52 protein-coding genes (1 of these 52 running past the window's edge) are annotated in these 57,671 nt (G+C 42.8%); 22 read left to right on the top strand and 30 right to left on the bottom strand.

Features of this window, described 5'->3' with window-relative positions:
* The 9 genes from rpsI to ftsA all read left to right on the top strand — a co-directional run.
* Positions 1 to 356, top strand: the 3' portion of a protein-coding gene (gene rpsI, locus ACILP5_RS02220; protein ID WP_130895016.1) for a 30S ribosomal protein S9. 34 nt of this gene lie to the left of the window's left edge; 356 of the gene's 390 nt are visible here — the last part of the coding sequence; the start codon falls outside the window, past its left edge; the stop codon is at positions 354 to 356.
* A gap of 78 nt (positions 357 to 434) precedes the next feature.
* A complete protein-coding gene (gene rpsB / locus ACILP5_RS02215; RefSeq protein WP_395617020.1) occupies positions 435 to 1,244 on the top strand; it encodes a 30S ribosomal protein S2 in 810 nt (269 codons plus the stop codon).
* An 11-nt stretch (positions 1,245 to 1,255) separates the two neighbouring features.
* A complete protein-coding gene (tsf, locus tag ACILP5_RS02210) occupies positions 1,256 to 2,089 on the top strand; it encodes a translation elongation factor Ts (RefSeq protein ID WP_395617019.1) in 834 nt (277 codons plus the stop codon).
* 152 nt (positions 2,090 to 2,241) lie between these two features.
* A complete protein-coding gene (gene murD, locus ACILP5_RS02205) occupies positions 2,242 to 3,567 on the top strand; it encodes a UDP-N-acetylmuramoyl-L-alanine--D-glutamate ligase (protein ID WP_395617018.1) in 1,326 nt (441 codons plus the stop codon).
* Positions 3,560 to 4,732, top strand: a complete 1,173-nt coding sequence (locus ACILP5_RS02200; protein ID WP_395617017.1) for an FtsW/RodA/SpoVE family cell cycle protein — start codon at positions 3,560 to 3,562, stop codon at positions 4,730 to 4,732. The genes murD and ACILP5_RS02200 overlap by 8 nt, the downstream gene beginning before the upstream one ends.
* Positions 4,732 to 5,814, top strand: a complete 1,083-nt coding sequence (gene murG, locus ACILP5_RS02195) for an undecaprenyldiphospho-muramoylpentapeptide beta-N-acetylglucosaminyltransferase (RefSeq protein WP_395617016.1) — start codon at positions 4,732 to 4,734, stop codon at positions 5,812 to 5,814. The genes ACILP5_RS02200 and murG overlap by 1 nt, the downstream gene beginning before the upstream one ends.
* Positions 5,811 to 7,187: a UDP-N-acetylmuramate--L-alanine ligase gene (gene murC / locus ACILP5_RS02190; protein ID WP_395617015.1), complete on the top strand. Its 1,377-nt coding sequence runs from the start codon at positions 5,811 to 5,813 to the stop codon at positions 7,185 to 7,187. The genes murG and murC overlap by 4 nt, the downstream gene beginning before the upstream one ends.
* A gap of 14 nt (positions 7,188 to 7,201) precedes the next feature.
* The gene (locus ACILP5_RS02185; protein WP_395617014.1) at positions 7,202 to 7,975 is read left to right on the top strand and encodes a cell division protein FtsQ/DivIB; all 774 of its coding nucleotides are present in this window, start codon (positions 7,202 to 7,204) and stop codon (positions 7,973 to 7,975) included.
* Positions 7,976 to 8,020: 45 nt separating this feature from the next.
* A complete protein-coding gene (gene ftsA, locus ACILP5_RS02180; RefSeq protein WP_395617013.1) occupies positions 8,021 to 9,367 on the top strand; it encodes a cell division protein FtsA in 1,347 nt (448 codons plus the stop codon).
* On the opposite strand, the gene lpcA is transcribed toward ftsA, so the two are convergent.
* From lpcA to prmC, 5 genes are read right to left on the bottom strand one after another with little or no spacing between them, the layout of a single operon-like run.
* Complete coding sequence (gene lpcA / locus ACILP5_RS02175) at positions 9,364 to 9,936, bottom strand: D-sedoheptulose 7-phosphate isomerase (RefSeq protein WP_395617012.1); 573 nt, start codon at positions 9,934 to 9,936, stop codon at positions 9,364 to 9,366. The two genes, ftsA and lpcA, sit on opposite strands and share 4 nt — an antisense overlap.
* Positions 9,937 to 9,949: 13 nt before the next feature.
* Positions 9,950 to 10,696: a TPM domain-containing protein gene (locus ACILP5_RS02170; protein WP_395617011.1), complete on the bottom strand. Its 747-nt coding sequence runs from the start codon at positions 10,694 to 10,696 to the stop codon at positions 9,950 to 9,952.
* 8 nt (positions 10,697 to 10,704) lie between these two features.
* Positions 10,705 to 11,130, bottom strand: a complete 426-nt coding sequence (locus ACILP5_RS02165; RefSeq protein WP_395617010.1) for a TPM domain-containing protein — start codon at positions 11,128 to 11,130, stop codon at positions 10,705 to 10,707.
* Positions 11,130 to 11,723 carry a LemA family protein gene (locus ACILP5_RS02160; protein WP_395617009.1) on the bottom strand — a complete coding sequence of 198 codons (594 nt, stop codon included), beginning with the start codon at positions 11,721 to 11,723 and terminating at the stop codon, positions 11,130 to 11,132. Before ACILP5_RS02160 ends, ACILP5_RS02165 begins: the two co-directional genes overlap by 1 nt.
* A 51-nt stretch (positions 11,724 to 11,774) precedes the next feature.
* On the bottom strand, positions 11,775 to 12,620 hold the full coding sequence (gene prmC, locus ACILP5_RS02155; RefSeq protein ID WP_395617008.1) for a peptide chain release factor N(5)-glutamine methyltransferase: 846 nt from the start codon (positions 12,618 to 12,620) through the stop codon (positions 11,775 to 11,777).
* Positions 12,621 to 12,669: 49 nt separating this feature from the next.
* Here prmC and ACILP5_RS02150 point away from each other — a divergent pair, with 49 nt between their 5' ends.
* Entirely contained in the window at positions 12,670 to 13,677 is a 1,008-nt protein-coding gene (locus ACILP5_RS02150) for an SMP-30/gluconolactonase/LRE family protein (protein WP_395617007.1), read from the top strand.
* Between the two features lie 63 nt (positions 13,678 to 13,740).
* Here ACILP5_RS02150 and ACILP5_RS02145 read toward each other — a convergent pair whose 3' ends face one another.
* The gene (locus ACILP5_RS02145) at positions 13,741 to 14,448 is read right to left on the bottom strand and encodes a DUF1080 domain-containing protein (protein WP_395617006.1); all 708 of its coding nucleotides are present in this window, start codon (positions 14,446 to 14,448) and stop codon (positions 13,741 to 13,743) included.
* Between the two features lie 112 nt (positions 14,449 to 14,560).
* On the opposite strand from ACILP5_RS02145, the gene rimO reads away from it, so the two are divergent.
* Entirely contained in the window at positions 14,561 to 15,883 is a 1,323-nt protein-coding gene (gene rimO / locus ACILP5_RS02140; RefSeq protein WP_395617005.1) for a 30S ribosomal protein S12 methylthiotransferase RimO, read from the top strand.
* Here the strand turns inward: rimO and ACILP5_RS02135 are convergent.
* Together ACILP5_RS02135 and rpmB are read right to left on the bottom strand one after the other, a co-directional pair.
* Complete coding sequence (locus ACILP5_RS02135; RefSeq protein WP_395617004.1) at positions 15,873 to 16,583, bottom strand: HesA/MoeB/ThiF family protein; 711 nt, start codon at positions 16,581 to 16,583, stop codon at positions 15,873 to 15,875. The two genes, rimO and ACILP5_RS02135, sit on opposite strands and share 11 nt — an antisense overlap.
* A gap of 64 nt (positions 16,584 to 16,647) precedes the next feature.
* Entirely contained in the window at positions 16,648 to 16,887 is a 240-nt protein-coding gene (gene rpmB / locus ACILP5_RS02130) for a 50S ribosomal protein L28 (RefSeq protein ID WP_130894998.1), read from the bottom strand.
* Positions 16,888 to 17,006: 119 nt separating this feature from the next.
* On the opposite strand from rpmB, the gene ACILP5_RS02125 reads away from it, so the two are divergent.
* Positions 17,007 to 18,125 carry an endonuclease/exonuclease/phosphatase family protein gene (locus ACILP5_RS02125; protein ID WP_395617003.1) on the top strand — a complete coding sequence of 373 codons (1,119 nt, stop codon included), beginning with the start codon at positions 17,007 to 17,009 and terminating at the stop codon, positions 18,123 to 18,125.
* Positions 18,115 to 19,428, top strand: coding sequence for an APC family permease (locus ACILP5_RS02120; RefSeq protein WP_395617002.1), 1,314 nt, complete (start codon positions 18,115 to 18,117; stop codon positions 19,426 to 19,428). The genes ACILP5_RS02125 and ACILP5_RS02120 overlap by 11 nt, the downstream gene beginning before the upstream one ends.
* Positions 19,429 to 19,526: 98 nt before the next feature.
* Here the strand turns inward: ACILP5_RS02120 and ACILP5_RS02115 are convergent, their stop codons facing one another.
* Positions 19,527 to 20,774, bottom strand: coding sequence for a D-alanyl-D-alanine carboxypeptidase (locus ACILP5_RS02115; RefSeq protein ID WP_395617001.1), 1,248 nt, complete (start codon positions 20,772 to 20,774; stop codon positions 19,527 to 19,529).
* A gap of 51 nt (positions 20,775 to 20,825) precedes the next feature.
* Here ACILP5_RS02115 and ACILP5_RS02110 point away from each other — a divergent pair, with 51 nt between their 5' ends.
* Entirely contained in the window at positions 20,826 to 22,202 is a 1,377-nt protein-coding gene (locus ACILP5_RS02110; RefSeq protein WP_395617000.1) for a sodium:solute symporter family protein, read from the top strand.
* On the opposite strand, the gene ACILP5_RS02105 is transcribed toward ACILP5_RS02110, so the two are convergent.
* Complete coding sequence (locus ACILP5_RS02105; RefSeq protein WP_395616999.1) at positions 22,183 to 22,620, bottom strand: NUDIX domain-containing protein; 438 nt, start codon at positions 22,618 to 22,620, stop codon at positions 22,183 to 22,185. The two genes, ACILP5_RS02110 and ACILP5_RS02105, sit on opposite strands and share 20 nt — an antisense overlap.
* 72 nt (positions 22,621 to 22,692) lie before the next feature.
* Here ACILP5_RS02105 and ACILP5_RS02100 point away from each other — a divergent pair, with 72 nt between their 5' ends.
* From ACILP5_RS02100 to ACILP5_RS02090, 3 genes are all read left to right on the top strand, one after another.
* On the top strand, positions 22,693 to 23,784 hold the full coding sequence (locus ACILP5_RS02100; protein ID WP_395616998.1) for a Nif3-like dinuclear metal center hexameric protein: 1,092 nt from the start codon (positions 22,693 to 22,695) through the stop codon (positions 23,782 to 23,784).
* A gap of 37 nt (positions 23,785 to 23,821) precedes the next feature.
* Entirely contained in the window at positions 23,822 to 24,634 is an 813-nt protein-coding gene (locus ACILP5_RS02095) for a zinc ribbon domain-containing protein (protein ID WP_395616997.1), read from the top strand.
* A gap of 121 nt (positions 24,635 to 24,755) precedes the next feature.
* Positions 24,756 to 25,367: a hypothetical protein gene (locus ACILP5_RS02090; protein ID WP_395616996.1), complete on the top strand. Its 612-nt coding sequence runs from the start codon at positions 24,756 to 24,758 to the stop codon at positions 25,365 to 25,367.
* Between the two features lie 53 nt (positions 25,368 to 25,420).
* Here ACILP5_RS02090 and accD read toward each other — a convergent pair whose 3' ends face one another.
* The 7 genes from accD to ACILP5_RS02055 form a co-directional block, all read right to left on the bottom strand.
* The gene (accD, locus tag ACILP5_RS02085) at positions 25,421 to 26,263 is read right to left on the bottom strand and encodes an acetyl-CoA carboxylase, carboxyltransferase subunit beta (RefSeq protein WP_395616995.1); all 843 of its coding nucleotides are present in this window, start codon (positions 26,261 to 26,263) and stop codon (positions 25,421 to 25,423) included.
* Positions 26,264 to 26,318: 55 nt separating this feature from the next.
* Positions 26,319 to 28,937, bottom strand: coding sequence for a T9SS type A sorting domain-containing protein (locus ACILP5_RS02080; protein WP_395616994.1), 2,619 nt, complete (start codon positions 28,935 to 28,937; stop codon positions 26,319 to 26,321).
* Positions 28,934 to 29,581, bottom strand: a complete 648-nt coding sequence (locus ACILP5_RS02075) for an HAD family hydrolase (RefSeq protein ID WP_395616993.1) — start codon at positions 29,579 to 29,581, stop codon at positions 28,934 to 28,936. The genes ACILP5_RS02080 and ACILP5_RS02075 overlap by 4 nt, the downstream gene beginning before the upstream one ends.
* 1 nt (position 29,582) lies before the next feature.
* A complete protein-coding gene (locus ACILP5_RS02070) occupies positions 29,583 to 30,353 on the bottom strand; it encodes an MBL fold metallo-hydrolase (RefSeq protein ID WP_395616992.1) in 771 nt (256 codons plus the stop codon).
* A 4-nt stretch (positions 30,354 to 30,357) separates the two neighbouring features.
* Positions 30,358 to 30,726: a response regulator gene (locus ACILP5_RS02065; protein WP_395616991.1), complete on the bottom strand. Its 369-nt coding sequence runs from the start codon at positions 30,724 to 30,726 to the stop codon at positions 30,358 to 30,360.
* Positions 30,727 to 30,847: 121 nt separating this feature from the next.
* Positions 30,848 to 31,357, bottom strand: a complete 510-nt coding sequence (locus ACILP5_RS02060; protein WP_395616990.1) for a DUF2911 domain-containing protein — start codon at positions 31,355 to 31,357, stop codon at positions 30,848 to 30,850.
* 20 nt (positions 31,358 to 31,377) lie between these two features.
* Positions 31,378 to 33,615 carry a DUF5916 domain-containing protein gene (locus ACILP5_RS02055; protein WP_395616989.1) on the bottom strand — a complete coding sequence of 746 codons (2,238 nt, stop codon included), beginning with the start codon at positions 33,613 to 33,615 and terminating at the stop codon, positions 31,378 to 31,380.
* 119 nt (positions 33,616 to 33,734) lie between these two features.
* Here ACILP5_RS02055 and ACILP5_RS02050 point away from each other — a divergent pair, with 119 nt between their 5' ends.
* On the top strand, positions 33,735 to 34,451 hold the full coding sequence (locus ACILP5_RS02050) for a YebC/PmpR family DNA-binding transcriptional regulator (protein WP_395616988.1): 717 nt from the start codon (positions 33,735 to 33,737) through the stop codon (positions 34,449 to 34,451).
* 3 nt (positions 34,452 to 34,454) lie between these two features.
* Here the strand turns inward: ACILP5_RS02050 and ACILP5_RS02045 are convergent, their stop codons facing one another.
* From ACILP5_RS02045 to ACILP5_RS02015, 7 genes are read right to left on the bottom strand one after another with little or no spacing between them, the layout of a single operon-like run.
* Positions 34,455 to 35,201, bottom strand: a complete 747-nt coding sequence (locus ACILP5_RS02045; RefSeq protein WP_395616987.1) for an NrtR DNA-binding winged helix domain-containing protein — start codon at positions 35,199 to 35,201, stop codon at positions 34,455 to 34,457.
* Positions 35,191 to 35,847, bottom strand: a complete 657-nt coding sequence (locus tag ACILP5_RS02040; RefSeq protein WP_395616986.1) for a GDSL-type esterase/lipase family protein — start codon at positions 35,845 to 35,847, stop codon at positions 35,191 to 35,193. Before ACILP5_RS02040 ends, ACILP5_RS02045 begins: the two co-directional genes overlap by 11 nt.
* Complete coding sequence (locus tag ACILP5_RS02035) at positions 35,840 to 36,835, bottom strand: Gfo/Idh/MocA family protein (RefSeq protein ID WP_395616985.1); 996 nt, start codon at positions 36,833 to 36,835, stop codon at positions 35,840 to 35,842. Before ACILP5_RS02035 ends, ACILP5_RS02040 begins: the two co-directional genes overlap by 8 nt.
* Before the next feature lie 13 nt (positions 36,836 to 36,848).
* Complete coding sequence (locus ACILP5_RS02030) at positions 36,849 to 37,925, bottom strand: aminotransferase class V-fold PLP-dependent enzyme (protein WP_395616984.1); 1,077 nt, start codon at positions 37,923 to 37,925, stop codon at positions 36,849 to 36,851.
* A gap of 1 nt (position 37,926) precedes the next feature.
* Positions 37,927 to 39,837, bottom strand: a complete 1,911-nt coding sequence (gene serA, locus ACILP5_RS02025) for a phosphoglycerate dehydrogenase (RefSeq protein ID WP_395616983.1) — start codon at positions 39,835 to 39,837, stop codon at positions 37,927 to 37,929.
* A gap of 11 nt (positions 39,838 to 39,848) precedes the next feature.
* Positions 39,849 to 40,808 (bottom strand): YheT family hydrolase, encoded by a 960-nt coding sequence (locus ACILP5_RS02020; protein ID WP_395616982.1) that lies wholly within the window; start codon positions 40,806 to 40,808, stop codon positions 39,849 to 39,851.
* On the bottom strand, positions 40,808 to 41,632 hold the full coding sequence (locus tag ACILP5_RS02015; protein WP_395616981.1) for an SDR family oxidoreductase: 825 nt from the start codon (positions 41,630 to 41,632) through the stop codon (positions 40,808 to 40,810). Before ACILP5_RS02015 ends, ACILP5_RS02020 begins: the two co-directional genes overlap by 1 nt.
* A 109-nt stretch (positions 41,633 to 41,741) precedes the next feature.
* Here ACILP5_RS02015 and hemA point away from each other — a divergent pair, with 109 nt between their 5' ends.
* From hemA to ACILP5_RS01995, 4 genes are all read left to right on the top strand, one after another.
* Positions 41,742 to 43,016 (top strand): glutamyl-tRNA reductase, encoded by a 1,275-nt coding sequence (hemA, locus tag ACILP5_RS02010; protein WP_395616980.1) that lies wholly within the window; start codon positions 41,742 to 41,744, stop codon positions 43,014 to 43,016.
* A 10-nt stretch (positions 43,017 to 43,026) separates the two neighbouring features.
* On the top strand, positions 43,027 to 43,479 hold the full coding sequence (locus tag ACILP5_RS02005) for a regulatory protein RecX (RefSeq protein ID WP_395616979.1): 453 nt from the start codon (positions 43,027 to 43,029) through the stop codon (positions 43,477 to 43,479).
* A 150-nt stretch (positions 43,480 to 43,629) separates the two neighbouring features.
* Entirely contained in the window at positions 43,630 to 44,808 is a 1,179-nt protein-coding gene (locus tag ACILP5_RS02000; RefSeq protein WP_395616978.1) for a pyridoxal phosphate-dependent aminotransferase, read from the top strand.
* A complete protein-coding gene (locus tag ACILP5_RS01995) occupies positions 44,795 to 45,652 on the top strand; it encodes a prephenate dehydrogenase (RefSeq protein WP_395616977.1) in 858 nt (285 codons plus the stop codon). The genes ACILP5_RS02000 and ACILP5_RS01995 overlap by 14 nt, the downstream gene beginning before the upstream one ends.
* Positions 45,653 to 45,686: 34 nt before the next feature.
* Here the strand turns inward: ACILP5_RS01995 and ACILP5_RS01990 are convergent, their stop codons facing one another.
* The 6 genes from ACILP5_RS01990 to ACILP5_RS01965 all read right to left on the bottom strand — a co-directional run.
* Positions 45,687 to 47,630, bottom strand: a complete 1,944-nt coding sequence (locus tag ACILP5_RS01990) for a M1 family metallopeptidase (protein WP_395616976.1) — start codon at positions 47,628 to 47,630, stop codon at positions 45,687 to 45,689.
* A gap of 6 nt (positions 47,631 to 47,636) precedes the next feature.
* Positions 47,637 to 49,424 carry an acyl-CoA dehydrogenase gene (locus ACILP5_RS01985; protein WP_395616975.1) on the bottom strand — a complete coding sequence of 596 codons (1,788 nt, stop codon included), beginning with the start codon at positions 49,422 to 49,424 and terminating at the stop codon, positions 47,637 to 47,639.
* Positions 49,425 to 49,488: 64 nt separating this feature from the next.
* Positions 49,489 to 50,550, bottom strand: a complete 1,062-nt coding sequence (locus tag ACILP5_RS01980; protein WP_395616974.1) for a DUF4249 domain-containing protein — start codon at positions 50,548 to 50,550, stop codon at positions 49,489 to 49,491.
* Positions 50,550 to 53,063: a carboxypeptidase-like regulatory domain-containing protein gene (locus tag ACILP5_RS01975; protein WP_395616973.1), complete on the bottom strand. Its 2,514-nt coding sequence runs from the start codon at positions 53,061 to 53,063 to the stop codon at positions 50,550 to 50,552. Before ACILP5_RS01975 ends, ACILP5_RS01980 begins: the two co-directional genes overlap by 1 nt.
* Positions 53,060 to 54,535, bottom strand: coding sequence for an FG-GAP repeat domain-containing protein (locus tag ACILP5_RS01970; protein ID WP_395616972.1), 1,476 nt, complete (start codon positions 54,533 to 54,535; stop codon positions 53,060 to 53,062). The genes ACILP5_RS01975 and ACILP5_RS01970 overlap by 4 nt, the downstream gene beginning before the upstream one ends.
* A 1-nt stretch (position 54,536) precedes the next feature.
* Positions 54,537 to 57,671, bottom strand: a 3,135-nt coding sequence (locus ACILP5_RS01965) for a VCBS repeat-containing protein (RefSeq protein ID WP_395616971.1), incomplete at its 5' end; no start/stop codon positions are given.

Here is a 57,671-nt window from a genome sequence, read left to right as displayed (position 1 = left end):
AGACAGCGGTAGCTCGTATTTCTATGACACCAGGTAAAGGCCAGATTAAGATCAACGGCCGTGTATTAGCTGATTACTTCCCATCTGAAATTCTTCAGATTGTTGTTAATCAACCTTTCGCTTTAACGAACACAGTAGGTTCATTTGATGTAACAGCTAACGTAGATGGCGGTGGTATCAAAGGGCAAGCTGAAGCGCTTCGTATGGCGATTTCACGTGCACTTCAAACGCAAGATGCAGAATTACGTTCTCCTTTGAAAAAAGAAGGCTTCTTAACTCGTGACCCACGTATGGTGGAGCGTAAGAAACCAGGACGTGCGAAAGCTCGTAAGAGATTCCAGTTCTCTAAGCGTTAAGATTTGTTCGTGGAAAAGGCTTGTCTGTTGCCGATGCCTTTTCCACCTTTTTATTATTCACACATTTAAACAACCAAAATGGCACAATTAAGCTACAACGACTTGCTTGACGCAGGCGTTCACTTCGGTCACTTGACTCGTAAGTGGGATCCTAAAATGGCTCCATATATCTTTATGGAGAAAAATGGTATCCACATCATTGATCTAAATAAAACTATCTCTTCTTTAGAAGAAGCTTCAGCAGCTCTTCGCGCGATTGTACGTTCAGGCCGTAAGGTGATGTTCGTTGCAACGAAAAAGCAAGCACAAGAAATTGTGACGACAGAAGCAGATAAATTAAAAATGCCATACGTAACTGACCGTTGGTTAGGTGGTATGTTGACTAACTTCGCGACTGTACGTAAGTCTATCAAGAAGATGTCTAGCATTGATAAAATGTTAAAAGACGAAGTTATCGTGAAGACAATCGCTAAGCGTGAGCGTTTAATGTTAACTCGTGAAGAAGAAAAATTAAAGCGTGTGTTAGGTGGTATCACTGACTTAACTCGTCTTCCAGCGGCTTTGTTCATTGTAGACGTTAAGCGTGAGCACATCGCGGTTTCTGAGGCTAAGAAATTAGGTATCCCAGTTTTCGCTATGTGTGACACTAACTCTAACCCAGACTTAGTTGATTACCCTATCCCAGCGAACGACGATGCTTACAAGTCTATCTCTATCATCATCACAGCTATTTCTAAAGCGATCGAAGAAGGTTTAGCTGAAAGAAAGCAGGATAAAGATGATGCTCGTGAGGCGGAAGAAGTGGAAGCTAAAAAAGCAGCGGATGACGATTCACAAGAGGCAGCTAAGGTAGCGGCTAAATACGAAAAAGAAGCAGAACAAGAATAAATATTCATAACATGTCAATTACAGCAGCAGACGTTAATAAGTTACGCCAAATGACTGGCGCGGGAATGATGGATTGCAAGAAAGCTTTGACAGAAGCCAACGGTGACTTCGAAGCAGCAGTAGATATCCTTCGCAAAGCAGGTCAAAAAGTAGCAGCAAAACGCGCAGACAATGAAACAAATGAAGGTGTTGTTTTAGTAGCACTTAATGCGGATCACTCAAACGGTAAATTAATCGCTTTAGCTTGTGAAACTGAGCCAGTTTCTAAAGTAGCTGACTTCAATAACTTAGCAAAAACAATCATTGACAAAGCAGCAGCGTCTCACGCTCCTTCAGCGCATGATTTATTAGCTGAGCCATTAGCAGATGGACGTTCAGTAGAAGGTCACATCATCGAGCTTACTGGTAAAATTGGAGAGAAAATCACCTTAGCAGCTTACGAAAACGTATCAGCTGAGAAAGTGGTTTCTTACATTCACTCAAACAACAAAATCGGTGTTTTAGTAGCATTTGAAAACGTTCAAGGAGCAGATGTATCAGAAGTAGGTAAAGATATCGCGATGCAAATCACAGCTATGAAGCCTGTCGCTTTAGACAAGGATGGCGTAGATGCTGAGACAATCGAAAGAGAAATCGAAATCGGAAAAGATCAAGCACGTCAAGAAGGTAAGCCTGAGGCGATGTTAGAGAAAATTGCGGTAGGTAAATTAGAGAAGTTCTACAAAGAATCTACTTTATTGAACCAACAATTCGTAAAAGACTCATCGATCACGATTCGTCAACTATTAGAGCAAACGCAAAAAGGTTTAACGATTTCATCGTTTAAGCGTATTTCGTTAGTTTAATTCGACTCGAATTTATACAAAAGACCCACCCGAAACGGTGGGTCTTTTTTTTGTCATTAAAATTCTAGCCAGATGCTCATTTTGAGTTGATAGAATGCGGGACATTTTCTAACTTGTAGTTGAATTCAAATTCCGAAAATTTCAACGCGCGAATGGCATTAATCAGCATCTTAGGTGGAGGAGAAAGTGGTGTAGGAGCCGCATTACTAGCTAAATCAAAAGGTTTTGAAGTATTCTTGTCTGACTCTGGTGTGCTGAAGTCGGCGTATCAAGAGACCCTTCGTGAAAATCAGATTGAATTCGAGACTGGAGCTCACTCGCTAGACCGTATTTTAACATCGAACGAGATCATTATCAGCCCCGGTATTCCGGAAAAAACGGATATTGTTAAGGCCATCAAGGCAAAAGGAATTTCCCTCGTTTCTGAAATTGAATTTGCCGCGCGTTATACAAAAGCGAAATTAGTGGCTATCACGGGATCGAATGGAAAAACAACCACTACCCTTTTAACTTATCATTTCTTGAAATCCACTGGTTTAAAAGTGGGTTTAGCCGGAAACATTGGGCAGAGTTTTGCGAAGCAGGTGATGGAAGACCAGCACGACATCTACGTTCTGGAGATTTCCAGCTTCCAACTAGATCGTTGCTTTGAATTCAAGCCTGATGTGGCTGTTTTATTGAATATCACGCCTGATCATTTAGATCGCTACGAATACAAATTTGAAAATTACATAGCCTCGAAGTTTAGAATCTTCCAAAATGCGGACGCTCGTACGAGCTGCATATTTTGGACAGATGATGAAGTCATTACAGCTAATCTCAGCCAGTTGCCTACTGCCGCTGGTTTGAAACGCGTTAGTTTCCACAAGCCAGCAGATGCTTTCATTACTTCAGATAAGATTCAATTCGATGGCGCGACCTTGCTTTTAGCTGATGCACCCTTAAAAGGACCGCACAATGCCATCAACATGTCAGTGGCTATGTTAGCTGCACATGAAGCTGGTGTGTCGTTTGCGCAAATTTTAGCGTCTCTTCCCTTCTTTGAAAATGCGCCGCACCGCCTTGAGTCATGCGGCAACTGGAATGGAGTGGAGTTTATCAATGATTCTAAGGCAACGAACGTGGATGCCGTATTTTATGCCTTAAATAGCTACAAGCAACCCTTGATTCTGATCATGGGCGGTGTGGATAAAGGCAATGAATACGAAGTCTTAGACCCGCTGGTGAAAGAAAAGGTGAAGGGATTGATCTGCCTTGGAACAGATAACGAGAAATTAGAGAAGCATTTCGGACCCATCGTTCCACAGCTTTTTGCCACTGATTCGTTAGAGGATGCGGTGACTAAGGCAAAAGAATGGGCCTCAGCAGGGGATGTGGTTTTACTTTCCCCGGCCTGCGCGAGCTTTGATTTATTTAAGAATTATGAGGATCGAGGAGATCAATTTAAAAATACTGTTAAACGCTTAATCCATGGATAGTAAAATCAGAGCCTTTTTTCAAGAGCACCTGAAAGGGGATTATAAGATTTGGTTGATCGTGTTTATATTGAACGCGTTCGGCTTATTGATTCAGTTCTCTGCGAAAGCAAAGTTAACGATGGATGGGCCGTTCGAGCCGCTTTCGAGTTTTGTTAAGACCTTAGTGATTTTAGGAATCTCCTTTTATTTAATGTCCTATTTCTCTAAATCGAATTATAGCCGAGTGGCTAAATTTAGTGATTTAGCGCTGTTTTTATCTTGGGGATTGGTGATGGTGGCCTATGTTTTTGGGGCGACTAAGGGGGGTGCAAATCGCTGGGTGAATCTAGGGCCCATTTCGTTTATGCCTTCGGATATGGTGAAATTATGCCTTATTACGAGTCTAGCGAAAGATTTCTCTTCCAAACAGGCGGATCCAGATTCCTACAATACGGTCATGTTCATTCGCATGTTGATCAAGATTGGTATATCGTGTTTTTTAATCATGCTTTCAAACTTCTCGACGAGTGTATTGATCTTTTTGACGAGTATTATTTTGATGTTTTTTGGCCGTGTTCCCTATAAACAAATCGCATCAATTATTATTCTAGTGGCCGCCATTGGTGTAAGTGTAGTAGGTTTAGGAATTGGCCAAAGAGCGCAGACGGTAAAAACCCGTATCGAAAACTACGTCCAGCGTATTGGCAAAAATGAAACAAAAGTAAACAAAGCAAAAAACGAAGATTACCAAATCACGCGAAGTCTCTATGCCATCGCTACGGGAGCGATTCACCCGAAAGGACCCGGAAAAAGTCAGCAACGCTATATTTTATCCCAAGCAGAATCCGATTTCGTCTATGCTATTATTATTGAAGAATATGGTATCGTAGGAGGATTAGCCATTCCGCTGCTGTTTTTGGTTTTTATGTACCGGGGGGCGAAGGCCATACAATACAGCAATAAGCCCTTTGGAGGATTATTATCTGCCGGCTTAACTTTCTCGATTGTCTTCCAGGCCTTCATTAACATGCTCGTAGCAGTAGATGCGGGTCCGGTAACGGGACAACCGATGCCGATGATTTCTGCCGGAGGTACCTCCTTGATTTTTACTGCCATTAGTATAGGACTTATTTTAGCAGTAAGTAAAGATAAAGATCCAGAACCCGCACAACCTTCCTTAGTCTAATGTCCATTAAACGCGTCATCATTTCAGGAGGAGGAACCGGGGGACATATTTACCCAGCCATTTCGATTGCGAATGCGATGAAGGAAATCGATCCTTCTTTGGAATTCTTATTTGTAGGGGCTGAGGGGAAAATGGAAATGGAGAAAGTGCCCAAAGCCGGATTTAAAATCATTGGCTTACCTATCGTGGGAATCCAAAGAACCCAAGTTTGGAAGAATATTTTCTTCCCTTTTAAGCTAGCTAAGAGTCTTTTTTTATCTGCCAAAATCCTAAAAGATTTTAAACCCGATGTAGCCGTGGGTGTGGGTGGATATGCCTCGGGACCGCTTCTGTTAGCTGCCCGTTTTTTAGGTATCCCTTATTTTATACAAGAACAAAATTCCTTTGCAGGAATCACCAATAAGGCCCTAGCTAGTAAAGCAGAGCATATTTTCGTGGCCTACCCAGGCATGGAAAGATTCTTTCCTGCACAGAAAATTACCTTAAGTGGCAATCCGGTGCGAAAAGATTTACTGGAGTCTGCCGGAAAAAGAGAACAGGCAGCGGCTCACTTTCACTTAGATCCAGCTAAAAAAACGCTATTAATTATTGGCGGATCCCAAGGAGCCAGAACCATCAATCAGGGGATATTGGCCGGATTAGATCGTTTACAGAAGTCGGATGTACAGGTGATATGGCAGACAGGAATTGCCTTTGAATCCACCGCAAAAACAGCAGCTGAAGGATTTTCAAGTGCCTATGTTTCTGCTTTCATCTACGAAATGGACTTAGCCTATGCGATGGCAGATCTGGTTATCTCTCGAGCTGGTGCCTCTTCCGTATCTGAAATATGCCTGTTAGGCAAAGCAAGTATTTTAGTGCCTTTACCTAGCGCAGCTGAGGATCACCAAACAGAAAATGCCAAGAGCCTCGTTTCCCAAAACGCTGCCATCCTCGTTCGCGATGCGGAAGTAAAAGAACAACTGATTACGGAGGCTTTGAAAGCTATCCAATCTGATGTAAGTACCCTAGAAAAAAACAGTCTTCGTTTAGCCAAGCCAAATGCCGCACACGAAATAGCCCAATCCATTCTACACGCATGAAAAAAGAGTTAAGCCTTAGTGATTTAAAACAAGTCTATTTCTTAGGAATTGGGGGAATCGGAATGTCTGCCATCGCTCGGTGGTTCATGCACAATGGATTTCCGGTGGCTGGATACGACAAGACAGAGAGCCCGCTGACTCAACAATTAGCGGAAGAAGGAATGGAGATTCACTATGAAGATTCCATCGATTTAATTCCCAAAGCCTGCCTAGAAGATGTAGAACACAGTTTATTTATCTACACACCCGCCATTCCGAAGGATCATGTAGAGATGAATCACTTGTTAGGCAAAGGCATTCGACTGTACAAACGTTCCGAAATCCTAGGTTGGATCACTCAACAAATTCCTACCCTCGCCGTGGCAGGAACGCATGGAAAAACGACAACTTCCTCTCTATTAACCCATTTACTGATTAGTGCAAATAAAAACGTGACGGCCTTCCTAGGCGGCATCACGGTGAATTACGGCACGAATTTTATCCCCAATCAGTCAAAAGAAAATATCGTCTGCGTAGTTGAAGCCGATGAATACGATCGTTCTTTCTTAACGCTTCACCCTCAAGCTGCCGTAGTCACTTCCACAGATGCCGATCACCTGGACATTTATGGGGATGGGGATTCGGTTTTAGAGAGTTTTCAATTATTTGTGACCCAAATCAAAGCTGATGGATTCTTCATCCAGAAAAAGGGGTTAACTCTACATTCTGAATTAGGCGATGTTACTTTTGGAATTGATAAAGGAGATTTCCAAGCGCATAACATCCGCATTGAAAACCACCGCATGATTTTTGATATGAAATACCCGGGTGGAGAGGTGAAGGACATCCCGATGCGGATTCCAGGTTTTCACAACATTGAAAATGCCTTAGCTGCAGCAGCCTTAGCGATGCAAGTGGGTGTGACAGGGGAAGAAATTAAGGTGGGTATTTCCTCTTTCCTAGGGGTAAAACGTCGCTTTGAATACCATGTAGAATCAGCGGATCACGTTATGATCGATGATTATGCACACCATCCGACGGAAATTGCCGCTTGCTTAAACTCGGTGAGAGCGCTCTATCCGGGCGAGAAAATTACTGCCGTTTTTCAACCGCATTTGTTCTCTCGAACAAGGGATTTTATCGATGACTTCGCTAAGAGCCTGGCCATCGCGGACGAATTGTATTTATTGGATATTTATCCGGCTCGCGAGCTTCCGATGGAGGGGGTTACCTCGGATTGGTTATTGAGAAAAATCGAGCTAGAGGATAAGCAGGTGATCTCAAAAGCAGATTTACTCAAGGTAATTGATGAGAAAAAACCATCCTTATTAGTCACGATGGGAGCTGGAGATATCGATCTTCTTTTGAATGATTTAAAATTGAGCTTATCTTAGTATAATTTTTCAAAATGAAGGCAAACGCGGCATTAATCAAGCAAGTAATCGGGATGGTGATTCTATTCACCCTCGTCCTTGCTGCAGTCATTTTTGCCGAAATTAGCTTTAATGAAGTCGTTTGTAAAGGAGTCGAAATTACACTTGATTCAGAAAACGAAAAGGCCCTTTTAAGCAAGAAAGACATCAAATTAATGGTATCTGAACAAGGGACAGAATACTTTTTAGACAAACCTATTACCCAAATCTCCCTGCGTAAAATAGAGGAACGAATTAAGCGCATACCCCTTGTAAAATCTTGTGAGGCACACCATGATTTCAGTGGAGTGATTTCTGTTTCTGTTAAAGAGTATAAACCCATAGCTAGAATCGTAAGATCGACCATAGGCACCTCCCCTTTTCCAGATCAATACATTTCAGAGGATGGGAAATTCATCGGCACAAGTCCTTTGTTTACCCCACGGATTATTGTTACGGGCGGACCTTATTTTGATGGCAAAAGAGATTTACAAGACAAAAGGGGCAAGACCTTGATTCCATTCTTTCAATACATTGAAAATAATGAATTTTGGAAAGCACAAATCTCCCAAATCATTGTCGCAAAAGACGGAGGAATTGTGTTAATTCCCACAATAGGTACGACCCGGATTGACTTTGGACTACCGATCAACATTGAAAACAAATTCAAGAAACTATTCATATTCTATCAAAAAGTAATACCCAATAAAGGCTGGAATAAATACAGCTGGGTACAGCTGAAATATAAGAATCAGCTTATTTGCGAATAATGACCAAATGTTTTAATTTAATATCCGTTCTACAAAAAAAATATAATGCGTAACGACTTAATTATCGGTTTAGATATTGGTAGCTCCTATGTGAGAGCGATTGCAGGCAAGCAAAACGACCGAGGCAGATTAGAAATTTTAGCTACAGGATCATCCGTAAATACAAACAATGTTTTAAACGGTGAGATTGTCAATATTAATAAAACGACGGCGGCGATTTCAGAGGCAATGAACCAAATTTCTCATGTCTTAGACGGGAAAAATTCAGAGCACTTTTTTGCCTCTAACCTTTCTGGTTCGCATATTAAAGTTCAGCCGTTTAGCCTTTCTAAAATTCGCAAAAACGAAAGAGAGCCCGTTTCAAACAACGAGGTGATGAGCCTTTTTGAAGAAGCAAAACGCACATTTGCAGATAAAAATCCTTGCGTACTACACACCTTACCCATCGGTTTTAAAGTGGGTAACTTACCTGATACCTTAGATCCCATCGGTCAAATAGGCCAAAAAATTCAAGCCGATTTCGTTTTCATCTCAGCGAATCCCAGCAAGAATGATTTGTTAACCCAATGCTTAAAATCAGCTGAAACGAAGCATTTAAAGAAAGGAAATGTCTATTTCAGTTCTTTAGCTACGGCTAGCTCGGTTCTAAACAAGGAAGAAAAGCAGGAAGGCGTTGTATTAGTCGATTTAGGAAGTGGGACGACAGAGATCAGTATCTTCCAGAACAACCGCTTAAAACACGCTACGGTATTAAATTGGGGTGGTGATTTACTCACAGAAGATATTCAATCCGGATTAGATATTTCGCGAGACCATGCAGAGAGCTTGAAGGTTCGTTTTGGTTCAGCTATTCAAAAAGACATTCCGATCAATGAGGTTGTGATGATTCCTGGAATTGCTGGCCGTAAACCTTCACCCGTTTCCGTTAAAAATTTAGCCATTATTATCGAAGAACGTTTGAAGGAATTAGCAGCTATCATTATTGCCGAAATATCGAAACAAACGGATATCAAGAACCTGAAAGCGGGTTTAGTGTTAACTGGAGGTGGAGCTCAATTGCCATATATCGATGAATTGTTCCAAAAATTCACTGGCCTTGATGCGCGCATTGGGGACCCTAATGCCACTTCATCGAATCCTGCTATCGCTATTGAGATCAAAGACCCTTCTTTTGCGACGGTAATTGGATTAGTTCAAGTATATTATGATCAGCAAGAATCAGCTGATGCGGAAGATACCCCTATGGCAAGTGCGCCGGTAAAAGAAATGGCGAATGAAACAGGTTATACTGAAGCGAAAGCCTCTAAACCTGCTCCACGTATAGGTGATCTATTCCGCAAAATGGTGGATGTTGTAATGGGTGATGATGAAGGCGGAGATGCCTCGTATTAGAATAACTTAGATTCAATCAACTGAATCAAAATGTGGATCACTTTGATGTGGATTTCTTGAATGCGATCTGCGTAACCAAAGTGGTCCACTCTTATTTCATGGCATCCATAGCCCGCTAATTTTCCCCCATCTTTGCCCGTAAATAAAATCACTTCCATTCCTTTCGCTTGAGCAGCTTTCACCGCCTCTATGATATTCGCTGAATTTCCAGAGGTAGAAATACCTACAAGCACGTCTCCTTTGTTTCCTAAGCCCTCGATGAAACGAGAAAAGATGTAATTATAGCCAAAGTCATTACTCACACAAGAGATGTGTGATGGATCTGAAATCGCCATCGCCGCTAATGCTGGACGATTCTCGCGAAAACGACCCGACAATTCCTCTGCAAAGTGCATGGCATCGCAATGACTGCCCCCATTACCACAAGACAAAATCTTATTTCCATTTTTCAAAGCTTCTACTAATACGTCAGCCGCCTTTTCGATAGCTTCTATCTTGGCAGGATTGCCTAAAAAGTCAGCTAATACTTGCTGTGATTCCTGAAGGGATTGGGTAATAAGCTTATTCATAGATTAAAGATAATTAAAAATCGCCTCCGGCACCGCCTCCGCCGAAGTCTCCCCCGCCGAAGCCACCAAAATCAAATCCTCCGCCTCCACCACCGGAGCCTCCTCTTCCATAATCTCCACCGCCTAAGAAGATAGGTGGAAAGAACATGCCGCCTCCGCGAGATCCAGGGCCATTTCCACCGCCGCGATTACGCGCAGCTTTGATGATGGCAATAATGATAAATAGTAGGAAAAAAATCAAAAAGGGAGGAATGCCTTGGGGCTCCTCTCCACTATCCTCATTCTTGAATTCGCCACTTGCACGACGCATCATTTCGGTGGTCGCTTCATCTAAGCCTTGGTAATAGGCACCTACTTTGAAGGTAGGCTTTAAGGTACGGTTGATAATTCGTTTGCAGACAGCATCCGGCAAGACATCTTCAATACCACGACCAGTCACAATACGCAGCTTGCGATCTTGCATAGCGACGAGGATGACAACTCCGTTATTTTTACCTTTTTGGCCAATACCCCAACCTTTACCAATATCGATTGCGTAATCGTAAGGATCGCGACCGTTCGTTGAATTAACTAATACGATGGCAAACTGAGTGGAAGTTGAGTCGGCATAGCCGCGCATTTTCTGCTCGAGTGCATTCTCCTCCTCTGGGTTTAAAAGTCCTGCCTCATCTAAAATGTACCCCTTCGGTTTCGCAGGAATGCCTTCTTGAGCGTAGGCAAAAGAACTAAAGAGCAATAAAAGTAGGACGAGTTTCCGCATAATTGAGATTAGATGCCAAAAGAGATTTCGTTTGACAATTCATTGACATCCCCCTTTTCGTAGGGAAAAAAGTTCTTCAAAACCTCACCCGTGCGCTTTACACCATGAGCCAGGCCAGCCCCGAATTCATCCTTTTTTAAATGGGCACGCATCTCGTCACGGATCGTTTCCCAAAATTCCGCCGGCACTTTCGCATCGATTCCTTTGTCACCAATAATACTAAACTTACGGTCTTTGATGGCCAGATACACCAAAACCCCATTCTGCAAATCGGTCTTCTGCATACCTAGTTGAAAGAATACTTCAGTCGCCCGATCAATCGGATGACCTGAGCAATGGCTTTCTACGTGTACACGAATCTCTCCAGACGTCATTAATTCAGCGTCTTGGATAGCTTGCAAAATCAGGTTTTGGTGTTCTTCTGACAAAAGCATTATTTCTTCTCGTCAAAATTTACTTCCGGTGCTTTATCTGAACCAGCTTCTGCTTGGAAGAATCCTTTTTCAGCGAATCCAGAAAAAGAAGCGATTAAGTTATTAGGGAAGGTAACGATCAAGGAATTATAGCCTTGAACAGCTGTGTTGAAATTATCACGCTCTTCTTTGATACGATTTTCTGTTCCCTCTAATTGTGCTTGCAACTCAGAGAAATTCTCCGTTGCCTTCAATTGTGGATAGTTTTCAGCCACCACCATCAAACGAGACAAGGCACCTCCTAAAGAAGACTGAGCCGCTTGGTATTTTTGCAAATTCTCAGGGCTTAAATCCTTCGAGTCTAATTTCATTTGTGTAGCAGAAGCACGCGCTTCGATCACTGCAGTCAATGTCGATTTCTCGAAATTAGCCACGGCTTGAACCGTCTTCACTAAGTTCGGGATTAAGTCTGCACGACGCTGGTAAGCACTTTGAACATTCGCCCACTTCGCTTTTACATCTTGATCTGAGGTAGCCATGCTATTACGTGAGCCAATTCCCCAAAAAATTACGAGAGCAATAACTCCCAAAACAATCCATACCGTCTTATTCATCTTTTTAATTTTTAATTGGTTAATAGTTGAAACAAAAATACGAGTTAAAATTTAAAGACCTGATTTCTGTGCCATAATCATCCGGTCGTTCCCCTTAAAATCTGTTAACAATTTGACCTCTTGGAAACCCTTGCTAAACAAGAGCTCTACCGTTTGAGTTCCAAAATATTGATTAATTTCTAAACAAAGGTATCCTCCATCCAATAAACGAGCCTGGGCAAAATCAGCTAAAGCCTCATAATATTTCAAGGCATCGTCATTAGGAACAAATAAAGCCAAATGAGGTTCAAAGTCCAACACATGATTCGCCATCTGTTCTTTCTCCTTCTCCGTCACATAGGGAGGATTGGATACAATGATATCCCAGCTACCCACCGAGGAAGGCCAGGCAAAAATGTCTTGCTGCAGGAAACTAACCTCTGCTTGCAAGGTCTCGGCATTCTGACGAGCCATCTCCAGCGCACCTTTAGAAATATCCCAGGCCTCTACCTGTAAAGATGGTCGTTCTAATTTCAATGAAATGGGAATGCAGCCTGATCCAGTGCCTACATCTAAAACCGAGGCATTCTCCTGAACGTGACGTAAAACTAGCTCGACCAATTCCTCCGTCTCCGGTCTTGGAATCAAGGTCTCTGAATTAACGGCAAACAAATGGTCTCTGAAGTAGGTCTTCCCCATAACATATTGCAGGGGTTCGCCGGCAGCAAGGCGAACTAAACGCCCAGGCCAATCGATAGGCAATTCCACCTCCTTTTTTAAAATAATATCCATCGAACTCAAATTCCATCCCAAATCCAGGCAACGAAAGGCAATTGCTCGGGCCTCGGAAGGCTCATAATGAGTCGAAATTGCCTCGGTGATTTGCTGGATGAGAATTGGACTGGAAATCAATTTCATTTGTGGAGAATTTGGGTAAATTTACAAATTATAAACCTCAGTTAACGCTATGAAAAAATTAATACTACCGCTCATCACAATCATGGGATTACAGGCCCCCGTGCAGGCGCAATACAAAACTATAGGCAAGATTCACGTCTATGATGAATCCGTAAAAACGCTGATCGATCCCACTTCCCCTATCGAGATTGTGGCAGAAGGGTATACTTGGTCTGAAGGTCCAGTTTGGGTGAAGAAAGGAGGCTATTTATTGTTTTCAGATGTACCGGAGAACAAAATATACAAATGGACTGCAGAAAAAGGGGCAGAGCTTTATTTAACACCATCGGGCTATTCGGGCTCTACTTATTATTCCTACGAACCAGGTGCGAATGGATTGATTATTAACCAAAAGGGTAACTTGGTTTCTGCTGAACACGGGAATAGACGAATAGCAGAAATGCCTTTGGGAAAACCGGAATTAAAAAAATCCCTCAGCGGATTATGGGAAGGCAAAAAACTCAACAGCCCGAACGACGTGATCCAAGCGAAAAACGGGGACTATTATTTCACAGATCCCCCTTACGGTTTACCAGGCCGCGGTAAAGAAGAGCCGGCTAAGGAAATAGCGTTTCAAGGGGTATACCGCATCAGTAAGAAAGGCGAAATGAGTTTGCAATACGACAAGATGGCCAGACCGAATGGCTTAGCGATGAATCTAGATGAAAGTATCCTCTATGTAGGATCTTCAGAACCTAAAGAATCCCATATTCTAGCCTTTCCAGTGGACAAAAAGGGTAATCTAGGCCAACCATCCGTGTTTTTTGATGCCGCTGAATTAGCAAAGCAAGGAATCCGTGGCGGTTATGATGGAATGAAACTAGATCAACAAGGAAACATCTGGACGACAGGACCCGGCGGAATCTTAATCATCAGCCCAGCCGGTAAATTACTGGGACGCATTGAGACAGGAAACCCGAATTCGAATGTGAATTTTGGAGAAGATGGATCGACTTTGTTTATCACCTCTAAGATGAATTTGTTGCGAGTAAAGACGAAGACAAGAGGATTGAAATAAAATATGCATAAAAAAAGGCCTCTTTCAGTTGAAGGAGGCCTTTTAATTTTAAAGTGACGCGTTTTACAATTTTCTAATCTTAATGTTTCTAAACCACACTTTATTTCCGTGATCTTGCAAAGCGATATGGCCTGCCATTACTTTACCAAAATCTGGCATACTCTTAAACTTAGATCCAGCGATCATGTCTTTCCAGTTTTGATCATCGGTACGAGTCTCCACTACTTTAGATCCATTTAAATACAATTGCAACAAGCCTTTATTATTCACAATACGTGCCGTATTCCACTCACCTACTGGCTTCGTAACATTCACAGAAGACTTGATTAGGTCGTATAAGTCACCTGAATTATGCTTATTAATTTTTCCATCTGGATGGCCTTCATCATGTAGAACCTGCATTTCTGGTCCTGTTACATAGGTTGCATGGTATTTTTTGGAATCATCATTTACATTAAAAATAATACCGGAATTACCGTTTGCAGAAATCTTCCAGTCTACCGAGAAATCATAATTAACAAAAGACTCATTCGTGACTAAATCACCTCCGTCTTTCTTCGCTGCATCGAATCCAATCACTCCGTCTTCGATTGTCCAAGAAGTTCCTACTTTTTCTCCTTTACCAAAGCTATGCCAGCCAGTGAAGGTTTTTCCATCAAATAATAGTTGAGTGCCATTTTTCTTTTCTGCCCTTGTTAGCTCATTCATCCCTTGGCTAAAAGACACAAATGCGAAGCAGACAGCCGCGCAGGTTAAAACGATTTTGTTCATGTTTATTAGGTTTATGATTTTTACAATACTACTAAAAGTCTGCAACAATTGTATCTGTCGGGGGCAATTTTAGCATCAAATCTTTGTAAATTGCGGGCTGATATAAAAATCCATGAAGACCAAAGTAGCCCCAAAGCCCTCCATCAACATCATCACCCTCGGTTGTTCCAAGAATCTAGTTGATTCTGAAGTGCTCTATACCCAGCTAAAAGGAAATGGTTTAGAGGTGACGCACGAGGCGAAAAAGGACAAGGCGAACATCGTCGTAATTAATACCTGTGGGTTTATTGATAATGCCAAACAAGAATCGATCGACACTATCCTCCGCTACGCAGACGCAAAAGAAGCTGGAAAGATCGACAAATTATACGTTACCGGATGTCTATCTCATCGCTATAAGGATGATTTAGAAAGAGAAATTCCGATGGTGGATTCCTTCTTTGGGACGAATGAATTACCTCGTTTACTGAAAGCCTTAAAGGCAGATTACAAGCACGAATTAGTGGGCGAGCGCCTATTAACGACCCCCGCACATTATGCCTATCTGAAGATTGCGGAAGGTTGTGACCGCCCTTGCAGTTTCTGTGCGATTCCATTAATGCGTGGAAAACACGTTTCCACTCCGATGGAGGAATTAGTGAAGGAGGCTTCATCGCTTGCGAAGAAAGGCACGAAAGAATTGATTTTAATTGCCCAAGATTTAACCTTCTACGGTTTAGACTTAAAAGGCGAAGGTAAATCAGGTAGAAAATTAAAAGAATTATTAGAGCGTTTATCCGATGTCAACGGCATCGAATGGATCCGCTTGCAATATGCGTACCCAGCTGGATTTCCTTTGGAAATTTTAGACACGATGGCAGAGCGTGATAATATCTGTAAATACCTAGATATGCCTCTCCAAAGTGGTTCAGACGCCATGTTGAAGCACATGCGTCGTGGTATCACCCGCGAGAAAACGGAGGAATTAATCCACACCATTCGCGAGAAAGTGCCGGGTATTGCTTTACGTACGACCTTGATTTCAGGTTACCCAGGCGAAACGGAAGAAGACTTTGAAGAGACCTATTCCTTCGTCGAGCGTATGCGTTTCGACCGTTTAGGCATCTTTAATTATAGCCACGAGGAAAATACGCACGCTTATCTTGTGAATGACGACGTACCAGAGGACGTGAAGCAATTCCGTTCTGATGAGATCATGGCGGTGCAGCAAGGAATTTCAGAAGAGTTAAATCAGCAGAAAGTAGGCCAAACCCTAAAAGTGATGGTCGACCGCAAAGAGAGCGGCTATTTCGTAGGGCGTACCGAATTTGATTCGCCAGAGGTAGATAATGAAGTATTAATCCCTGCGGAACAATATGCCCGTTTAGGCGATTTCGTGAATGTAAAGATCAATAAAGCCGAAGAATTCGACTTGTACGGCGATATTATAGCGTAAAAGAGCTGAGACGCATATCGCGTATATCGAAGGTCATTAACCCTTTTTGGGCGGGGGATCCGAAACCCGCCAGGTAGAAGATTGCCTCTTTTGCCTGCAACAATCCGATGATTCCGGGTAATACACCTAACACACCTACTTCATCGCAAGCAGGAATTTCTTGCGCACTCGGTTCGACCGGGAACAAGGACCGATACGAAGGACCATTAGGCGTAAACACCGCGAACTGGCCTTCCCAAGCGTGAATCGCACCATAGATAAACGGCTTCTTCATTTCCACACAGGTATCATTAATTAAGTAACGCGTTTTGAAGTTATCGGTACAATCGAGCATTAAATCGTGCTGCGCGATATACTTCGCAGCATTTTCTGATGTTAGATTCTCCGCGATTCCCTGGATGGCAATGGTCGGATTCAAAGCTTGCAAAGCCTCCGCGGACTTCAAAGCTTTCGAAGCGCCAACATCCGCTGTACGATACAATACTTGACGCGCTAAATTTGATAATTCGATTACGTCCGCATCCAGAATGGTAATCGAGCCTACCCCAGCTGCAGCCAGAAAAGGCAAGGCACCACAGCCTAAGCCACCTGCACCCACTACTAGAATGGACGCATTTTTCAGTGCCATCTGTTGCTGCTTCCGCCATTCGGGCAGATTCAGTTGTTTACGGTAGCGTTCGAATTCTAAATCAGATAGCATAGCTGCAAATAAAAAAAGCCTCCCTGAATTTCAGGAAGGCTAATTTCGATAATTATTTTGAAAACTAAACGCTTAACGTACCCTTACGAGCTGCAGCGATTAAAGTTTTTTCGAAACCGTTCTTGTTGATTGTACGAATTGCTTTCGCAGAAACCTTCATACGAACCCAAACACCTTCAGACTCTAAGAAGAATTTCTTCGTTTGTAAGTTCGGGTAGAACTTACGCTTAGTCTTGTTATTAGCGTGAGAAACGTTGTTTCCTACTTGAGTTTTGCGTCCTGTAATTTGACAAACCTTTGCCATCGTATCTAGTATTTAAAATTGTTCTTTCCTAAAGGGATTGCAAAATTAGAAAATATTTTGAAATAACCCAAACCTCTTTTGAAAATTTATAAAATGGTTCACAATGTGTATCTTTGGGCATGGCGAAGCGAAATACGAAGGCACCGTTGAAGAAAAAAATCATCTCTTCCTTGATTTGGTTAGGTACCCTGCCTTTGTGCCTCTACACGCTTTTGACCTATCTATTAAGTTATTCTCTCATCGTGGAGCATTGGTTTGCCGGGTTCATCATGATGACCATGCCCTATGCACAGTTATTGTGCTTTTTTTCTTTGATTTATTGGGTTTTTCAGCGAGCGAAGCGAGCGCTTTTGCCCTTGATTGTGCTAGCGCTGGGATACGGATTTATCGGAAGAACGATTAGCTTTAATCAACCTGTAGCAACCTTAAAAAAACCGTTAACGGTGATGAGTTATAATGTTTTTGGCATGTATTCAAACGAGTATGAGGCCAAAAAAGAAGAGTTAGAAGAACTCAAAAAATTCATTCGCGATTACGATGCCGACATCAAATGCTTCCAAGAATTCTATTCCCATTCGGATCGCAAGGCCTACCACACAGTCTCTTTCTTGAAGGAAAAATACCCTCATTACTCCTTCATTCCGCTGAAAAAGCAATTATTCGATTCGCATGAGAAGATGGGCTTAGTCGTATTTTCGAAATACCCCATCATTCACGAGGAGGGAGAACAGTTCGAAAATTCTGCGAATGGGTACCTACTAACTGATATTGTGAAGGACCAAGATACGATTCGCGTAATTAATTTGCAGCTTTGGTCGATGGGTATTCGAGTAAACAAAGTGACCTCTAAAATACGCTTACAAGATTATACGGATGCGAAGAAAGAAGGACGCGGCATCATTTCCTCCCTCCGCAAGGGCTTTATTGAACACAAAAAGGAGATGGATAAGATCAATCGCCTCATCCAAAAAAGCCCTTACCCCATCTTAGTCGTAGGCGATTTAAATGAAACGCCATCTGGATGGGCCTATGGAACGATCAGGGAACGATTGAAAAATTCCTTCGAGGAGGCTGGGTCCGGCTTTGGATTTACCTTAAATCGCAGCCCCTATTTAGTACGTATCGACGATCAATTCTTCTCGGACGAATGGAAAGCAGTCAATTTCCAAACCTTGCGAAACATCAAATACTCCGACCACTTCCCCACCGTAGGCCAATATATTCTACATGGAAAATAAGCTTTGGAAGGTTCTTGGAACGACTTTTGGTGTAGCTGTGACGCTGGGCGGAACCGTTGGAACCGGAATCTTGCGTAAACCAGGTCCTATCGCAGCTTCCCTTCACGACCCTAGTTTAATCCTAATTTTATGGGTGCTAGTGGCCATATATGCCTTATTAGGAGTTAGCTGCTTATTAGAGTTAAGTCTTTCAATTCCCAAAGCCGGTTCCTGGTACATCTATGCCGAACGCGCATTTGGTCGCTATATTGGATTCTTGGTGGGCCTTACCAGCTGGTTAGGAACTGTAACAGCCCTAGGTTTCGGTTCCTACACCTTTAGTGAATACCTGATCATCGTCTTTCCAAGTCTAAGTCCCTATCTAGTCTATTGCGCCATCGGTATCCTTGCCCTGTTGTGGTTTTTCCATCAATTGGGCGTGGTCATGGCAGGAAAATCCCAAGAATGGCTGAGTGGAATTAAGGCCGTAGCCCTTTTGATTTTCATTGCCATCTGCTTCTTTTACGGAGGTGGAGGTGTTTTTCAAGAGCAGGCCAAAGCCCCTACAGGCCTACCTCTCGCCACAGGCATCATGACCGCCCTTTTATCCATTTTTTATGCCTTCGACGGCTGGCACACCGCCAGTTATTTCACAGAAGAAAACAAGGATCCAGTTAAATCTATGCCAAAATCCATGTTTATTGGCGTCATCACCGTCGCCGTAATTTATTTGTTAATTAACGTCGGAATCCTCTACAGCCTACCCCTCGAAACACTATCAAGTAGCAAATTAGCCGCTGCAGACGCAATGAAGTTATTATTTGGAGCAGACATGGGTCGCTGGATAACCGTCTTTTTAATGCTCAGCATTCTAGGTATCTTAAATACTCAAGTGATGTTCGCCCCTCGAGTGATTTATTCGATGAGCCGCGATGGCCTATTTTTCAAAGCCGCAGAAAAAGTGAACGCCGCGGGCTCTCCCACGACCGCCACTCATTTAACCGTCTTTTCTGCCTGCCTTTTTCTACTTGCCGGCAAAGAAATTAACGAGCGTCTTTCAGACATCGCAACCTTCTTTTTTGTGGCCAGTTATCTAGCGGGTTTTGCATCACTTTTGCGTCTGCGCGTGACTGAACCTAACTTGAAGCGACCTTACCTGGTTTGGGGATATCCCTATTTGCCTTGGATATTATTGATTATCTCTGCGCTGTTCTTGGTGGGGACCTTGGTGACGAATCTGGGGAGTGTGGTGTATGTGGTGGGGTTTGTGGCGGTAAGCTATTTAGTATATCGAAAGTTTCTAGTTTTAGATCAGAGATTATAGAGTAGAGAGTAGAGATGGTTTAAATTGAATCTTTTCTTTTTACTCTCTAATCTATACTCTCTTATCTCTACTCTACACTCTATAATCTCTACTCTTTTTTAGTGTATCGCCTTCAAAAACTCCACCACCGAATTCTTAATATCCTTTACTGGGTTATTGCCTAAATTAGATAAAATGGAGAAGGCTAGTGTTTTTCCTTCTTTGGTCAAATAATATCCAGAAAGATCATAGGTATTTCCAAAAGAACCTGACTTCGCCCAAATACGAACCCCAGGATTAAGATCTTGCACATTGCGCATCGTTCCTGTTTTACTTGCTTCCGGCAAAAGGGTACGTAAACGATCTGGAGCCACTTCTTTTTGTAATAACTCTAGGATGTGTATGAAATCTTTCGGCCTAATTAAATTATAACGTGATAAACCCGAGCCATCTACCCAACGAATATCCTTCATAAATTCGTTGCCTGGCTCTTTTTTTAAATTTTCAATTACTTTAGTTGGATCCCACCCTTTTTCAGCAGCAATCATCACCAATAATTGTTCAGCAACCGCATTGTCACTTTCGTGCAACATCGGCAGGTATAAACTATCCATTTTCCCTGCATAAAAAATACGTGCATCTGGATGAACGGCTAGAGGCATTGTCTCGACCGATTTATGAAGTGTATCGGTCAAAAGAAAGGCCGTCATATCAGGCGAAGTAATGAATGGCACATCTTGAGATCCATAATTCTGAGTCTGTAATACCGGCAATTCAAACTGATTTTTCAACCAATTACGGCGTACCTCTAATGTAGATCCCGTCTTAGAAACCGCTTCAAAAGCATCCGGCATAATTCGCCATCTTTTAGCTGTCGCAGAAAAATTAACCAGGTTTGCATACAAGGGCATGTCTGAAATCTCCGCCGAATAATGGTCATTATAATCATCCCAAGCCCATCCAGTACCCAAAACAGGAATCTGCTTCAGGGGGGCACCATAGACTAAAACCTTAGAAGAAGCAGCTAGAAAATCGCGTAAAGCCGTGTTTTTGATAGTTGGATGCAGGTTAGAAATATCCCCCGTTCCCCAAAAAAAGAGGGTGTCTTTCGTCTCACGGTATTTGAAGGAGGGGATTTTATTACCAACTATTCGATTTGCCTGTAAAAAGGTCAATAGCTTCATATTTGAAGCCGGCATAAAGTATTGATCTGCGTTTTTCTCGAATAGTACCTTACCTGTCGCAAGGTCCTTGATCATCACGCCGCTAGCCCGCTGAGCCAAGCTAGATTCGTTGTAGGCGATCTGCAAATGGGAGCTTTGGCAACCTACCAAAGCCAGCAGGAATAAAAAGGCTAGATTTTTCATACGATAAAGGTAAAAGGTTTTCGTATTTTTGAGCTCATTTTACCTAAAAGAATGCTGGTAGCTTTTGTCATTTTCTATCTTGCTTTAAACCTTGGCGTGGGCTGGTGGGCTAGCAAAAAGGTGCATTCTACGCAAGATTTCGTCTTAGCGGGGCGTTCATTACCCTTTGCGCTAGCGACGATGGTGACGTTTGCGACCTGGTTTGGATCGGAAACAATTTTGGGTGCTCCTAAAGAATTTGTGCATGGAGGCGTTTTAGCAATTATTGAGGAGCCGTTTGGTGCTGCCCTTGGTTTATTTCTCGTGGGAGCTATTTATGCCCGAAAACTATATCCATTACCTGTATTGACCTTTAGTGATTATTTTCGATTGCGGTTTGGGGCTTTTTCCGAGATGCTTTCAGCGATCATTATGATTCCCTCCTACTTTGGCTGGATCTCCGCCCAATTAGTTGCATTAGGACTCACGATGCATCTTTTATTGCCTATTTCAGTAGAAACAGGCATCATCATAGGCGCATTGTTAGTCATGGCCTATACCTTGCTGGGAGGCATGTGGTCGATTTCGGTGACCGACTTTTTTCATAATATAATCCTCATTGTTGGACTCTTATTTTTAGCCTATTTGTTGTGGGCCAAAGTCCCAGATTTCAATCAACTCATCAGTTCGCAACCTAACGGTTTCTTCCGAGCCATTCCAATAGAAAATACCTGGAAGGACTGGCTCGTCTATGGTGCAGCTTGGATCACCATCGGTTTCGGATCCATCCCGCAGCAAGACATTTTTCAGCGCGTAATGTCCGCGAAGAACAAGAAAATAGCCGCTAGGGCGAGTATTGCAGCAGGTGCCATGTACCTAACTATCGCGTTATTACCACTTTTAATTGCCTTTATTGCGGTTCGTTTATACCCTACTTTGTTATCGGAAGATGAATTGTTGATCCCCACATTAGTGATGAAATTTACACCGAGGGCCATGCAGGTCTTGTTTTTGGGGGCACTTTTATCGGCTTTATTAAGTACCACGTCGGGAGCAATTTTAGCACCTGCGTCTGTGTTAGGGGAAAATATTTTGAAACCTTTAATGAAGCGCCCATCTGATAAAATCGTCCTATTATTTATTCGGATATCCATTGTTTTGGTGACATTAGCCTGTATCATTATGGCTATTGAACGCCAAAATATCTTCGAATTAGTAGGAGAAGCTTCCGCTTTCAGCCTAGTTTCCCTTTTCATTCCACTCAATGCGGGTCTCTGGTGGAAACGCACGACTCCCTGGGGAAGTCACTTAAGTATGGTGTTGGGATTGGTTATTTGGGGATATTTTCACTTCATCAGCCCCTCAGAAATTCCCGCTGTGTGGTATGGACTTTTAGCCGGATTGATCGGCTTGTTGTTAGGAAATCAGATTAAAGCCAAATCTGCTTAAGAGTCCCCAGATATTGTCCTTTCTTTCCTGTGTGCACATAATCTAAGATGGCATCGTTGATGGAAGGATAAATAGTTAATTCCGCTATTTTGTCCACCGGCACCCAAACTAGATCATCAGCCGTTGTTTCACCCGCTTGAATGAGCGGGATTCCTCCCACAATATCTCCTTCGAAAATAAGGTGAGCACACGCACTATAATCATCCGTGGCATGCACCTGACACGTAAAAAGCAAATCATGCACTTCCACCTCGATACCTAGTTCTTCCTCGCATTCACGGGCAATAGTGACTGGAAAGGTTTCCCCAGCATCCACATTTCCTCCGGGCAAGGCGAATTTACTACCTCCCGGATAATCATAGCGCAGGAAAAGCACATGATTATTTTCGATGATGAGGGCAGCTGGTCTAATTCGCATGGAGTTTGTGAAATTTGAAAAGATAAATATACCATTAGATTTCCTAAATTGCAGTCAAAATGAACGTATAGCATGCAAATAAGAGAAATTTGTCAGCAGATGGAAGCTTGGGCACCTCTAGGATGGCAAGAATCCTATGATAACGCAGGGTTACTCGTAGGAGATGCCTCCCAGGAAGTTAAGAGCGTATTAATCAGCCTGGATTGTACGGAAGAGGTGGTAGAAGAGGCCATCAAAAAGGGCTGTAACTTGATTATTTCGCATCATCCCATCGTTTTCAGTGGATTAAAACGAATCACCGGTGCTTCGTATGTCGAAAGAACGGTAATCAAGGCCATTCAGAATGATATTGCTCTTTACGCCTCACATACGAACCTAGATCACGCCCCTAAGGGCGTTAGCTATCATTTAGCTGCTAAGCTAGGCATCACAGGACACGTATTAAAACCGCTGCGGTATGCCTTAAAGAGGCTAGAATATTATGTTCCAGCAACGCATGAAGTTGCTGTGCGGGAGGCATTGCATGCTGAAGGGGCTGGAAACATCGGAGAATACTCCTCATGCAGCTTCACATCAGAGGGAACTGGACGTTTTCAACCTTCTTCGATGGCTAATCCATACACGGGGAAATCGAATCAATTATCCGAAGTTAGCGAAATGAAAGTAGAGATGATATTCCCAGCGCATCTTGCTGGAGTTGTCTTAGCGGCATTAAAATCTGCCCATCCTTATGAAGAGGTAGCCTATTTCATCTATTCACTTGATAATTCGTGGCAAGATGTAGGCTCTGGCTTTGTAGGAAATTTAGAAAAGTCGCTTTCTCCAGAGGAGTTTTTAGTATTTGTCAAAAAGCGTTTAGGACTTCAAGCCCTGAAACATACCGCTTTACCTAAAGGACCCATTTCAAAAGTAGCGGTTTGTGGCGGCGCTGGAAGTTTCTTGATCAAAGAGGCCATGAAACAAAGTTGTGATGCCTATATCACTTCAGATATTAAGTACCACGAATTTTTTGACGCCGAAAATCAATGTCTAATCGTAGATGTAGGGCATTACGAATCTGAAGTCATGATTATTGATGCGATACATGATTATTTATCAAAAAATATTAGTAATTTTGCCGTTCTGAAAAGTGAAACCAATACCAATCCGGTACGTTTCGCTTAAAACGAGAGAGGTTAGACAATTCAAATAAATTAGAATAATGGCTACAGTTACCGAAACAACGATTGCCCAAAAGTTAGAGGCCCTTTTAAAGCTTCAAACCATTGATTCAACGTTAGATAATATCAAGAAAGTACGCGGTGATTTACCGGAAGAAGTTCGTGATTTAGAAGATGAAATCATGGGATTAGAGACTCGTTTGGCTAAATTCCAGCAAGACGTAGCTGATTTTGAAGAGCAAATCGCTAACTACAGAATCGCAAAGAAAAACTCTGATAACTTAATCATTAAGTACAAGGAACAACAAATGAACGTGCGCAATAACCGCGAATTCGATGCAATTTCGAAAGAAATTGAATTGCAAGGAATCGAAATGGAAATTGCAGATAAGCGTATCAAAGAAATCGATTTCAAAGTTTTGAACAAAAACGACGAAATCGCCTCTGTAGAATCGAACTTGTTTGAGCGCAAGAAAGATCTTGAGATCAAGCAAAATGAATTACAAGTAATCATCGCAGAAAGCGAGGAAGAAGAGCAAAAATCATTAAAAGATCGCGAGAAAGCAGTGAAGTCTGTAGATGAGCGTCTTTTAAAATCGTATACAAAACTACGTGATAATGCACGCAACGGCTTAGCGGTTGTTTTAGTGAAGCGTGGTGCTTGCGGCGGATGTTTTAGCTCTGTACCTCCACAACGTCAAACAGATATCAAAGACAAGAAGAAAATCTTAGTTTGTGAGCATTGCGGACGTGTATTCGCAGGTGTGGAAGATGTCATTCCAGCTCCAGAGAAAGAAAAGAAATCTCGTGCGAAAGCAGCAGCTCCAGTAGCTGCAGCAGTGATCGAAGAATAGTCTTTACATTTTTATATCAAAAAGCCCGCCAGAAATAGCGGGCTTTTTTTTGTGGGCAAAAAAAGTCATTTTTGTCCATTACAATTTTGCTTTTTCCTTTCTTGTCTAATAACTAGTAATTATGGCCTTAGAAAAAACTGAATTAGGGGACCAAAACATCAAAATAGATACTAGTTCTAACTCTACCGAAATCAATTGGGCTGATTATGTCATGGCAGACGATTCTGATGCTACAGAAATTAATTTGGGAGATTTTGACTTAGATAGTGATGAGTTAGTTGCTATTGCTTCCGAGAAAATAAAGAAAGAGAAAGCCTTAATTGAATTGGTGTATGTAAAAACTGCCTTAAGCGAACTAGGGTACGACACAGGCAATCATCACCCTTTCTTTTTTACCTCCATAGTTCACGTATCAGAAAAAGCTTTAGCAGGCTTTTTGTATGTCAATGTGGATGGATTTTATAGTAATTACAAGGAAGAAAGTGAATTGGAGCTGATTTTCTCCTGGGATTCAGTAAAAGAGATTGAGTTGGTTGAGGAAGGTGAATCTTCCATAAGAATTAATATTGTATCAAAAGAAAACAAACTAACCATTTACGAGCCTTATTCTAAAAACATGTTAGTTTTACTTTCCATCTATAAAAACAGTTGGCCCAAGGTGCTTAAAGGGGAGATTACTAAAATCAATTTTGAAACGCAGGATGAATACCTACGTTGGTTGCATGAAAAATAATTATCTTCAGGATTCTACAACAAAAAAGCCAGCTAAACAGCTGGCTTTTTTGTTTATTTCAACATCCCTAACAAGGAACTCAATTTGTCTTTTAAATCTTTGCGATCAACGATGAAATCTAAGAAGCCATGTTCTTCGACGAATTCAGCGCTTTGGAACCCTTTAGGTAAATCCTTTCCGATCGTTTCTTTGATAACACGTGGGCCAGCAAAGCCTATCAAAGCACCGGGCTCAGCGATGTTGAAGTCGCCTAGCATCGCGAAGGATGCCGTCACACCACCGGTGGTCGGATTCGTCATCAAAGAGATATAAGGAATCTTAGCTTCTGCGAGGAGGGCGATTAGAGAAGAGGTTTTGGCCATCTGCATTAAAGAAAAACCAGCCTCCATCATACGTGCACCACCGGAGCGAGAAATCATTAAGAATGGCTTCCCCGTTTCTAACGAATGTCGCATTCCGCGTGTAATCTTCTCACCTACTACAGACCCCATCGATCCACCAATAAAATTAAAGTCCATGGCTGAAATACAGATAGGTAATCCGTTAATCTCACCATAGGCCGTTCGAACCGCATCTTTCAAGCCTGTGTTGTATTCTGTGGCTTTAATTCGGTCCGTGTATTTTTTTGTATCTGTAAACTCCAATGGGTCTCCAGAACCCATCATAGGATCTAATTCGGTATAAAGAGAATTATCAAATAACAACTCGAAATAGTCTTGAGAACCTATCTTTTCGTGGTAATTACAACCCGAACAAGTATAGGCAAACAGACGGTGTTCGCGCGTATGAATCGCTTTTTTGCAAGAAGGACACTGGTACCACAAACCATCCGGAGCATCTAACTTAGAGGCGGTGGGGGTAACAATTCCTTTTTCTTTTCTTGAAAACCAAGACATAGGGCTAATTTTAATGATTAAGACTACAAAGATAAGTAAAAAGCTTTGCTAGGCCTTAGCGAACCACAATAATTCGCTTATTATATACGCTTCCATTGGCAATTAACTGAACATAATATATTCCAGCTGGCAGCATAGAAACATCAAATAGTTTATCTACTATTCCGCCTTTCACCTGTATGTTTTCTTGCTGAACCCACTGTCCTGAGCCATTTAATATCCCAGCTTTTATTGGCTCATCTGAAGAATCTACTCTTAATTTCACCCGGATAAGCTGAGAGGAAGGATTAGGAGTAACCTGCAATTCTGCTGAATATGAGGCAGGCTCAGCCGCTAAAACCAATGGCGGTGGTGGTGGCGGTGGTGGCGGAGCTACTTGTTCTTGAATCGCTAAATTATCAATTGCCCAACCCCAGCCATGTGCCCCTACATCCGCATGCAATCGAAAACGTAATATTAATTGATCTCCGGCTTTAAAAATGCCAGAAGAAAGTAAGTCGATTTCCCTTTTTATAGTCAACGTAGATGTACCCACACCAGTTGAATTCCCCTTCGAATCACTACCTGAATTATACACGCCTAACCAAAGTGGTGAATGACTCGAATCCCAGCCATTGATTAGATTAAACCAGTTTCTGCCCGCATCTTTGGAGGCTTGCACTATCACATAATCAAAGAATTCTCGATTAACTGTTCCATTAGGATTTAAAAAAGGAGCCCCTGCCTCTCCCGGTTCAACCAATACCACTTCATCAAAAATTATTTTCGCCGTATCGGCTCGAACTGTAATGGGCTTTAGTAAAATGGCATCATTATTTGTGAACTTATCTGACCCGCCTGCACCATCATAAGATTCCTCAGTCCCATCCGCATAAGGATGTTGACTATGTAATCCTATGGTAGAAAAACCAGTAGGTTTTGCAAAACTGAAACCTTTTAAATAAAAATCTGAAGAGGGATTCGTATCAAAATTTTGAATATAACTTCCTACAGGGGACTGCAAACTTAGGACTGTAAATTCGAAATTGCCGGTGGCAGGAAGCGTGACAACATTGGTGATTTTTGCCTTGTCTTTAACTATAACTCGGTATTTAATCACATCACCTGCCTTCAATAGGCCCGCAGCGAATTCAAAACTATTCGAATAACTGAAGTTAAATCCAGCGATTTTTTTGAAACCTTTTCGAATCACAGAACCATTATTGATAGAGTACTCCATGTAAACCGTATCAATACCAATGTTATCAGCAGCTAGCAAGGTAGGTAGCGGAATTACGTTCTGTGAACTGAAAACATACTTCAATGAGTTTGCAAATACCACCTCCGGTTTAGTGGTATCAGGGGCAATGTTGAACTCAAAAAAACTACCATAGGGTGTCCCAGTTATGAGCGGCGCTTCAGCTGGGGTAACAAATTTCTTGCCAGATTTTTCCTGAGCATACCAGTAATACTTAATATTTCGAGGCGTCGTACTTTTAGGCAAGGTATAAGAATAGGTATTTCCTGATTTAGAAAATGTAGAAATAGGATTAAATGAATTCGAATTAATAGCTAAATAAAGTTTCAAGGAGGATTCATCCCAAAGCGTATCCGAAAACACTTTCACAGAAAATAGTTTATCTGTCGACTGATCCTCTGTATCACTATATTCATCCCCTATCAAATTAGAAGAATACCAGCCAAAATCTTTAAAGGCAGAACTAACGATAGGGCCTATGGAATGAGTAATCTCTCCTCTTGCAATTTGAGGTGTCATTAAGGCATTAGGACTTGCCACACCGTAAGTTGCTTGGTCCACATGGTAGATACTAGACCCTTCTTTATAGGTTGTTGGCGCATAGATTTTAGCTGAAGCACCTCCATTTGCATTTAAAATCGAAGGTGAGGATAAACTAATATCATTAGAGATTATTTGACTGTAAAGTGCCGTGGATGGATTCTTGAACTTAGTGGTATCCGTTAATGAAGCTTTCGCAGAGTTAATCAAATACTGGTCAAAAATACCAGGATAACCATATCCTGCCTTACCATCAGTAACAGATATTTGACCAATAAATCCGAGACCATGTCCCATCTCATGTAAAACAACCGAATAAAGGTCGATTTGAGAACTTTCAGGCACTCCAGTTGTTGCTATATACCAATCCTTAAAGTCAGAGTTAAAGGTCGCTACAACATCAGGGTTATTCCCATTCAAGTTTTTATGCGCCATTTTCTCAGCTAAAGCGATGGGATAAAATGTATTTATACGATTAGCCCCCACAAAGTTTCGGATATTTGCTGTAGTCCCTGCACTCCCTAAAACATTGGCAGCTAAGGGTGCCCATTTAACATAAATAGTAATGGGTACATCAGATGAAAATACAGTTGACCAGGTGGCTGCTGCTTTTTCAAAAACAGCTTTTATATCTGCAGGAGGAGGTGTTTCAAACGTTAAGTTGATGGTTGCTGAAGCTTGGGTTTGGGAAGTTGCTTCAAGTTTGATCGCCTCAGCTTGCGCTAAAATGGCGCGCATTGATTCCGTATATCCTTCTGGTAAATCGCGTTTCAAACCCATGAATTCAGGTGTATATTCCTGAATCATGATGCCAGGAACCATTTCCATTTTAGGACGTCCCTTTTGAGAATATGCCGCTAGGCTAATAAAAACGAATAAGATTGACAGTATTCTCATAAAGCTGCTATTTTTTGATATAAACCCATAAAATTGGAGGCAATCACTTGTGTATGCGCTAATTCCTCCGCCGTATGGGAAGTCGTTATTCCTACCACTCGAGCACCAGCGGCAAGTCCAGAGGCAATCCCTTGAAGAGAATCCTCAATTACCCAACAATCCTCCGGCGCAACATCTACAAGTGCTGCCGCTTTCACATATATCTCTGGATCAGGCTTACCTTTAGTGACTTCTGCGCCACCAATTATAGCATCAAACTGATCCCGAATACCTAAACCATCCACAATAAAATCTATATTTCCAGGCCCCGCTGATGTAGCTAAGGCCGTTTTAATACCTCTTGATCGCAAATCCTGCAAAAAAATCAGTAGCCCTTCCGCTGGCTTTCTATGCTCAGCATAAAATCCGCGGTAAAGTAATTCTTTCTCCTCTTCCAAGACCGCTACCTCAGCCCGGGTCATCTCTTTTTTATAAAACCATTCGAAGGTATCCTTCGAATTCATTCCATTCAGCTCTTTGTAAAATACCTCCTTCGTTAAAGGAATACCATTACGTTCACAAAATAGCAACCAAGCCTCCACGTGATATGGTAAATTATCCACAATCACTCCATCCATATCAAACAAAACAGCTTTTAACGACATATCAGAAGTCTAAAACAAGCCCGTCATGGGCTAATGAAACGTTAGGTGGCAACTCTTTATTAACTTCAGCATGCAAGCCCATTTGGTGGCTAATGTGTGTAATATAGGCCTTTTTAGGCTTTAAATCAGCGATCAAATCAAGCGCTTCTGCTAGAGTATAATGCGAAATATGGGAGGTCTTGCGCAAGGCATTAATCACTAAGACATCTAAATCACGTAATTTATCTTGCTCCTCTGGGGCTATGGAATTCGCATCTGTTACATAGGCAAATTTACCAAAACGAAACCCCAAGACATCAAGATAATAATGCTTCACAAATACGGGCTGAATATCAATTCCTTGCAAAGTGAATGGCTGACCATCGATTTCATACACATCAATTTCGGGCACACCTGGGTATTTATTATCTCCAAAAGCATAGGCAAACTCTTGTTTCAACTGTGCAATTACCTGGGCTCGGGCATACAGAGGAATCGCAGATTGTTGGTGAAAATTAAATCCACGCACATCATCCATTCCGGCGGTATGATCTTTGTGTTCATGTGTATACAGGACGGCATCTAAACGCTTAATTCCGGCCCGAAGGACCTGCTGACGAAAATCAGGACCCGTATCAATGATAAAACTTTTACCGCCTATTTCGACATGAATCGAAACACGGAGACGCTTGTCTCGCTCGTCTGTAGACTGACAAACTGAACAGTTACAAGCAATCATCGGAATCCCCTGCGAAGTTCCCGTTCCTAAAAACGTTACTTTAGAAGGGGACATGAGCTTATTCTGTTAAGGCTTTCACCTGAGAAACCAATGAATCGAAGTTCAAGGGTTTTGCTAAGAAATCATTAAATCCAGCTGCTTTGAAATCATCCATTGAATAATTGCGTGCATTTCCGGTAATCGCGATCATCGGAATGGCTGCTTTTTTCTTATCTGCTAGTGCACGTACAGAACGAGCACAATCCATACCGTCCATTACCGGCATATTGATATCAAGTAAGATAATATCGAATTCAGCTTTCGCTAATTCATCTAATACTTGTTGTCCGTTTTTCACGGCGTGTATCTCAAAATTTTGAAATTCTAAAATCTTCTTCGCTAAATTTTGGATCACTGAGCTATCTTCCGCTATCAATACCTTTTTCATATATTCTTTATTTATCGTCAATTGCGAGTAAAAATAGCCAAAGGAATGTGGAATTCAAACGAATTTTGGCAATAAAAAAAGCGACCCATTTCTGAGCCGCTTTTTTATCAACTTCTTGATTTTATTTCAGGTAAAAAGAAACTGATGATTTATCCCAATCTAAAGTCACTTGGCCAGCAGCTGTGATACCGATGGTGAATTTTTCTGTGTGCGCATGCTCACTCACACGAGCTTTAACGCGAAGAACATCATTTGCTTCTTTGTAGGTATAAGCTCCCCACATTTTAGCATCTTTGTTAAAGATAATCGTCCATTCTGACTCACCTGGAATCGAGAATAAAGAGTAAACTCCTTTAGCTAATGTTTTCCCTTGAACCGTAATATCATTTGAAATTTCGAACGTAGTCGCATCGTTCGCGCCTGTTCTCCAAACTTCACCGTAAGGTACTAATGCTTTCGCCTCTTTTGTACCAAAAACCAAACGGCCTTTCGTCGAAGGTTGTGCATATTTAATCATTACTTCCGTATTGCCCACTTTTTGTGATGCAACGGCAGGAGGTGATGGAACTGCTTTCTGTGCTAAAACACTGAAAGAAACTAAACAGGATAATAACAATAAGTACTTTTTCATAGATGTGTGATTTATTTAGATTACAAATTAAGCCAATAATTCAATTTCAACACTACTGCACGGTTACGAATTTTCATGATTTCTGGAAAATAATTATCCGTGTAAACGAGAAAAAAGTCAGACGCTGGCTTGTAACGCCATTGTAGTCGCGCATTTAAATTAACATTTTTCGTTTGCTGGTTGATTTGAAAGAAGGTCGCAAAGAACAATTTATTCGTAAATGTGATGTCAATTTTTGGTCGAATAATCCAAAAGTTAGAGGAAATTTTCCGAGAAAAGTCCTTGCCCATTATATCCACCCCAGGTACGTAGACGTCTACGATATCATTATAATCCAGGGCCACCGAAAAACTTCCATAAGGCTGAAAACGGTAACCGATATCCGCTGTAACGCCCGTACGCCAGCCATTCCCGTAATAACCGCCAATCCGAGATGTGAGAGAGTACGTAAATAACTTAATAGGCGAAGAACCATAACGCGCATTCAATGCATACCAGTCGTGGTCTGTCCCCCTTTTTAAAGGCGTATTTCCCATACGTGTTGCATCGAAATCATACAATAATTTCACATAATCATAAGAAAGGTACACCCCAAAAGTCGAGCGATCCTTCATCGTTCCATCGTAGGCGATATAGGTGGTATTATCAGTATATGTGCCTTGGTTGTTCCAATAGCTCACCGACATGGCTGATAATGTCGTGTAAAAGACATTCGTGGTTTTGTCTTTCGGGTAGAAATTCTTCGCGGCATCAGTCTGTACCTGGAAAAAGTTAATCCGAGGCACATAACCCGTTTCAGGATTGTAGTTCTCCCCTACCCAGGATTCTTTAATTCCAAATGTCCAGTTATTGTCTTTGTAGGCCAAAGCAGCGGCTTGCGCAAAACTCCTATCCTTTTGCAAAGGACTAATCGTGTTCGCATAAAAGAGCGTTCCGGTCCAAAAATTGTTAGCGGACGCTAAATTGTACTCAAAACCCACATCACGATTAAAGGCCTGAAAACCATTCGAACGTTGTAAATCAGAGTCCAGAAAGGATTGTTTGTTCACCATGTAAGCCCCTATGTTCGAGCGCGCGAATACCTTGCGTTGCAAAGCGATCATGGAATAGTTTTGAGTAGGCACCCCCTTTATTTCATTCCGCTCAGACTGCACATTCAGGGCCCCAATCCGCCAATCCTGATTCAGTTTACCACTTAAACGTGCTCCATACGTAATAGGCGTCTGCTCATAAATTCCCGTTTTAGGATTCAAGGCAATACCGATTCTTCTCGTAAAAAAAGGCCGAATACTCTCTGTTCCAAATCCATCAAACAAATCAGAGTTCTCAATAAAAAACTGTCTTTTCTCCGGATAAAATAGCTCAAAACGGTCTAGATTCGTCTGCTGTCGATCCACATCCACTTGAGAAAAATCTGGATTCAAGGTCATATCTAAATTCAACCCTGAATTAATCGACACCTTAATATCACCCCCTATTTGATTGCGCATTTTAGTTGGGTCTTTCGTCTCATAATTTGCCGTGCCACCGGATAAAACATACGGAATAAAAGAGATATTCTTCTTAGGGGTAGGTGGAGGAGTATCCCAAACCAATACACCTGCAAAGGCTAAAGAAGCGGTGGGGAATTGCCGAGGGACAGGAGCCCAGGCAGATTTTTCTTTGGCCTTCAAATCATATCGGGAAAAATTAATCCCCCAGCGTTGAAGATTGCCCTTATAACGGATGGACTTAAACGGAATCGCCGCTTCGAAAATCCAAGAGTCTCGCTTGTAGGTTGTGGCTGATTCCCACTTATTATCCCAGTTTAAATTTACTTTAGAACCCTCAGACATCTGTCCATCCCATTGCGCACCTGCCGCATTCGCCCCAAAGGCAAAGCCAGTCGTCTTATCCTCAAATGTATCAATGAACACTAAAAAATTATCATTTACCCCAAAACCAAAATCCCGCTTCATCGACTCTACCACAAAGGCCCCCGGCTCTTTCAAAAAACACTCTGCCGAAATGTAAATGTATTTATCGTCATAGGTCATCTTCACATCCGTGCGTACCTGAGCACACAGAGAGTCGAAGGGATTACACATCATAAAATCACTCACGGCAGCAGACTGAAACCACGCATTTTCATCTATAACTCCATCAATTTTAATGGGGCCCGTAGTTTTTTTGATAAGCATTTGAAAATTTTCGTTCTTCTTCTGGGCATAAAGAGACGTGCTACAAATCAATAAAATAAGGACAAGGAATTTTTTCATTCCTGCAATTTAGCCAAATTTCTCAGGTATCTAGCGGGGGTCTGTAGGGGGATTTTTTTTAGCTCAGATAGCGGAATTCAATCAGCTTGTTTTATTTTTGCACTGTAAATAAATGAACTATGGGAAGAGCCTTCGAATTTAGAAAAGCGAGAAAATTCAAACGTTGGGGTCAAATGGCCAAAACCTTCACCAAAATCGGTAAGGATATTGTGATTGCTGTAAAAGCTGGAGGTGGTGATCCTACATCAAACTCGCGTTTGCGTGCCATCATCCAAAACGCGAAGGCAGTGAACATGCCGAAGGAAAACGTAGAGCGTGCGATCAAACGGGCTACTTCAAAAGACCAAGAAGATTACAAAGAGATTGTATACGAAGGATATGCACTACACGGTATTGCCATCTTAGTAGAAACAACGACAGATAACATCAACCGCACCGTGGCAAACATCCGCTCCTCTTTCACCAAATGTGGTGGTAGCTTAGGAACAACAGGAATGTTAGACTTCATCTTTACGCGGAAATCCGTTTTTAAGATTGCAGCAAAACCGGAAATCGATTTAGAAGAATTGGAATTCGACCTCATTGACTTAGGTGGAGATGAAGTATTCTTAGACGAGGAAACGAACCAGATCAATATCTATGGAGAATTTACCGCTTTTGGGGCGATTCAAAAATTCTTAGAAGAAAAAGGCTTTGAATTAATGGGAGCAGACTTCGAACGCATCCCGGATGAAACGAAAGAATTAACAGATGCACAAGTTGCTGACGTGGAGAAACTGATCGAGCGTCTAGAAGAAGACGACGACGTGCAAAACGTCTACCATAACATGGGCTAAAATTTAGGAAGCGGAGGACATAAAAGCCTCCGCTTTTTTCTTGTCCAAACGATACAAATAAGGGGCCTTGTGAGCACCTCCCGTGTATTTCTTTTCGATACGCTCCAGAATATCCAAGCTCAACATCTTGCGCTGGAAATTAGTCCTGACTAATGGCTTGCCTAAAATGGTCTCATAGACCTGTTGTAATTCAGACATGGTGAATGTCTCCGGCAATAAATTAAAGGCTGCTAATTTTGTATCAATTGATGCGCGCAAATGGGCTAAACCTGTGGAAACAATGGTATTGTGATCTAGAAATAGGGGTGGAATCTGATCTGCATCCATCCAAGCCGAATCGTCTGACACATCATTCAAAGTCACCTGCACTTTCGAATACTCCACTAGGGCATAATAACCGATCGTGATATAGCGATTAGACAACCAGGTTAAATCTTCTTTAGAGCGACCCATAGCGAGGTTTATTTCCTCGTGCTTTTCAAACGCCCCAATATTTCTTTTGAGGTCGCCAAAGGCATGAAACTGTTGCAAGTAGATATCTTCTAATCCGGTTCTCTGCCACAAGACGCGCTTTGCAGCCTCATCCGCATCCTCCTCTTTACCAATAAATCCACCCGGCAGAGACCAGACTTCGTTATTTTTAAACTTCAACAATAGTACTTTTAATTGGTTCTCTTGGAAACCGAAAATAACGCAGTCTACCGAAATATTCGATAACCAATCCCCCTTTAAAACATCCCTATTTGGCATACTTTTGAAGAAAGTTTTGTATTTGCTTTGCGAAAATTACATATCCCTTTTCATTCAGGTGCAAACGATCTGCCACGAAAATATCTTGCATTAATGTACCATCTGGGTTATAAAATGGGGAGTGCATATCGATGACATAATGTCCTTTTTTCTTCGCAGCGATGTCAACGATGCGCTGATTTAAATCTTGTTGTTTCGCCTTCATCGACTCGCGAGCTAAACTAGGGCGAGCAGAAACGAAAACTAATTTTGCCTTAGGTACTTGCTTCGCTAAACGCGCAGAGAATTCCTCGAACTGCAGGGCAATCTCTTCCGGACTTTGGCCACCCGCTAAATCATTATCTCCCTCGTACATAAAAACCCAAGACGGCTGGTATTTCACTACCATCCGGTCAAAATAATACAAGGCTTCTTTTAAAGTGCTCCCACCAAAACCTCGGTTAATGGCATTCATTCCCTTCATATCCGAATCGAAGTTTTTCCACAAACGGAAGCTAGAGGAGCCAATGAACAACTTCATTCCTTTTGTAGGCATGGCAATCGAATCTAGCTTTTCAAATGCTCTGATTTCTTTTTCAAAACGATCGAGTGGTTTCTGCGCAAAAACGCTGAAGGATAAAAACAGGAAAAGTAGGATCTTATTCATTAGGATATGTTAAACCGATTTGGGAACGAATTTCATCTAATAAAGCCATTAATTCAGTACTAAAAGCGTGCGACATCAAGGCGTTTTCTGTGCGACCAGCGCGTAAATCTGCCTGAACTGCCTCCGCTTCGTAACTGTAACCCCAGCCTAAACGCTCTGTTTCGTAGAACGTTTCTTGCTCAGTTTCGTGAATCGTAACCGTGATTCCTTTCGTCTCATGGAAGCGAGAATGCATATGTATTTTCCCTTTCGTCCCGTGAATCTCACAGGTCGTATCGGTCTTCGTCGCAAAGGTTGAGAATAGGCTTGCTGTGGCACCTGAGCTGTATTTCAAGGCGATCGATGTATTCATATCCACGCCCGTAGGTGCCATAACGCCCGTAGCCTTCATTTCGAGGGGATTCCCTAGAACGAATTTGGAAATAAATAAAGGATAGATTCCGATGTCTAATAGGGATCCACCAGTCAACGCAGGATTAAACCAACGTGCCTCCGGATCGTAAGGCGCGGGGAAGCCAAAATCTGCCGCCAAGTGAATGATATCACCTATCACACCTGAGTCTAGAATTTCTTGCAATTTCACAATCGATGGGTGGAAACGCGTCCACAAAGCTTCCATCAGGAAGATTTTCTTATCGCGTGCAGATTGAATCATCTCCGCTACCTGCTTCGAATTGATCGCGAATGCTTTCTCGCACAATACAGGAAGTCCTGCATTCAAGCACATTAAGGTATGTTCGTGATGTAAACCATGTGGAGAGGCGATGTAAACGACATCGATTTCACCACTTGAAAGCATCGCTTCGTAGCTGCCGTAGCACTTTACATCCGGTCCATAATGAGACGCGAATTCTTGCGCACGAGAAATTTCTCTAGAGGAAACTGCGGCTAAATAACCGTCTTTTACAAAAGCTAAATCGTCCGCAAATTTGCGAGCAATTCCGCCGCACGCTAATATACCCCACCGAATGGGCGCTCCATTTTTCATAGTTCTAGGTTTATTATAAAGAACCTAATTCAGTTATTAAAGACTGAACTTGGTCAAAATTTACTGCTGGGAAATTCGCGATGCGGATTTGGGTTTCTTTCAATTTACCATATCCCGCCCCGATAATCATATCGCTTCTCTCTTTAATCGTAGAGATCACTTTAGACGACCCCTCTTTGCAATTTAACACCACCACAGTCGCTGAACGGTGATTTTCGTTCTCTACGAATATTTCGAAATTATCTGATTTTTTGGCAAAATCATACAAGGCCTTCGCTTTTTTATCCGTCTCCTTGCGCATGGTCTCCACGCCGATTCGGTTAAAATCCTCCGCCACTTTGCCTAGTACATAAATCGCCATCACATTTGGTGTTTCTGGCGTCTCGAAATTCTTATAATTTTCCCAAAGGCTCGGCAGCGAGTGATAGGTCCCCACGATTCCTTCGTGTTTCTTCATACGCTCTGACTTCTCAAGCATCGCCTCATTCGCAAACCATACACCTAACCCGGCTGGCATTCCGAACGATTTTTGGACACTAAAAAAGGCCGAGTCTACTAAGCTAAAATCAAGATTAGGGTAAGGCGCAGAGGAAACCATGTCCACCGCCACAAACTTATCCTTGTTTGCCTTCTTGATCTTGTGAATCTCCGAAGCCTTCATCTGCACGCCTGAACTTGTCTCGTTCGCCGTGCAACAAATCAATTCTGCATATTCTGGCACCTCTACTTCTTCCGCATCAAATCCCTCGCCAAACGGCTTGTGCATCGAATTCGCATATTTGTGCAGGTCCTTCGCGAAGTCAAAAAACTTCTTCGAAAACGAGCCATTCACTAAGTGAAAACTTTCATGTTCCACCGTATTCATGATGATACGCTCCCACACCTCCGTCGCAGATCCCGTAAATAGGACCGCATGGCTCTTAGGCAAGGCGAATAATTCGCGCAATTGCTCGTCTGCGTGCTGGTAGATCTTACGGAAAGCCGCGGAACGATGGGAAATCGAACCGAGGTTTAAACGAAAAGCCTCCATATAATGGGACTGTACCGTAGGAAATAAGGCCGCAGGGCCCGGGGTGAAAAAGGTGCTCATATTAATATAACATTCTAAACTTAATCGTGTTATCGATCAACTTCAATTCGTTGACGATCTCGTCCGAGTATTCTTTGGCCACATCCGTAATTACATAACCCGTATTTTCTGTCGTCTTCAAGTATTGACCGATGATGTTCACGTGGTATTTCGCGAAGATTTGGTTGATTTGGGCCAAAATCCCCGGCATATTGTGGTGAATATGCAACAAACGGTGGGCATCCTCTAAAGGAGGCAATTGTAATTCTGGGAAGTTCACAGAGCCATAAGTGCTACCGTTATTAATGAATTGCAACAACTTCGCTGGCACAAATTCGCCAATATTCTGCTGCGCCTCCTCGGTGCTTCCACCGATATGTGGCGTCAAAATCACGTTAGGTAATCCACGCAATTCATTCAAGAATTCTTCGTCATTCGTCTTCGGTTCGTAGGGGAATACGTCAATAGCCGCACCCCACACTTTACCTGACTTTATCGCCTCCACTAAAGCCGGAATTTCGACCACGTGACCGCGCGACAAGTTCAAGAAGATGGCGTTATCCTTCATCCAAGAGAATTGCTGCTTCCCGATGATATTCGTATTCGACTTGCGGCCGTCCACGTGTAAACTCACAAAATCTACTTGGGACAATAATTCCTGTAAGCTTTTGCACTTCTTCGCATTACCTAAGGCTAATTTATCTACAATATCATAGAAATACACCTCCATACCCAGCGCCTCCGCGATCACAGAAATCTGTGTACCTATGCTTCCATAACCTACTAAACCGATTTTCTTTCCTCTAATCTCGTAGGAATTCGTCGCTGATTTATCCCAAACACCCGCGTGCATTTTCGTCGATTTCTCGAAGATATTACGCGTCAACATCACCATCAAACCGATCGACAATTCTACCACCGAACGCGTATTCGAATATGGCGCATTGAACACCGCAATCCCGCGCTTCTCACATTCCACTAAATCGATTTGATTCGTACCGATGCAGAACGCACCCACACACATCAAACGAGAGGCATTGGGGTGTTCTAATACCTTTTTCGTCAAATTCGTCTTCGAACGCAAACCAATGATGGACACATCCTTGATCTTCTCGATCAATTCGTCCTCATCCAATGCACCTTTCAAAAGCTCCACCTGGAAACCTTCTTTTTTAAATGCATTTACGGCACCTGGGTGCACATTTTCTAATAAAAGAACTTTGATTCGTGATTTAGGATAGGATTGTGCCCGGCTTAAGCCGTTGATGTACAAGAATTCATCTAAAGAGGGAACGATAAAATCCGCTTTGTCCGTCACCGCCTTACGTGATACGTTTTCGGTAAATGCAAAGAACTTGTTGGCTAATCCAGACTCGCGTAATTCATAATCTGTGATGCCATCGCCTATCACGAAAACCTCCCCTTCTAAATGCAAGGATTGCAATAAACGCACTTTGCCTTTGTCCTGAGACAATAAATTATCCGTATCGTAACCGGTGATATTGCCTTCCGCATCATAGGTAAAGGTATTCGCATATACGTTTTCTGCTGGGATACCCATTTCACTCACAACAGGAACGATAAAGTCCTTGAATCCGGAGGAGACGATCAAAATTTGCGCCGCATTCTCCTCTAAAAAATCTTTGTTACGCTTAAACGACTCCGAGATTTTACCCTTTAAAAAAACGATTAATTGATCCACATGCGAACGATTCGCCGGCAATAAAGCCACGCGGTCACGTAAGGAATCTGAGAAAGAATAGGCCCCCACCATTCCCTGGTCGGTGATATCTTTGATCTTTCCCACGATTTCGGCTTGCTTCGGATTTCCCTGAAGCGCGATTCTCGCTAATTCATCGAGCCCCTCCACTTTCGTGAACGTGCTATCGAAATCAATGACAATTTTTAAAGGTTCTGCTTGAGCTGTAGGCATAGTATATTTTTCTAAACGCTTTTCTTAAACCAATGTTCGGCGCGATTCTCCGACCAAGTATAACCCTGGTAATTCTTCGGATAAAATCCGCAATGCCCTCCTTTTTCTTGTGCATCTAATTGGACAAAGTCCAAGGTTTTCACATAGTCTTCCGGAATGCATTCCGCCGATAAAAAAGGGTCATTTTTTGCATTCACGATTAAAGTGGGTACGTTAATCTGATCCAAAAAATACAGGGAACTACTCTTTTCGTAATAGTCTTCCCCATCTTTAAACCCGTGCAAAGGCCCTGTGATCACATCGTCAAAATCCACTAAACTCTTTATTGAATCAATCATCTCCACGGTGATATCCTGAGGATAGCGCGCGGACTTTTCCTTGACTTTATTAATGAGAGTTTGTAGAAATCGATGAGTGTAGAGTCTGTTTTCTCGCTTAGCTAACTTCTTGCTACTCGATGAAAGGTGCAAAGGTACAGAAAATGCAACAGCTTTTCGAATCATTTTAGGAGGATTTTTGCCCTGTTCCCCTAACCATTTTAAGGTCATGTTCCCGCCTAAACTAAATCCTGCTAGGTAAATTTCTTTCGCTCCTCTTTCAATGGCGAGCTGAATAATAAAGTCCAAATCATCCGTCGCTCCACTGTGGTAAAACCGCAAATTCTTGTTCGGCTCCCCCGAACAGCTGCGGTAATTCCAGGCCAACGCATTCATCATGCCCTTCATTTTGTTGATTAATCCCGTCACATATTGGCGATCACTCGATCCTTCTAATCCGTGCGAGACAATCAGCAAAGGTTTGTCTGAAAGCGAACCGCCATACCAATCGATGTCCAAGAAATCTTGATCCGGTGTGGTTACTCGTTCCCGCCGGGGTATTTCATCCAATGCTACTTTCCGAAAAACGGAAGGATAAATACTCTGCGTATGCCCGTCTGGTAACCAAAGCGGCGGGGTATAATTTTCTAACATTAAATGAAAAAGTCTGGCAGCAATTGATCTTCTGGTGTATTCGGGTTCACGCGGTATTCTGTGAAATCAGTCACCCCTTCGGCACGCAACACCTCTTCATCGATATAGAAATGACCACTGACCGTCTTCGCATCTTTCTGCAAAATAGCTGAAGCGGCATCCGCCATGATACTACCTTTGCGACCTAATTGCATCATCGCCGCATTTCCTATAGCAAATTCAATCGCGGCAGTGGATATGATCGTTTTAGGCCAAAGTGAATTAAACGCCACCTTCCCCTTAAACTCCGACGCCATTCCCAGGGTACATAAAGACATCCCAAATTTGGCAATAGAATAGGCTACATGGTTCTCAAACCAGCGCGCTTCCACATTCAATGGAGGAGAAAGCGTTAACACATGGGGATTAACTGATTTTAATAAATGAGGCAAACAAGCCTGCGCACACAAATAGGTCCCGCGCGTGTTCACTTGATTCATTAAATCGTATTTCTTCATCTGCGTACTCAAGGTACCCGTTAGCTGTATAGCCGAGGCGTTGTTGATTAAAATATCAATACCTCCAAAGGTGTCAACGGCTAATTGCACCGCCGCTAAAACCTGATTTTCGTCACGAATGTCGACCATGCAGGCCAAAGCCTTTCCGCCAGCCGCCTCTATATCTGCCGCCGCCGTATGAATGGTACCTGGTAATTTAGGATGTGGCTCTGAGGTTTTGGCCGCAATAACAATGTTTGCGCCCTCTGAGGCTAATTTTTTTGCGATTTCTAATCCAATTCCACGGGATCCTCCCGTGATAAAGACGGTCTTGTTTTTGAAGTGCATACTGTTCTTATTTTTTCTTCTTCTAAATTACGATTTTCTTTCAAAGACAGATACATTTTAAACTTTTGCATTGTACTTTTGTGAATTAATAATCTCGCTTAAGACAGAAATGATTTTACCGTTTAAATCCGTCAGCCTTTCACACCGTACAGCGCCGCTCGCCATTCGCGAGATGCTTGCATTGAACGAAGACGAGAGCAAAGGATTTTATGTGAAGTGTAAGGATCTTTTTGGCTTAAATGAATTATTAATTGTCTCTACTTGTAACCGCACCGAGTTCTATTATACCTCCGATCGCGACATCTCGACGGATTTAACGAAAGCCTTCTTAATCGAAAAAGGCCTGACGAACACGGCGGAATACCTAGGCTATTTCAAGCAAATGAACGAAACAGAGGATTCTCTGCGTCATTTATTCGAAGTAGCTACCGGCTTACAGTCGAAAGTAGTAGGGGATTTACAAATCCCGAACCAAATCAAAAAAGCCTACCAACAAGCGGCTGATTTAAATATGGCTGGTCCATATTTGCACCGTTTGATGCATACCATCTTCTATTCTAACAAGCGTGTAGCGCAAGAAACTTCGTTCCGCGATGGAGCAGCCTCTGTTTCTTATGCGACCGTAGCCTTAGCAGAAGAACTTTCTCAAGCACTTCCTCACCCGAAAGTCTTAATCCTAGGATTAGGCGAAATAGGTTTAGATGTGTGCAAGAACATGGAGGAAAAAGATTTTGCGGAGTTCACCATTATGAACCGCACGATCGAGAAAGCAGAAAAAATAGCCTCTGGTCGAGATCAGTTTAGAGTAGCTCCTATCACAGATTTGTGGAAGGAAATTGCGGCAGCTGATATCATCATCTCGTCTGTTCGCACCGATAGCCCGATGATTACACAAGCAGAGGTTAAAAAATTGCAATTATTGTCCTTTAAATACTTCATTGACCTTTCTGTGCCGCGTAGCATCGAGGACGGAATCGAGAAGATTAACGGCGTATTATTATACAATATCGACACGCTGAAGGAGCGTGCGGATGAGGCTTTGGCCACTCGCTTAGCCTCTATTCCGGACGTGCGCACCATCATCGAAGAGAGTATTATTAGCTTTAATGATTGGTCTAAAGAGATGGAGGTTTCGCCTACCATTCACAAGTTGAAAAATGCATTGGAGCAAATCCGCAAGGAGGAGATGAACCGCCATATGAAGGGTTTGACGAAGGAAGAGACCGAGAAGCTGGAGAAAATTACCGCTGGTTTAGTCCAAAAAATCATCAAGCAACCCATCATCCACCTAAAAGCCGCTTGCAAGCGTGGCGATTCTGATAAAATGGTGGATGTCCTGAACGATCTGTTCAACCTAGAGAGTTTCGAAGAAATCGAATCTTAAATCTTCCGTTATGAATAGCGAGATTCTCCAAAAGCTGGCCCGCTACTGCGCCTACCAGGAACGATGCGTCCAAGAGCTAGAGCAGAAGATGAAGACTTTGGAGGTTTTATCATCAGAATTTGCGGAATATTTAGCCTGGCTCTCCGAGAATAATTACCTGAACGAAGCCCGCTTTGTCGAAATCTTCGTCCGCTCTAAATTCAATCAAAAAAGCTGGGGACGCACGAAAATCAATTATGAATTACGCAAGCGTGGAATTTCTGCTTCTTTATTAGCTGGTGCTTGGGATGGCATCGATGATGCGGATTACATCGAGAAAGCACGCACGCTTTTGAAAAAGAAAAGAGACGAGATAAAATCGGGTACATCACCTCAGCGCTACCAGAAGTGTTATAACTTCGGCCTCTCGAAAGGCTATGAATCCGCTTTAGTTCGCGAGCTACTGAAGCCCCTGTTTGCATAAAAGCAAATTTTTCCTACCTTTGAGCTATGCATTCACACGCAATCAACTATTTAACAGTTTATTATTACGCAGGTTATTACAACGCTGCCTAATCGGTTATATAGTTTTTTGTCAATTATATCAACCGACTTTATGTCGGTTTTTTGTTTTATGAGCTTTCAAATCACAGCGGCGAGCCGCTTAAACAGTGTGGAGGAATACTATTTCTCTAAGAAATTGAAGCAGATCGCGGCTTTGAAGGAATCCGGTGTACCTATTATTAATCTAGGTATCGGTTCCCCTGACCTAGCACCGTCTGATGAAACGATCACGGCTTTGACCGAGAGCGCGGCAAACCCTTCGAACCACGCCTACCAAGGTTACCAAGGTATTCCGGCTTTGCGCGAGGCATTCGCTGCTTTTTATGCTATTCATTATGGAGTAACTGTAAACCCGGCTTCGGAGATTTTACCATTGATTGGTTCCAAAGAAGGCATCATGCACATCGCCATGGCCTATTTAGAAAAAGGCGATGTAACTCTAATTCCTAATCCGGGCTACCCTACCTATTCTGCTGCTTGTTCCCTAGCAGGTGCTACGGTGGAAAACTATGAATTATCCGCTTCCAATGGCTGGTTACCTGATTTAAAGGCTTTAGAAAAGCGCGATTTAACGAAAGTCAAAATCATGTGGGTGAACTACCCGCACATGCCTACGGGAGCGCAGGCAACCAAAGAATTCTTCACAGAATTACGTGATTTCGCGCTTCGTCATTCGATTCTTTTGGTCAATGACAATCCCTATAGTTTTATATTGAACGAGCAGCCATTGAGCATGCTCTCCATTCCCGAAATGCAGGACGTGGCCATCGAATTAAATTCTCTTTCGAAGTCCCACAATATGGCGGGATGGAGAATTGGGGCGGCTTTTGGGAAGGCTGAATTCCTAGCGCCCGTGTTGAAATTCAAATCGAATATGGATTCGGGGATGTTCTTGCCGCTGCAACAAGCTGCGGTGAAAGCACTATCTGCGGATTCAGAATGGTTTGCGAATCAGAATCGCATTTACCGTTCGCGTCAAAAGCTGGTTTTCGAACTCTTAGACTTAATTAACTGCGTTTATGATCCGGCACAGTCAGGGATGTTTGTTTGGGCCAAAATCCCGGCTGAATTCGCCTCCGGCTATGTGCTTTCAGATAAAATTTTAGACGAAAATGCGGTGTTTATTACGCCGGGCGGAATCTTTGGAACGCAGGGAGACGAGTATATTCGCATCTCCCTTTGTGCCCAAGAATCCGTTTTCTCACAAGCGATAGCTCGCATCAAAAATCACAGCAATGGCATCTCATAAAGTAGGCATTATCGGTATCGGATTAATCGGTGGATCCATCGCATTAGGCTTACGTAAGTCTGGCTGGGCCTCCGAAATCGTGGGTATCGACACGAATCCTGAGCACCAGAAAAAAGCGATAGCCTTAGGACTAGTAGACCGCATCGCTACCTGGCAAGAGGCCATCGACCAAGTGGAAGTATTTATCTGCGCGATTCCGGTTGACCTTTTGGTAGCTCTGATCCCATCCGTTCTAGACGCGCTAAAACCCGGCCAAACTATTATCGAGGTAGGTTCCACTAAAAGCCCCGTTTTCGAGGCTTTGAAAAACCACCCCAAACGCGCCCAATTCGTTTCTACCCACCCGATGGCCGGAACCGAATTCTCCGGACCCGAGGCAGCCGTTCAAGGGCTTTTTGTAGGTAAGCGGGGGGTGATTTGCGACAAAGAGCTTAGCGACCCTAGCGCACTTGATTTGATTGAAGATTTATACCGCCGTGGTTTAGGGATGAACTTGATTTACATGGGTTCCATCGAGCACGATGTGCACACTGCCTACATTTCACACATCTCCCATATCTGTTCCTTCGCCCTTGCGAACACGGTTTTAGAGAAAGAAAAAGACGAATCCCGAATTTTCGAACTAGCCTCCACCGGTTTTGAATCCACTGTGCGTCTCGCGAAATCTTCCCCAGAAACCTGGAGCCAGATTTTCCACCAAAACCAAGAGAACCTGCTCGACGTGTTGGACGAATACATCAACACCCTGTTGAAATACAAAGGCTTGATGCTTTCAGGTAGCTACGAAAAGCTGAAGCAGGAATTAGGAAAGGCGAATGATATCGGACGAATCTTAAAAGGATAAAAAAAAGCCCTTGCGAATTGCAAGGGCTTTTTAATTATCTAGAGCGAATACTCAGCGGCTTCCACGTATTATTTTTAGAATCCATATCCGGGAAGGAATGATCCGGATCAACTACCACCGATTTAATCGGAAGCTTCGTCGAAGTGCGGAACGTCCAGCTAGAGCCTCGTTGCCAAATCTCCACCGGGAACGTAAAGCGTTCTTTTTCACCACTTGTTAATTCCACTTCAACCACAGCTGGCATCGCCATCTTGTCTAAGTTTTCGATCGTAATCACTGCTCCTTTGGCAGGATCTTGCTCTACATAATCCACGTCTTTCACGGATTGATCTAGTCTCCAAAGTTCATAGAACCAAGCTCTCCAGAACCAACCTAAATCCTCACCAGCTCCGTCTTCCATCGCGCGGAAGAAGTCCATCGGTGTAGGGTGTTTGAAAGCCCATTTATTAATGTAATTCTTCAAAGCATAATCAAAACGATCCGCGCCTAAAATATGCTCGCGCAAGATACGTAAGCCAAAACCGGGCTTATTATACGCCTCCCAGCCTAAATTACGTGTTTGGATCACATCTGGAATCGACATAATCGGATCTGCCGTTTCGCGGAACATCGACTTCGCAATCGCGTGCATATCAAATTTACGGTTCTTGTATTCTCCTTTGTTAAATGCATCTGTCGAATAGAAGTTAATGAAGGTATTAAATCCTTCATCCATCCAGGCAAACTTCCGCTCATTCGAACCAACAATCATTGGGAACCAGTTATGGCCAAATTCGTGGTCCGTCACGCCCCATAAAGAAGCTGTCTTATCTCTGTAACCACAGAAAATAATTCCTGGGTATTCCATTCCTGAAACGATACCCGCTACATTCGTAGCTACTGGGTAGGTGTATTCATATAACCAATTTGAATAATGCTCAATGGATGCTTTCACATATTCCGTCGAACGTGCCCAGGCATCTTTACCATCTGATTCTACTGGATAAACAGAAACTGCCATCGATTTCTTGCCACTAGGCAAATTGATACGGCAAGCGTCCAAGATAAACGCTTTTGATGAAGCAAATGCCACGTCACGGGCATTAGCGCACTTAAACTTCCAAGTCAAACGGTCTTTCGCAGGACGAGAAGCCGGGTCTGTAATTTCCGCTGCGGAACGAATCACCACCGTCGTTTCAGAGTTTGCAGCCGCAGCCCATTTCTTCACCTGATCAGCCGTGTACACTTCGGTAGGATTCAATAATTCACCAGAACCCACCACAATGTGTGAAGCCGGTGCATTAATCGAATACTCAAAATTTCCATACTCTAAATAGAATTCACCAGCCCCTAAATAAGGCAGCACATTCCATCCTTCGATATCATCATAGACACAAACGCGTGGGAACCACTGCGCAACCGTATAGATCGCGCCATTTTTTGTTTGCTGAATTCCCATTCTATCCGAAGCGTTCTCCGGAGAGGTGAAGGAATAAGCGATTTTAATTTTCGCTGTTCCTACTTTTTCTGCCAAAGGTGCCGCTAAACGAATCTGCATTCTCGTGTCTTCCACAATGAAGTTAGCTGGCTTACCATCGATCGTTACGCTTTCGATTTTGTAACCACCTTCGAAAGCTAAATTACCAAAACGTCCACCTGAGATTGGTGTCGTCTTGCCTCCGCGAGATTGCGTATTGAAGCTATTTTGATCTAATTGCAACCACAAGAAAGGCAATTTATCCGGAGAATTATTCTTGTAGGTAATCTCCACATCCCCTGTGATTTTGTTCGCCACATCATCAAGCGAAACGGCAATCTTATAGTCTGCCGAATTCTGCCAATAACCTGGTCCTGGAACACCCGCCGCTGAACGCGCTGAGGAAACAGGTCCGTAGTTCCATAAGGGATGAAATAATTCGTACGCAGAATACTTGCTTTGTGCGTTCGCTGCTGTCGAAATCAAGGCCAATAGGCCCATGAATACCAGTTTTTTAAACATATTTTCTTATTTGTTGTCAAAAATAGTCAAAACTTCCTCATCCATCAAACGAGTAGACAAACCTAAAGCCTTAGGTACTTCGTAGTGGTAGAAGAACTTCATCGTGTGAATCTTGTCCTTGTAGAAAGCTTCGTCCTCCGCGCTTAAACCACCTTTCGCTAAGGCAGCAGCCGCTACGTGACCTTGCTTTAACCATTGCCAAGCTACGGTGATGAGACCGAAAAGCTCCATATATAGCGTTGAATCCGCTAAGAATATGTCGATTTCACCTTTCATCGCAAAGCCTAATTTATGCATCGTCACTTTCGTCAGATTCTCTAATTCCTTCTCTAAAATACCCGCATACTTTGCGATACTCTCGTGGCCTTTTGCTACAGCAATATCAGCGTAAACTAATTTACCCAAGGTCTGTAAAGCAGCTCCATTATTAGCTGGAATACCGCGACCTAATAAAGTCAAACCATGAATACCGGTCGTTCCTTCATAGATGGACATAATCCGCACGTCGCGCGCCATTTGCTCTAATGGGAAATCTTCTGTGTATCCATAACCGCCTAATACTTGCAAGCCTTGATTTACAGCTAGCGTTCCCATCTCTGCTGGATACGTTTTCGCTACCGTTGTCATCAAATCAAGCATCATTTGGGCTTCTTTTTTCTCTTCGCCCTCTAAGCTCTTCGCTAAGTCATCCCACATAAAGCACTGGAACAATAGACCCATGGAACCTTCTACGATGGCTTTTTGGAAATACAACATACGTTGTACGTCTGGGTGATTTTTAATTAAGGTAGGTGGCGTGTTCGGATCTTTGTTTGTTAATAAACGACCTTGGGCACGCTCGTTTGCATATTGCTTAGAAGCATGGTAAGCAGCTGAAGCGATGTAAGCTCCACCCATACCCACACCTAAGCGCGCTTCGTTCATCATTTGGAACATATAAGACAAACCTTTGTTCGGTTCGCCCACTAGGTAACCAATCGAGTTTCCTTTATCCCCAAAAGAAAGGTGAAGGGCTGGCGTGGCTTTTTGGCCCATCTTATGATAAACGCCTAAAGAGATTACTTCGTTATTCACTAAAGTGCCATTTTCGATACGCTTCTTAGGAACTACGAAAAGGGAAATCCCTTTCGTTCCCGCAGGAGCTCCTTCTAAACGAGCTAAAACTAAGTGAATGATATTTTCTGAGAAGTGATTATCCCCTCCTGAAATAAATATTTTTTGTCCTTTAATCGCATAGGTTCCGTCTCCTAAATCCTTCGCAGAGGTAGAGGCATCATTCAAGGAACTTCCTGCTTGAGGCTCTGTTAAACACATCGTGCCTGTCCACTTGCCGGAAAGCATATTAGGAACATAGGTGTCAGCTAATTCTTTTGAACCAAATGAAGCAATCAAATGTGCCGCCCCATGAGATAAACCCGTAAACATCACGGCTGAATTATGTGCTGCACCGCGAATAAACTCGTGGGCGCCACCGATCATCGAAGGTACTTGCTGACCTCCGTGTTCTAAATCAAACGTACAACCGATCATTCCAGACTCACCCATCTCCTTAATGTAGGGCTCAATACCTGGATGAACTTGAACCGTACCATCCACTAATTCAGCCGCTTTGCGATCTGAATCCACGTAGATAGGACGTAAGTATTTCTCAGCAATGGCTTCTGCTGAGTCTAATACCATAGTAAACATGTCTGGGGTATAATCTGCGTAACGAGGATAATTACACAGTGAAGCTGTATCAAAAACTTCGTTTAAAATAAAGTCAAGGTTGCGACGGTCGTATTCTTTTGCCATTGTTATAACGTTTAAGTTGGAACAAATTTGCAGAGAAAAAATTTATTATGCAAGCATACTAGTTTTATAAAGGAGGCAAAGAATATCCCAGGTTATATTTGATGAAAGCGGCGTCTTTGCAATTCCAAAGTGGGATGTCTTTTCGACGGATATTATTGAAATCTACATAAAACAATAATTTCTGATACGCCTCTACAGGAATACCATTAAAGCGATCTACATTTAGCCGCTTTTGCGTTAAGCCACCCACCATAAAAAAGCCCAAAACCTCTTGTGATGGATCGCTGGTGCATTTTAAATTACCTATGATTTGAGCAGGAACTTTATCAAAAATGCCCCCACTCAACTTGCGTTGATCTTCTAAGCGCTTCCAATAGGTATAAGCCTCTTTAGAAACAGAATAGGCATCTAATTGCACGACCCATTCTGTAAAATCCTCGTAAGGTAATTGCCCTAAATCGAGGGATAAATCCTTTCCATTTCGCAAAAAATCATCAACTAAATAAGGCTGGGTATTTTGCGGTGCTTGCCAACATAAACAATTGCAAGCAGGTACTGGTGCTGGAGGTGGGGGCGGAGTAGGACAGGTCAATAAGAATTGTCTAAAATCTTGACGCTTGATGAAGTAATAATTCTCCACATCCTTTGTGTCTTTTATACTCGCCTTCAAGGGGAACCGCATATTTTCTACTTTAGCCGCGTCCTTAAAAGTGTAGGAGAATTCAGCTAGTTCGGGGGCTGGATTTATAGTTGAATAGGCCGATTCGATGATCTTGCCATCCTGGAGGCGTATGCGTAATTTGTATTTTTGGCCTACGACACCTTTAAAGCCCGCAGGACTCAAATAATAGCCTTCGCTTTTCTCATAATAAGCTGTTTCTTTCCCATTTCCATCGATGATTCGCACATTGGCATTCGTGATGGGCTGACCAGAAAACTGAGTGATATCATAGGGAGAATAACCACTAACGTAATTCAGACGCACATTATAAGGCCCGTCAATAGTCGAAATTTCACCATAGACGACGATGGCTGAACTCAGGTTTTGGGTTTCAAAATCCTCGATCTCCGTTTCACAAGAACTCAAAAGAAACAAGGCACAAAAAAGGATAAGTAGGTGTCTCATTAGAATTTGAAGTTATAGGTGATCGATGGTATCGCAGCGCCTAAAACAGAAAGTTGATAGGTTTTTGCTTGGTTGATTTCGCCGGTGGAAGAGCGGAAATAAACGGAATAAGCGTTTTGGCGACTTAATAAATTATAAATCGAGAAGTTCCAGCTTCCCTGCCAGCGTTTCCCTGGCTTAGGATCTATGGTTATTCCCACATCTAATCGAATGTAATCTGGAATGCGTTCTGCATTTCGTAAGGTGAAAGAGGCGGTGGAATAACCATCGAGTAATTCATTGACATCTTTTGGCTGTAAAAAAGTATAGGTCGTCCCATTGTAGGTATATGAGGATTTGTCCAAACCTGGTCTAGGAAAAATCCCAGTCGCTTTGGCATAATCATAGAGATCGTTAAAGGAGTAAATCTTGTAACGTCCGTTCGGGTAGGTAATCGGGCGACCCGTGGTGTAGGTAAAGTTTGCGTTAAAGGAAATGCGGTTTGTCCAGCGATTATTTAACACAAATTTAAACGTATGTGGCGTATCAAAATTCGCTGGAAATTGAATCCCAAAATTCGCTTCTTTCTGATTCTCGTTTGCTTGAATCGTTCTAAATGTGCGAGAATAAGTATAAGATACCCAACCGGTCAAGCGCTTTCCTCGCGCTTTTTTCAGAAAGAATTCCGCTCCATAGGCCATGCCTTTCCCCACTAGTAATTGGGTTTCGACCGTCGGATTCAAATACAATTGTGCCCCATCCACATAATCTACCACATTAGTTAAATTCTTATAATACATCTCGACAGAGGTCTCGAAAACGGCATTAGAGGCATTCGTGAAGTTTTTAAAGAAACCAATGGAATATTGATCAGCGATTTGGGGTGGAATTTGTTGATTCGAATTTTTCCAAATATCCGAAGGGGAAACAGCCATCGTATTCGATAATAAATGGCGGAATTGCTGCATTCGGTTGAAGCCGATTTTAATCGAGAAACTCGTATCTAATTTAATGGCAAAAGATAAACGAGGCTCAAAACCTCCGTAGCTTGCCACCACCTCATTCGAGCCTGCTCGTAAGGTATCCGTGATCGTATTGATTTCCCGCGGCGTCCCTAATTTATACTGGTAAAATTCGCCCGGACCTAGCAACTGATAGTAAGCGTAACGCAAACCATAATCGAAACTTAACCTTTTACCCAGTGGCAAACTGTGCCCTACGTAAGCTGCCATTTCCCGAGTGTACTCCGTCGACATCGCAAACTTATCAACGGTAGAACTGGCAGAATTAGGAAGAAAACTACCAGCATCATTACTGAAGTTTGAAATTTCAGCTCCCAGATCTAAGCGTCCCGCATTACCGAGGTCTTTACTTAGTTCTTCTTTAACAGATGTTTGGATGATAGAGGGTTTCCAAAGAAATTCCAAGTCCTGTTTTTGGCCTTCAATACCATAGGTATAATCGCTGTAAAAAGCAGTAAAATTATGGGATATATTCCCCCTCAACAACGCATTGTGTTTAAAGCTGATCACCTTCGTATTCCAGGAATACAAGGTATCCTGGGCAAATTTGAATCCGTCATTACTCGCATATCCAGACAAGGAAATACGCTGATTCTTCCCAAAACGATGTGTCAGCTTAAAGTTGACATCGTAAAAATTTGCCCGACTCTTCGCTAAATTAGGGTCTGGGAAATACTGCATATAGAAATCCGAAATCGAACCTCGTGCACCTACAATCAAGGAGGTCTTACCTTTCACAAGGGGGCCATCCACTAAAATATGGGATGAAATAGGGCCCACACCGCCCTGCAATGACCATTTTTCGAAATCCCCTTCCTTCACTCGCACATCCAAAACCGATGAGGCGCGACCTCCATACATCGAAGGTATGCCTCCCTTGTACAAACTTAAATCCTGCACCATATCGGCATTAAATCCCGTAAAAAATCCAAACAAGTGAGACGTATTAAACAAGGGGACTCCATCCAAAAGAACTAAATTTTGATCGACATTTCCACCTCGCACATTGAATCCAGAGGCACCTTCTCCCACCGTCGACACGCCAGGAAGCAATAAGATACTGCGAATCACATCGGCCTCTCCCATTAGCGTGGGCAATTTTTTCAAGGTCTTCGAAGACATTTTCTCCACGCCCATCATTGTCCGGTTCACATTCGCATCTGCCTTCTCTGCCGTAATGACTACCTCGCCTAATAACTGCTCAGAGCGCTCTAATTCGATGGTAGTTTGGGTGTTTTTAGATAAATCTAACCGAAAAGTCTTGTATTTATACCCTAGACTTCTGGCGATTACTTGGTAGGAACGTGCCGCGATAGTCACTGTAAATTGACCTAAAGAATCGGTCGTTCCACCCTCGGAAGAACCAGAGAAAAAGACAGAGGCTCCCACGATAGGTGCCTTATTTTCCGTATCTACAATCGTTCCAGAGAAAATCACATAGCCTTTGCGTTGCGCGTGCAAAAGTGGGCCACATAGTAGAAGTAAAATCAATACGCGTAGGCCTAATTTCATTTAGTTTTATTTCGTAAGATGAGCAGTCCTTTTGCCTGCTTCCATTGAGGATCGAATCCTCCTTGTGGGAATTTAGCCACCGCATGAGATCCCAGCGCCACATCTAAATCCCCGTCCCCATCTAGATCCGCTATATCCATCACGGACCAGCGACCTAAATGTTCAATCGGTAAAGTCATTGGAACAAAAGTCCCTTTTTTATTTTCAAAATACATAGCCCCCTCGCCGGGTCTACCCGCCACGTCGGGGAACAAAGCTATTGAAATTAGATCCGGATCGCCATCGCCATCGAAGTCGGCTGGCATCACTTTGGTGGCCCCATTTTGAGAGAAGAATGCTTTCTGTTTGAATTTCAATCCCCCCGTATTTTCGAAAACATATACCCCATGGTAGGGCTTCAAGACAGTCGTAAAATCGGCATTATCTCCAGCGGAGTATACGATATCGAAGTCTTTGTCTCCATCAATATCCGCTATATCAAAGGACGAGGACCCATATATGGAAGGAAAACGCAACAGCTGCTTTTCTTTAAATTTCAATCCTCCCTCATTCTCAAAGAGCAAAATACGTTCGTCCCCTTGCGCAAAAAGCGCCAAGATATCCGGTTTCCCGTCCCCCGTAAAATCACGTACGATAGCCTTAGTCGCACCCGTTTGAGGATTCAAAAGGTGTTTTTTATACACCCCTTTTTCGAGCTTCCAAATGGCCATTCCCCCTTCCTTAAATCCAAACTCGGAACTAATCAATTCATCACCCGCTTCGCCATCTACATTCGCAGAAACCAAAGCAATAGGTCGATTTAAGCCTTGAATCAACTTTTTCCCCGAAGCGGCATTGCTCACAAAACCATTCACGTCCGGATTTGCTTGAGTCGTTGTCCCGATGAAGGTATATAATGTCTCTGAACCTGAAGCAGTAATAGCTGTCAAGGCATCCTGATTCGTCTTTGTATCCAGTAATTTGCCACCTAAATCCCATTTCCAAATCACCCGATTAGATTGGTCGCCCGCAATGATTTGATTGCGACGTGTATCAATTCGAACAGCCGTCATGTTCGGCAAAGTGGTCCCCGGCAAGGTGGCAACGACAGGTTCTGCCTCAAAAATCGTTTGGGTTTTTAAAGGAATGTAAGCCGGCATCTCCAAGGTCTTAGGTGCCTCCTCCAGATAATAAGCCTTGATTTTCTCCCAATCCTCATCCGGAATCAGCTGCGATCCTGGTCCTAGAATCGTATAATCGGAAAGCGGTTTCTCCAGCATACCGATCTCCTTGTCCACCCCCATCATGATTCCCATGTAAGGAAGGGTGCTGTATTGCCACACATTTTTAGGCAACATAGCTGGATCTGGAAGCAGATGGCAAGAGGAACAATAGGTTTTTGCTAACTCTTTCCCTTCCGCCGCTTTGTTCGAGCAACTTGGAAACTCATAAGAGAATACCGTGAAAAGGGCAAGAGCCAGCAGTGTCCGCATGCTATAATTTCTTAAATACCTGCAGTTTATCGTTATTTCGAGCCACTAGGTACAAAATTCCAGCTGTAGTTTTCACCTGCTTTATATCGCGAATATCACCCTCTAACATCAATCCAGTATCCGTTGGAATTAACGGATTAAATCCACCTTTGCCATTTCCTTTCAGGATGAGGCCAAAAAACGCATCATAACGGGCCTGGTACATCGAAGCACCGTTAAAGTTTCCTCCTACGATAACATCTAAGTTCCCGTCCTTGTCCACATCTTCCGTACGTAATACCATGATTTTAGATACTTGTGCCAGGGCAGGAAGTGCGACCATTTTAAAGGTTTTGTTTCCTTGGTTTTCTAGGTAAACTGACTCGAACATATTGACACGTTTCTCGTCTGCCCCCTCTAATTCCTTATCTCCAAAAATTTCTTCCACCGTCTTACCCGCGAACATATGGTAAGCCGTATACTTCTTATTGATGACACTTGGAATCTGTTTTCCCATCTCATCCTTACTGTTGATAGGGAACCAATCCTTGCCGCGACTATAAGCAATGATATGCTCTTTCGTATCGTTTTTATCGAAGTCCTTGATCTGCATACGCAATTGACCACCAAGTTCTTTGCGCAGTTTCGTGTTCGTCCCTAGATTTCCAACGATGAAATCCATATCTCCATCTTTGTCAAAATCCGCCGCCGTAATTCCGGACCAGAAACCAGTCTTCTCCTCTAAACCATTCTCAATAAGCTTGAATTTACCCTTATTATTTTCAAAGGTTTTGATCGGCATCCAATCTCCCACGACGGTTAAATCCGCATCTCCATCTTGATCAATATCGGTCCAAATCGCCTCTGTCAACATCCCTGCCTCCCGCAATTCTGGAGCTAAAGCGACCGTCATATCTTTAAAGTGTCCTTTACCATCATTTACTAATAGGTAGGAACGAGGCGTTGCGCCATAGGAATACCCAACTACACGACCACCTACGAATAGATCGGCATCTCCATCGCGATCGATATCACATGGACGAACTACCGATTTGTTATCGTACATGGGAGGTAAAGCATTCAATGCTCTGGTGAAATTACCTTTCCCATCATTTGTATACAGGCGATCAAATTGCTCTTGCATTTGGTCATAAAATTCATTTCCACCAGTCACCACATACAGGTCTAAGTCTTTATCTCCATCTGCATCGAAGAACAAGGCATCCACGTCTTCATACAAGGAATCTGCTTTGAAGACCGGCTGATTGGATACCACAAATCCAGCGCCCTTCTGCAGCAATAATTGCCCTGCCTGGTATTTCGCTCCGCTTAAATAAACATCTTCTAATCCATCGCCGTTCACATCCCCTACCGCGATTTTAGGCCCTTCGATAGATACTTTGAACGGAATTAAGAGCTCCCGATTGAAGTCGAAATAAACATTCTCCTGGTGCAGATATGGCAAGCTCACGCCCGCAGTCACCTCCTCAAAAAGAGGCTTCACAGGTGCTGAGAATTGATAATCCTTCACATTCACGTTTGCATTTTTCTGCTCCATCGTGAGTGTGGTATTGATCTTCGGGTTTTTCACGATCTGCATCTTCTCATTTTCCCAAATCACCAGCATCTCATCCACCTGCTGTAAATCACCAATTCCAAATAACAAAGTAGGCTCCACCGAGCTCATAAAGCCACGTGTAGGCATCATCTGCTGCAATTGCTGACCATCCTTTGTTTTCAAGATGACTTTAGCACCTACACCAAACGTATTGCCTCCATCTCCTTTGAATTTGATTTTAACGAAGTTGTGCTTTAATAATTGACGGCTGTTGTTTTGGTAGACACCCGCCTTCTCGTTTAAGTTATTCGTCACTAAGTCTAAGTCCCCGTCGTTATCTAAATCGGCATAGGTAGATCCGTTCGAAACACCTTTGTCCTCAAAGCCCCAGTTCAACGATTTGTCGACGAAACGTAAATCCTTAGCTCCTTTGAAAATATAATTATGAACACGTCCATCCGGCATCAAATCAATCGCCTCTTGGTCTAATTTCTCTGAGGTAGGCAAGCCATAATGCAGTGAATCACCGATCACGAATTTCAAATAATCCAAGTCGTTAGGACGACGTAAAATACCATTCGAAACGAAGATGTCTTTAATTCCATCCCCATCATAATCATTCATCAAGGTGCTCCAGCTCCAGTCCGTCGCGGCAACCCCTGAAGAGGCAGCGATGTCGGAGAATTTTTGGCCTCCCATATTCAACTGAAGGCAGTTTCTCGAGTATTGATTGAAATAACCGAACTGTAATTTGTACATATAGATGTCCAAAGGATCCTCTCCCACCGACGATTTCTCCACTTTTTCGTCATCCGGATACATATCCAAAGTCATCACATCTTGGAATCCATCGTTATTGATATCGGCCACATCTGAGCCCATTGAGAAACGACTTAAGTGCTTGAAGTGATCTCGAATGCCCTCTTTGTAGGTGCCGTCTTTTTGATTGATGTAATAATAATCATCCTCGTGAAAGTCATTGCTCACGTAGATATCTAACCAGCCATCATTATTAATGTCTGCCACCGAAATGCCTAGACCGTAGCCCATGGCCGCTTGGTAGATGCCTGACTCTTTGGAGATATCAACAAATTTTCCATTGTCATTGCGGTATAAATAATCACCCGCCTCGTTATCCTTTAATGAACGTGTATTTACGCGGTCATAAGAACGCGTGTTGTGTACGGCGTGATTCAATAAATAGCAATCTAAATCACCGTCTTTATCGTAATCGAAGAAGGCCGCTTGCGTGGAGAAACCTGTAAAGTCTAACCCATATTCATTCGACTTCTCGGTGAATGTATTATCACCGTTGTTGATATATAATTCGTTCGATCCCTCTAAACCTTTGTAGTTTCCTACCGCACATACATAGATATCTAAGTAACCATCTGCGTTTACGTCGGCCATTGTTACACCGGTTTTCCAGTCGGAGAAGCCTTCGACCCCCGCTTTTTCGGAGATATCTTCAAATTGCATCTCCCCTTTGTTCAAATACAATTTGTTCTTTCCTTGATTGGATACAAAAAATAAATCTACTAAACCATCATTGTTGATGTCTCCCGCAGAAACCCCACCACCGTTATAGAAATAGAGGTA

Source organism: Aquirufa sp. (assembly GCF_044239315.1).
In the GTDB taxonomy this organism is placed as follows: domain Bacteria; phylum Bacteroidota; class Bacteroidia; order Cytophagales; family Spirosomataceae; genus Aquirufa.
The sequence above is the reverse complement of the archived record's forward strand: the minus strand, read 5'-3'. Positions and strand labels throughout refer to the sequence as shown.

Excerpts from the sequence above, each read along its gene's own strand:
- ACILP5_RS02135 (WP_395617004.1), bottom strand. The coding sequence starts at position 16,583 with ATGCTATCTGATTTAGAATTCGAACGCTACCGTAAACAACTGAATCTG.
- ACILP5_RS02095 (WP_395616997.1), top strand. The coding sequence starts at position 23,822 with ATGGCTACAGTTACCGAAACAACGATTGCCCAAAAGTTAGAGGCCCTT.
- ACILP5_RS02045 (WP_395616987.1), bottom strand. The coding sequence starts at position 35,201 with ATGCCAAATAGGGATGTTTTAAAGGGGGATTGGTTATCGAATATTTCG.
- ACILP5_RS02060 (WP_395616990.1), bottom strand. The coding sequence starts at position 31,357 with ATGAAAAAGTACTTATTGTTATTATCCTGTTTAGTTTCTTTCAGTGTT.
- serA (WP_395616983.1), bottom strand. The coding sequence starts at position 39,837 with ATGCCTACAGCTCAAGCAGAACCTTTAAAAATTGTCATTGATTTCGAT.
- ACILP5_RS02055 (WP_395616989.1), bottom strand. The coding sequence starts at position 33,615 with ATGAAAAAATTCCTTGTCCTTATTTTATTGATTTGTAGCACGTCTCTT.
- ACILP5_RS02145 (WP_395617006.1), bottom strand. The coding sequence starts at position 14,448 with ATGAACAAAATCGTTTTAACCTGCGCGGCTGTCTGCTTCGCATTTGTG.
- rimO (WP_395617005.1), top strand. The coding sequence starts at position 14,561 with ATGAAGACCAAAGTAGCCCCAAAGCCCTCCATCAACATCATCACCCTC.
- ACILP5_RS01990 (WP_395616976.1), bottom strand. The coding sequence starts at position 47,630 with ATGTTTAAAAAACTGGTATTCATGGGCCTATTGGCCTTGATTTCGACA.
- prmC (WP_395617008.1), bottom strand. The coding sequence starts at position 12,620 with ATGAAATTGATTTCCAGTCCAATTCTCATCCAGCAAATCACCGAGGCA.
- accD (WP_395616995.1), bottom strand. The coding sequence starts at position 26,263 with ATGTCTTGGTTTTCAAGAAAAGAAAAAGGAATTGTTACCCCCACCGCC.
- ACILP5_RS02120 (WP_395617002.1), top strand. The coding sequence starts at position 18,115 with ATGGAAAATAAGCTTTGGAAGGTTCTTGGAACGACTTTTGGTGTAGCT.
- ACILP5_RS02185 (WP_395617014.1), top strand. The coding sequence starts at position 7,202 with ATGAAGGCAAACGCGGCATTAATCAAGCAAGTAATCGGGATGGTGATT.
- ACILP5_RS02080 (WP_395616994.1), bottom strand. The coding sequence starts at position 28,937 with ATGAGAATACTGTCAATCTTATTCGTTTTTATTAGCCTAGCGGCATAT.
- ACILP5_RS02100 (WP_395616998.1), top strand. The coding sequence starts at position 22,693 with ATGCAAATAAGAGAAATTTGTCAGCAGATGGAAGCTTGGGCACCTCTA.
- ACILP5_RS01985 (WP_395616975.1), bottom strand. The coding sequence starts at position 49,424 with ATGGCAAAAGAATACGACCGTCGCAACCTTGACTTTATTTTAAACGAA.
- hemA (WP_395616980.1), top strand. The coding sequence starts at position 41,742 with ATGATTTTACCGTTTAAATCCGTCAGCCTTTCACACCGTACAGCGCCG.
- ACILP5_RS02065 (WP_395616991.1), bottom strand. The coding sequence starts at position 30,726 with ATGAAAAAGGTATTGATAGCGGAAGATAGCTCAGTGATCCAAAATTTA.
- ACILP5_RS02000 (WP_395616978.1), top strand. The coding sequence starts at position 43,630 with ATGAGCTTTCAAATCACAGCGGCGAGCCGCTTAAACAGTGTGGAGGAA.
- ACILP5_RS02020 (WP_395616982.1), bottom strand. The coding sequence starts at position 40,808 with ATGTTAGAAAATTATACCCCGCCGCTTTGGTTACCAGACGGGCATACG.
- ACILP5_RS02015 (WP_395616981.1), bottom strand. The coding sequence starts at position 41,632 with ATGCACTTCAAAAACAAGACCGTCTTTATCACGGGAGGATCCCGTGGA.
- ACILP5_RS02105 (WP_395616999.1), bottom strand. The coding sequence starts at position 22,620 with ATGCGAATTAGACCAGCTGCCCTCATCATCGAAAATAATCATGTGCTT.
- murC (WP_395617015.1), top strand. The coding sequence starts at position 5,811 with ATGAAAAAAGAGTTAAGCCTTAGTGATTTAAAACAAGTCTATTTCTTA.
- ACILP5_RS01995 (WP_395616977.1), top strand. The coding sequence starts at position 44,795 with ATGGCATCTCATAAAGTAGGCATTATCGGTATCGGATTAATCGGTGGA.
- ACILP5_RS02165 (WP_395617010.1), bottom strand. The coding sequence starts at position 11,130 with ATGCTTTTGTCAGAAGAACACCAAAACCTGATTTTGCAAGCTATCCAA.
- ACILP5_RS02040 (WP_395616986.1), bottom strand. The coding sequence starts at position 35,847 with ATGAATAAGATCCTACTTTTCCTGTTTTTATCCTTCAGCGTTTTTGCG.
- rpmB (WP_130894998.1), bottom strand. The coding sequence starts at position 16,887 with ATGGCAAAGGTTTGTCAAATTACAGGACGCAAAACTCAAGTAGGAAAC.
- lpcA (WP_395617012.1), bottom strand. The coding sequence starts at position 9,936 with ATGAATAAGCTTATTACCCAATCCCTTCAGGAATCACAGCAAGTATTA.
- tsf (WP_395617019.1), top strand. The coding sequence starts at position 1,256 with ATGTCAATTACAGCAGCAGACGTTAATAAGTTACGCCAAATGACTGGC.
- rpsB (WP_395617020.1), top strand. The coding sequence starts at position 435 with ATGGCACAATTAAGCTACAACGACTTGCTTGACGCAGGCGTTCACTTC.
- ACILP5_RS02110 (WP_395617000.1), top strand. The coding sequence starts at position 20,826 with ATGCTGGTAGCTTTTGTCATTTTCTATCTTGCTTTAAACCTTGGCGTG.
- ftsA (WP_395617013.1), top strand. The coding sequence starts at position 8,021 with ATGCGTAACGACTTAATTATCGGTTTAGATATTGGTAGCTCCTATGTG.
- ACILP5_RS02050 (WP_395616988.1), top strand. The coding sequence starts at position 33,735 with ATGGGAAGAGCCTTCGAATTTAGAAAAGCGAGAAAATTCAAACGTTGG.
- ACILP5_RS02030 (WP_395616984.1), bottom strand. The coding sequence starts at position 37,925 with ATGAGCACCTTTTTCACCCCGGGCCCTGCGGCCTTATTTCCTACGGTA.
- ACILP5_RS02075 (WP_395616993.1), bottom strand. The coding sequence starts at position 29,581 with ATGTCGTTAAAAGCTGTTTTGTTTGATATGGATGGAGTGATTGTGGAT.
- ACILP5_RS02005 (WP_395616979.1), top strand. The coding sequence starts at position 43,027 with ATGAATAGCGAGATTCTCCAAAAGCTGGCCCGCTACTGCGCCTACCAG.
- murG (WP_395617016.1), top strand. The coding sequence starts at position 4,732 with ATGTCCATTAAACGCGTCATCATTTCAGGAGGAGGAACCGGGGGACAT.
- ACILP5_RS01970 (WP_395616972.1), bottom strand. The coding sequence starts at position 54,535 with ATGCGGACACTGCTGGCTCTTGCCCTTTTCACGGTATTCTCTTATGAG.
- ACILP5_RS02170 (WP_395617011.1), bottom strand. The coding sequence starts at position 10,696 with ATGCGGAAACTCGTCCTACTTTTATTGCTCTTTAGTTCTTTTGCCTAC.
- ACILP5_RS02200 (WP_395617017.1), top strand. The coding sequence starts at position 3,560 with ATGGATAGTAAAATCAGAGCCTTTTTTCAAGAGCACCTGAAAGGGGAT.
- ACILP5_RS02090 (WP_395616996.1), top strand. The coding sequence starts at position 24,756 with ATGGCCTTAGAAAAAACTGAATTAGGGGACCAAAACATCAAAATAGAT.
- ACILP5_RS02035 (WP_395616985.1), bottom strand. The coding sequence starts at position 36,835 with ATGAAAAATGGAGCGCCCATTCGGTGGGGTATATTAGCGTGCGGCGGA.
- ACILP5_RS02150 (WP_395617007.1), top strand. The coding sequence starts at position 12,670 with ATGAAAAAATTAATACTACCGCTCATCACAATCATGGGATTACAGGCC.
- ACILP5_RS01980 (WP_395616974.1), bottom strand. The coding sequence starts at position 50,550 with ATGAGACACCTACTTATCCTTTTTTGTGCCTTGTTTCTTTTGAGTTCT.
- ACILP5_RS02070 (WP_395616992.1), bottom strand. The coding sequence starts at position 30,353 with ATGTCCCCTTCTAAAGTAACGTTTTTAGGAACGGGAACTTCGCAGGGG.
- murD (WP_395617018.1), top strand. The coding sequence starts at position 2,242 with ATGGCATTAATCAGCATCTTAGGTGGAGGAGAAAGTGGTGTAGGAGCC.
- ACILP5_RS01975 (WP_395616973.1), bottom strand. The coding sequence starts at position 53,063 with ATGAAATTAGGCCTACGCGTATTGATTTTACTTCTACTATGTGGCCCA.
- ACILP5_RS02160 (WP_395617009.1), bottom strand. The coding sequence starts at position 11,723 with ATGAATAAGACGGTATGGATTGTTTTGGGAGTTATTGCTCTCGTAATT.
- ACILP5_RS02115 (WP_395617001.1), bottom strand. The coding sequence starts at position 20,774 with ATGAAAAATCTAGCCTTTTTATTCCTGCTGGCTTTGGTAGGTTGCCAA.
- ACILP5_RS02125 (WP_395617003.1), top strand. The coding sequence starts at position 17,007 with ATGGCGAAGCGAAATACGAAGGCACCGTTGAAGAAAAAAATCATCTCT.